Raw genomic sequence first — 57,671 nt, forward strand, 5'->3', positions numbered from 1 at the left:
CGGCATCCTCCCACTACAAAAAACCAGAATTACCGAATTTCACAAACTAAACATGCTTACGCTGGACACAAGCGTAAGCACAAAAAAGACAGACCACAATCGGGTCTGTCTTTTTAGATACCAGTTACTTCGTCAACCGAATTGCATCGATCAACATCTTAGCGCCGTCAAACATGGCACTTCGGTCAAAGGTCATGCCAGGAACGTGCAAGCCAGGTTTGAGGTCGCAACCAAGGCCAAGCATCGTAGATTCTTTAGCGATGCCATCGTAGGCGTAGAAGTGAAAGTCATCGCCACCTTGGGATGGCTTGGCTTCAACGAGGCCGTCTTCACCAAGGACGTTAACGATGGCTTGGCGCATGTTAGCCATGGCAGGTTCACTTGGAATCGAAGCTGGTGAGAGGTCGTTGCCGTCGAGGATCACTTTGATGTCGTCAGTTTCAACGCTCTTCATGATGGCGAAGGCCTGTTCTTGCATTTCGTTCATCAAGTCGTTGTTGCGGGCACGCAAGTCAACGGCGAAGGTAGCACGATCTGGCACGATATTGGAAGATTCACCCGCTTGGAACATCGTGGTGATGCAGGAGTAGGGGGTGTCCGTGTCCAGTTTGATTTGCTTGAATTTTTCATTAATGGTACTAAAGGCATCGATGACGTTGGCACCTAACCATGGGCGCCCAGCGTGGGCCGTTTTACCAGTGATGGTGACCCAGTAGGTCCGGGTAGCGGCGGCCATGATGATTGGGGCAGCGTGCTTACCAACGATATCGTTGGCGGCCGCAACGTGCACGCCGTATAGGTAGTCAAGTTGTGGTAGTTGCCCACTCTTGATGACCCGTTCAGCGCCAGTGACCGTTTCTTCGGCGGGTTGGAAGATGATTTTCAACGTGCTAGGTAGTTGGTCAGGATTTTCCGAGAAGTATTTGGCAATGGCTAAAATCATCGTCATGTGAGAATCGTGACCACATGAGTGGAAGACGCCGGTTTTGCCTTGATAGACCTGCTTTAAGGCGTCGATGTCGGTCCGAAGGCCAATCAGTGGTTTGCGGCCGTCGCCGATGGTGGCGAGGAGGCCGGTAAAGCCATCGAAGCGTTCGTAGCTGATGCCCATTTCGTCCAAACGGCTAGCCAGGTAATTAGTGGTGTTGACTTCTTGGAACGCAATTTCGCCACGGTCATGCAGGTAATTGAAGTCCGTCATCATTTGAAGTTCGTCTAGGGTTACTGGGATTAAAGTTTCGTTAGTAGTTGTCATCATTCAATTTCCTCCTATTGTTGTGGTTACTTGTTGGTTCGGTAAGCGTCCTTGAGTGAAATCCCTTGGGCAGCGGCGTAGTTGACACCCTTTAGAGATGGTGTGTTCAACCGGGCGATTTGACCCTGGTTCACTGGTAGGATGGCTTGGTCGTTCATCAAGATTTGACTAGCTTGCTTAAAGTCGTTGTAACGGGCTTGGGCGTTGTTAGAATCAGTCGTGTTGGCTTTCTTGTAGACGGCATCGTAAGCGCTACTGCTGTAGTTACCAGCGTTGTTGACATTATCAGTGGTTGAAAGTTGGAAGAACTCGTCAAGGTCAGGATATGAGGCGATCCAGTTCGTAAAGCCGAGATCGTAGCCCTTCTTTTGTTGCATAGTAGTGATGGCTTGGACCTTTGGTTGAACGTTGATGTTGATCTTCAAGCCCTTGAGGTATTTTTGAGCTGAGGATTGGATAAATTCAGCGGATTGTTTGAAGGCGTCCACGTCGTAGCAGACCAAGTTCAAGGTCATCTTAGACATGCCGAGTTCCTTCATCCCTTTAGCCCAGTACTTCTTAGCTAAGGTTGGGTTATATTCAACGGATTGTTTAACACTGGCGTCCTTGGCGAAATCCTTCCCGTTTGATGGGTTCTTAGACATTGCTTCTGGAGCGATCCCATAAGGCGCTTTGGCACCATTCTTCAATACGTTCTTGGTTAAGCTCTTGCGGTTGATCGTCAGTGAGATGGCCTTACGGATGTTGGCATTGCGAAGGGCTTTCGTCCGGTAGTTGTAGGCAACGTAATCAGTTTCACCACTTGGGTAACTGATGTAACCCTTGTTGTTCGCAACTTGAGCGGCTTGTTGACCAGCTAACACGATGTTATCAAGTTTCCCTGATTGGTAAAGTGAGAGCGCCGTTTCAGGTGATTTGGCAACCAAGAAGGTAACTTTATCAAGCTTAACGTTCTTCTTATCCCAGTAGTCGGGGTTCTTAGTCAGATCCCAACGAGACGAACTCGTGGTCCACTTCTTAACAACGAACGGCCCGCTGTAAACTGTTTTGTCTGAAGTTGTGCCATAAGCCTTGCCGTACTTGTTGACCACTTTTTGATCTTGTGGCAGGAAGGGAACGGAAGCACAGAGGTATTTGAAATATGGGGTTGCTTGCGCTAATGTCACTTGAACGGTGGTTTTGTTTAAGGCTTTGATGCCAAGTTTCGATGGGGCTAACTTGCCGTTTTCAATGGCTTGGGCATTCTTAATAGGTAAGAACCGGTAAGCATCGGCTGCCTTGGTTTCAGGGGTTACTGCCCGGCGCCATGCGAAGACGAAGTCGTTAGCGGTGAGGGCGTCGCCGTTGCTCCACTTGAGGTTCTTGCGAAGCTTGAAGGTGTAAACCGTTCCGTTTTGAGTGGGTTTAACGATGCTGGTTGCTAAGCCCGGTTCCACCGTGGTACTGTTCTTCATCCGGTAGAGGCCTTCTTGGGTGTTGTTGACGGTTTCCAAAGCACCAACGTCGGTGATCATGGTTGAATCAAATGACGAAATGTCGGCCTGTTCCATAATGGTTGCGGTTTGCTTAGTCGTTGAGTTGGATTTGCCACAACCTGAAAGTAAAACTCCGGTTGCTAAAACTGAAATGGTTAATAAAGCAGTGAATGATTTGCGCATATGTGTTGCCTCCTAGTAGTTGTCGTGTCGATGATCGTTATGGGGTGACGCCTAGTGCAGACTATGATGCGCATGATGGCCGGCCACCAGCGCAAGGGTTATTAAGTTGTTGGGTAAGACTCGGTTCATCAAAATCATCCTTTCAAATCTATAAACATTAAAAAGCCCCCTCAATGTCAGTTGACATCGAGAGGGCGATTATTCATCACGGTTCCACCTCTGATTTGTAACCACCTCGCGATGGCTACCTCAGTAAGTTCGTTAAAACTTGGACCGGTAACGGGGTCAAACGGGTGCACTTACTCACTTAGCGCTTCAGCACACCAGCTCTTAGTTGTGGTTCGGTCTCACGCGTATTCTCTCAGCCAAACGAATACTCTCTTAAATGAAGACCTACTTAGACTAGTCACGGCGTTTTCTAATTGCTATTTAATTTAAACTAATCTTAATTTAAAGTCAAGCTTGATTTAAGATTTTGGTTAAAATAACAAAGTAAGTGGTGGCCGATAAGTGCGCGGTGTTAACGTTAATAGCGGTCTTAATCAATTTTAAGATTTATTTTCCAACTGGATCAAAAGCGCGTAAACTTAACAGTATGATGAGAAGGTGGTGTTGACTGATGACAAAACAACTATTTTTTGATTTTGACGGCACGGTGGCCGATTCTGAACAGGGTACCGTGCGGGCGGTAAAATACTGTGTTGAACAGATGAAATTGAAACCGCTTACTGAAGACGATTATCGCTCGTTCATTGGACCAACCATCTATGATAGTTTGGCTCATTTTTATCCGGAGTTGACGCAGGCTGACATCAATCAAGGCGCAGACCTGTTTCATGACTATTATCGGGAGGTGTCACTGTTTGATTTGACCATCTATCCCCAATTTTTAGAGACGATGACAACCCTTAAGCAGATGGGGTATCAGCTTAACCTGGCTTCCGCTAAGATTCAGGCGCAGTTGGATCGGTTGGTTGCTCACTTTGCGTTAGATCAATACTTTACCGGTGTTTATGGTGCCATCCCGGGTGCCATGAAGAAACCAGCGATTTTAGCGACTGGAATCGCCTCAACCGGCGTTGACCCGAAAAAGGCGTTAATGGTTGGCGACCGGGAGATGGATGTGGAAGGCGGTCACGCCAACCACGTGCCGGTAATTGGGGTGACGTATGGTTTTGGGAGTCGAGAAGAGCTTAGTGCGCACCGAGCGGAAGTGATTGTGGATCGGCCGACAGAAATTGTTGAGGCTGTTCAAAAATTGATTGGTTAGCTATTTTAATCGAGTTCTTAAAAAAGTAACGCAAAACTGAATATTGGTGGTATACTTATTCAAAACAAACCAAAAGAGGTCACGCTTATGTTTAAAAATGCAATTGTTCGGACACCGGGTCAATCCGTTATTGACGGCATTGACGATTACGCTGATTTAGGAACCCCAGATTACACTAAGGCACTTGCGGAACACCAAGCTTACGTGAAAGCGTTGGAAAGCTTAGGTGTTAAGGTGACGGTCTTAGATGCCCTGGAAGCTTACCCAGATTCTTGCTTCGTTGAGGATCCAGCGGTGGTGGTAACTGGTAAATTTGCAGTGATCACCAACCCAGCTAAGCAGTCCCGGAATGGCGAACGTGAGGCCATTAAGTCCGCCATTCAAGCGAACTATTCAGCAGAACAAATCTTTGAGATCACTGCACCAGCAACCCTTGAAGGTGGCGACGTGATGCAGGTTGAAGATACGTTCTACATTGGTCTGTCAGCCCGGACGAACCAAGCCGGCATTGACCAATTTACGGCGATTGCCAAGCAGTTTGACATGGCAGTTGTTGCGGTACCGGTTAAGCAGGTGTTGCATTTGAAGACCGGTGTGACTTACATGGGCAACAACCAAATGTTAGTTTCAGGTGAATACATTGACCACCCAGCATTCGCAGCCTTCAAGCAACTGAAGGTACCAGCGGGTGAAGACTACGCAGTCAACTGCATCCAAAACGGCGACAAAGTGTTAATGCCAGCAGGTTTCCCAGGAGTGAAAGCTTTATTAACGAGCGCCGGCTTGTCAGTGGTTGAGGCTGAAATGTCGGAGTTTGAGAAGATTGACGGCGGGTTGACTTGTTTGTCGTTGAGATTTTAGAGAGCGCAAAAAAAGGCGTTTAGAGAGTGGCGTATAGGGGCGTCCTACCAGTACTGACCGGTTTGGGGTCAGTACTGGTAGGACGCCCCTATATGTAACTCTCTGCCTTTTTTTGCGCATTTCGGCGTGGTAGCCTAAAAGAAGCAACGTTGGCAAGCTGCACAATATAACCGATTATTCGGAAAAGTAAAGCTGACACAGAGCCGAAACAAACGTCATAGCAAAGCACGTCGCCAGCCTCGCATATTACATTAAAGCGGGACCAACACGCTACCGTTACATCACTTCACACATCTAGTATCAAAGACCTGCAATCAGTCAGGCTAAAACAGCTACGATAAATGTACAAATAAATCACAAACCGCCACCAATTTAGCAGAATTTTTACCAAATGAGTGGCTTGGGGCTGATTCAAATTAAACAAATGACTAGACGACAAGAGCGATTCAACCGAATAATCAAGTAAAGGTTCGAAAAAAACTAAAATATACATTATTTAACCAAATTAATGCATAAAATGAATTAGCCACCCACCTGAACCGCCAACTATAATTTCGAATACGTAAAAATCAAGCACCCAATACTGCTTACAATTGAGTACCAATTGCTGGAACCAACCAATCACTTAATTGGCCACTCAAAAAAGTTAACCCGCTTTCATTTGACCATTTTAACTAAAAAGTAGCATTTTCATGTCTGCTATCAAAAAATTAGTGAAAACGCATTGCTTTCTCGGTAAGAGTTAGGTAAACTGTACGAACTGGTTAATATGAATTGTGCACAACTTGACGATACTGTATTAACAATGAATGAGGTTGAGCGCGATGGTAACCGATACCAACTACCCAGCAATACCTAACGAATAAACGAATTGAATACCCGGTCATCATTAGCCGGGATCTTGGGGGGACTAGCGTGATAATACAACGCTAGTAAGTGCTGGTCATCAGCGGTTACTAGGGCGAACTATCGCGTTTTTTCGTGTGAACAGGGGAGGGACTAGGATGCGGCAACGTAAATGGAACGGGTTGATCATCATCATCTTTTTACTAACACTGGTTAGCAGTGGGTGGTTTTCAAGCGTTCACGCGCAAGCTGAAACGACAACTGATCAAGCACCAAGTGAACAGGATAAAACTAGTTTAGGTTACCTCGTTACCCATAATTATGCGCTGGGAGCGGCATCTAACTTTAACCTGTTTGCAACGAATAACTACGTTCAGGCGAATAGCGTTGATAACGCCCGAATCGCGGCCAATCACTTTCAACTGAACAACTGGGAAAAGTCGATTGGCTGGAATCAACAAGTTGATGGGATGGACTCGCACATGCTGGTGGTGAATCAATTAGCGGACGATTCAAATACGCTGTCGACCCGACTAGCAACTGACCAAACTGCCGGCGTTTTTGCGGCTGAAGCCGACGATACAAAGTCGTTAACGAATACGGCCGGTCAAGCGGTTAAACCGGACGCACTCAGTTCGGTAACGGACTTTGCAGATAATGGCATTAGTTCATTTGAAGATGCCACCAAACAGTTATCGGATTTAAGTGACTTTTACAATTCACCTGAACAGTTAAAGGCAACCTTTTCCAGCGATTTCCTGAACATCGCGGATATTCCCGAAAGTGAGATTAGTGGTGGTCAGGGGATTGATACCACGATCACCGATTCAGGCCAACACCAATTACTCGTCGTGAACATCCCAGTCACCGAAGCGAAACAACTCCGGAAAAACTACACGGACATCACCATTAACATTGATTACATTACGAAGGAAAAAACGGAACCGGTCGTCATTTTGAATTTTCCCAAGTTAACCGATACGTTGGAATTTTACAGCAGTAACGATACGGTTAACGTCACGTACGGCCCAGAAGGCGATCAGACCCAGATCAAAGATAAAAACCACTTGTTATTAAACTTTGACCGGTTATCGACCCTCGGATTTAATAACAAGTTCGTTGGGAGTGTCATGGCGCCAAATACCGACGTGACGATTCACAATTTGAACACCAACATCACAGCATTGGCGGCCAAAAACATTGCCGTGGACAGTTCGGTCAACACGGATGGGGCTCAAGGGGTGTTCAACCCGACCGACTTTAGTGATCCGAAAAACGCCGCGGATAATACCGAAGAAACGCAAAAAGTTAACGCCACTGCCCGGTGGAAGGGCGCTAGCGGGGATCAATCCAGTTTGTCATTTGACCAACCCGCGGTACTGGATACTCAGTTTGGGTACTACGACGCAACCGACTACTACGTGAGTTGGCAGGGGTATCAAAATGCCAAACTGTATGTGTCGGGCGATAATCAAAAAACTTGGCGGTTGCTGAAAAATAACCAGCAACCGGCCGTTAGTGGCGAAGGCGTTTTTGATTCAACCACCAACGGAACGGCGTTTTATCCCAGTCGAGGTATCGCTATCAATCAGTCAGTAGCGGATGGGCGCGTGACGTTTAGTACGGCGACCACCCGAACGATTGATTTTGCGTTGGCGACCGATAACCCGGGGAATAGCGGTGTGACAAAACTTTGGTCAAGTAGTATCACGTATAACCTGGCACCGTTTAAGTTATCGGTACCCACTCAGGTTGCTTTTGATCAAATTACGAGCGCGAACACCAATGATTTGACGGTAGTGCCAAAAGTTGCGCCGCAGGTCATGGCGGTTAACGCAAGTCATGTGCCGTATCAGCTGTCGGTTAAGGGGGATGCCAGTGTGGCGGAACCAAAGTCGGCAGATCAAAACGTCTTTTTGGGACCAGATCAATTTACGTATCAAGATGATGAGCTAGTGGCGTTGATGGCTGATGCGAAGCAGTTGCTTAGTGTGACGCCCACCGCTAGTGATGCCGCCGATTCGTATAACACTCGGCTTCGAGCGGCAGCCTTAAACGAAACCACGAGTAATCTAAACGGGTTTCAACTTCAAGTGCCATTAGCCATGCAGCAGATTCATGCCAGCGTTGGGCTAACGTGGCAGTTAACGTTAACAGGTCAAACCATTAATTAACTACTTATATCATTTTAGGAGGATTTTAATTATGAAGCAGTCAGTATGGTTAGGATTAGCAAGTATCGCAGTTTTAGCAGGCTTAGGGGTAACGGGGATTACCGCACATGCCGAGGACATTAGTGCAACGACGTCTCAGACGTCAGCCGGTACCAGTAAAGCCACGTTTAACGTTGAAGACGGCGACTTATCAATTGGTAAGATTGACTCAGATACGGCGTTTGATTTTGGGTCGTACAAGTTGTCTGATTTTGGTAAGAATCAAAAGTTGACCTTAAAGTCAACGACGCTACCCAAAATCAGTGTGACAAACTACAACACTACGGTTAGTGATTGGAGTTTAACGGCCAAGGCAAGTCCGTTTGAATCCACAGATGGTAACGTCACTTTGGATAACGTCGTCTTTAACCTAGGTTTAACGGGTGCAACGACTAAGGAAAGTAACCTCGATGGTGCCGAGGATACTTATACGGATGCCGATGCAGGTAAGGCCGCCAAGACAACCGGCGCTACAAATATTATGGGTGACGGCGCAAAGGTTTTGAGCGGTTCACCAGCATTAGGGGTGTCAACGGCGAGTGTTGATTCATCAGCCACTAACCTAGACATTTCAGGGGTTGGTTTGGCGCAATTAGCAGGTGCTAAAAACTACCAGTCAACGGTAACTTGGACGTTGAACCAAACCCCAACGGCCGTTGCTGCGGAATAAACAATCGGTAACTGAATCGGCGTTAACGCTGGTTTTCGTCATGATAACAGGAGTATAAGATGTTAAAAAAATGGTTTTTGGTCCTTGCGGTGCTTGCTGGAATGGTTGGCTTGTCAGGGCAAACTGCACAAGCTGCTAGCACGACTAGCGGGATGGGTTTTAGCGTTAAGCCCGTTACTCATCAGCACCAGATTGATCGGTCAGCCGGGTATTTTCAATTACTCGTCAAATCCGGTCAAACGAAACGGTTGTCTCTGAAGGTACACAACCAAGCGGATAAAACGCGTAAGATTCAGGTGACGCCGGTGACTGCGTACACGAACGATAACGGCGTGATTGCCTATAAGCCAACTGTTACGACTAAGTTGGTTGCTAAACAGTCACAGTTCGCACGGTTGGTATCGGCAGCGCAAACCGTAACGTTGGCACCAAATGCAACCCGCACGGTAACCTTTACCGTGAAAACGCCAAGTGGCCATTTTAGCGGGCTGATCGACGGTGGCTTTCGGGTTTGAGCATTAGGCGAAACGACCACTACTTCTGTTAAGAAGGGGTTCAGTATTCAAAACCGGTACGAAACGGTTGTTGGTGCCACGTTACAACAACGCAAGCAAGCCGTTTCACCGGTCGTACAAGTTGGGACCATTAAACCGGCCAAGGTCAACGGTCAATTAGTGGCGTTAGCGAACGTTCAAAACATTGAACCAGCACTATTTGGTAAAATGACGATTGATGCGAAGGTGACCAATGACGCTAACCAGACGGTCGCACATCACAAGCAAACCGACCTTGCCATGGCGCCTAACTCGGCGTTCAACTACCACATGGGCTGGCAACCGAAAACGATTAAACCTGGGAAATACCACTTGGCATTAGTGGCCACTTCTGGCACGCAACGTTGGACGGTCAACCGGGACTTCACGATTACCCGGGCACAAGCTTCGACGTTAAATCCAAAGACGGCGATGTCTTACTGGTGGCTCTGGCTCATCATTGCGCTGATCGTGATTGCAGCAATTTGGGCAATCTGGCGACGTCGGCAACGAAAACAGCGGTAATTGGATCCGTGTTTTAAATGAATAAAAGGCGCCGTAGATTTCTAGTTTTGAAATCTACGGCGCCTTTACTTATTTAGTCGTTAACGATAACGACCGCTAATCGGTTGACTTCAACCGCGCATACTCGTAATTAACGAGACCGGATGGTGAAATCGAAAAGCGACTGACGCGGTTATTTAGCAGGTAAGCTTGGCCCGCCTGGAACACACCGGCGGATGGGACTTCCGTTTCCATGAGGTAGCGTTCGGTCCGTTGGATCATTTGCCAACGCTTGGTCGGGTTATTACTATTGGCCTGATTGATCAAACGGTCCGCTTTATTGCTGGTGTAGCCGGTAATGTTGAGTTGGCTACCGGTTTTATAGAAGGTGAGGAAGTTGTAAGGGTCTGTATCGGCTGGGGTCCACGTTGAGAACACCAATTGGTATTTACCCGCTGCTTCCATGGCGACCCGTTTGGCAAGTGACACGGTTTTAATGGTGATCTTTAGGCCTGGTAGATTATGCTCTAACTGGCCCTTTAAGAAGCTGGCGCTGACTTTAGCGGTGTTATTATTCGCTACGAGGAGGGTCAACGAGACGTGTTGGGTGCCGAGTTGTTTTTTCGCGATTGCCCACTGTTGACTGGCCTTGGTTAAGTTATAGGTTTCCAAATTACCGGTATCGGTTCGATAATCGATCCCTCGAGGTGATTTTGCGAGATTTTTGGGAATAAGGCCGTTAAGCGGAATGGCACCATCTTTTAGTTTACTTTGCGTTAACAGGTGTTTGTCGTAAGCTTGCGCAATTGCTCGACGAAGGTGAACGTTAGTTGTGTCTCCCATGCTGGTGTTAAAGAAGATGTAAGCGGAGGTTAACGTTGACATCATTTTCAGATTATTAGAGTTGGTGTAGTGGGAAACGTCATCAGGAGAAAGTGGCGCATAGTCAAGCTTGCCGGCTGTAAATTGGTCGGCCAATTTTTTGGCATTAGCGGTCACCGAAAAATTGACTTGGTCCAATTTGACGTGGTGACTAAGGCGGTAATCAGGGTTCTTGACGTACGACCAATCATGGTCAGTCGCGCCAGACCAGCCGCTGATTTTGAACGGCCCATCTGACAGGACGTGAGTTGCGGAATTGCCGTATTCGGCACCTAATTTTTTGGCAAATTGTTGATTGATCGGTAGCGTTGGGGCATCGGCAAGCAACTGATCCAGATAAGGGGTTGGGGCGTTGAGCTTAACTTGAAGGTGGTTTTGGTTGATGGCCTTCACACCAAGCGCAGTGACTGGTTTAGCACCGGTTCGAACGGCTTCGCCATTTTTAAGAAAATCCATCCGGGAAGCGTTTCGCGAATTAGTTTTCGGATTAGCTAATCGGCGCCATGCATAAACGAAATCGCCAGCGGTGACTCGGTCACCATTGCTCCACTTAAAGTCGCGAAGCGTGAAGACGTAGGTTAAGCCATCCTTACTTTTCGTGGGGTGACCGTCACTGATTGCCGGCGTGATTTTATTTTGGCCATTATAGCGGTATAAGCCGACCAGGGTAGATACGAGCGCTTCGTATGCTTCATGGGAGGTGTAGGTGCTACTATCAAGGGTTTCAATGGGCGTGCTTGTTCCTACGCGGAGGGTGGTTGTGTGAACTGCTTGGGTACTATCAGGAATGTCTCGAATATAAAAGCCGGTGGTAAGCATGACGACAAGGCCAACAGCGAGACTGATTTGAAGTGTGGTTTTAAGTTGCATGAGCGCAAAGTCCTTTCGTACCGAATTGATGAGTGGCAAAGTGACCCATGATTCGGACTAAATATAGGTATGTATATTCTTATTCTAAGCCTTGACTTATGATTCGCAAATGATAAATAATAAAGACAAACTATTTTTTTACGGAGGCCGACATGTTTGACTGGGGTAATTGGGTCATCCAAACAGTCATCGCGGCGTTTTTTATCTCTGGTTTCGTGGTGTTTAGTAACCAGGGACTCGCCGCTCTTGAAAATAAACGAAAACAACTCGGCTTCCTGACCAATTTCAGGGAGCCGGTCGTCGCGACAAGCTTCATCTTTGCGATGACGGGATTTTGCGAGCTGGCACAATACTGGAATCCAAGTAATGAAGCTGCCTATTTGAATTGGGCGCTCTACATTTTATTTATGCCACTATTGCGAAACGTTGTTCGACCGGTGGAATACAGTATTCGTTGTTTAGGAATCCTGGTGTTTTGGATCGTAAATAACAACGTCCGTAACCCGCTTTTCTACCTATCGTTAGTTTTTATTGCCGTGATATTGGGCTTTATTTACAGGTGGCGGCGTGAGATCAACCGCAGTTGGTTGATTCGAATGGAGGTCGTGCTGTGGATCGCCTTGGATTTTTGGCTCCAACAGACGCAAATGACGGTGATTTCGGTAGCGATGAGCGTCGTCATGTTTTTATTGGTCAACATCTTTACTATGTTTTACTGGTCATCTGAACGGATCACGGAATTGGAACGGCACCAGTTGGAGCAACGGGTTAACCGCGATGAACTGACCCGAGTTGGGAGTTTCTTTGCGTTTAAGAGTGACAGCTTGACCAAAATCGGAATCGCAAGAAGCGAGGATGCACCGTTAACATTATTAATGTTTGATATTGATTACTTTAAGGCGGTTAACGACACCTATGGCCATATGGCTGGGAACCATATTTTGGCGAAAACGGCGATGTTAATTGCAACTGAATTAAAGCAGTACCCACAGCTACAACCGAGTTTCTACCGCACTGGTGGTGAAGAGTTCAATATTATCTTCATGGCGGATGCTGCTGATACGTTATTTGCAGCTAAGGCGATTCAAAAACGCATTCGCCAGCACCAATTTCACTTTGAAAACCAAACGATTACGGTGACGTTGTCGATGGGCGTCACGGCACTGACTCGAGATGATATGAGTTTTGAGGACGTGTATGAGCGAGCAGATCAGAATTTGTACCTATCTAAGCAGGGCGGTCGTGACCAAATTACGGTTGAAGGGCAGTCAATTGCTTAGACTGGGAAGTTAGAGGAGCCATATGATGCTTGCCATCATACGGCTCCTTTCAGTTAGAATCGAAATTGAGGAGAGTATGAGATGCGCGGATGGGGTATAGTGAGTGGTTTAGTAATGCTATTGTTAACGGGCTGCGGTGCTAAAACGACCGCCACCCAGCAGTTAAACTGGGGTGAAAAAGCGCCGTTGCAGACGATTGATCCAGCTAAGGTGGCCGATGTGGTCAGCAGTACAACGGTGAATAACTTGGATGAAGGCCTGTTTCGAATTGGCCAAAATGCCAAAGTAAAACCTGGGGTTGCCCAACATTACAAGGTCTCAGCAGATGGTAAAACGTGGACGTTTCAGTTACGGAAAACGGCAAAGTGGAGTAACGGCGATCCCGTGACGGCCCGGGACTTTGTTTACGGCTGGCGGCGAACGGTGACGCCAGCGACTAAGTCTCAGTATGGCTATCTGTTTGACCACGTTGCGAACGCTACGGCAATTACAGCTGGTAAGAAGCGGCCTAGCCAGTTGGGCATCAAAGCAGTCGGTCAGCGGAAGTTAGTGGTGACGTTGACGCGGGCGCAACCGTATTTTAAAACGCTTTTGGGCACCGCTGCGTTCTTCCCGCAGCACCAAGCAACGGTGGCCAAATACGGTCGCAAGTACGCCACTCGCGCCAATCGTGCAGTGTACAACGGCCCCTTTAAACTCGTGAAGTGGACCGGGACCGGCAAACAGTGGACGTTACAGCGCAATCCGAAGTACTGGAATGCCAAAGCAGTTCGGCTACACCGGGTGAACGTTTCGGTCATGTCAGATCAACGCACTTGGCTGAATCAGTATCAGGCTGGTAAGGTGGATGCGGTAACGTTAGATGGCACCCAGTACGCCCAGTACCGCAATTCAAAGGACGTCTATCTTCGACGCGGGGCAGCAACGTTCTTTTTGGAAATGCAACAACGGCATGGCCTATTGAAACAGCGACGAGCGCGGCAAGCATTATCCTTGGCAATTAATCGTCGGGAACTTGTGAAGAACGTGTTAGCGGATGGCTCAGCAGTGCCAGCTGGGTTTATTCCCAGAGGATTAATGCGCTATCGGGGAACCGACTTTGCGGCGGCGTCTCGGGTGCCGCAAGCGACCGCTACTAATTTAACCAAGGCCCGGCAACTTTGGCGCCAAGCGTTGAAAGCTAGTGGTCAGTCACACGTCACGTTGTCATTGTTGGCGGATGATACGCCAGTGGGGAAAGCAACCGCGGAATTTTTGCAAAGTGAATTAGAACGGTTGCCAGGCTTAACGGTCAAACCAGTGACGGTGCCGTTCAACGTGCGGTTAAGTCGATCTCAGGCGGGGCAATTTGATCTACTAGTGAATGGCTGGATCGCCAACGTCCCCGATGCCAGTTCGTTCAGCAATTTGATGACAACGACCAACAGTTACAATCATGGTGGTTGGTCAAACGCCGTGTATGACCAAGCAGTCAAACAGGCTGATGTGCAAGACGCTAACCGACCGGCAGCCCGGTGGCGGGATTTAGTGACGGCTGAAAAACAACTCATGACGGATCAGGGTGTGATTCCACTGTATCAGCGGGTGCAGGCACAGTTAGTGCGACCACGAGTGAAAGGGTTAGTTTACTTCCCGTTGGGGGCGCAGTGGGACTTTAGTGAGAGTGTGATTGCCCAGAAATAGTTTTTAGCGTTATTGCGTTTTAAAAGATAGACGAATCCCCCTACAGGTTTCTAGTTGAAAGAAGCCTGTAGGGGGATTTGCTTGTTTAGCGGATACGCAACTACACCTCCGGCAATAACCGGTGTGTAAAGAACGTTCCTTGCCCAATGTGAATGCCGATACTTTCAGCTAAAATCAGGTCTTGAGTCGTCTGCATGTTTTTCAAAGTGAGGTAGACGTGATGTTGGTCTGCCAATTGACGAAGGGCGTGTAACGCTTGTTTGCTCACCTTAGCCTTTCCATGTTCATCGTGGCAGAGTCGGTAGGTGATACCATCGACCTTTGACAGGAACGGGGGCAGATCAGTTAAGGCGGCCGTTGCGTCATCCACTAAAATGGTGAGTTTGAGGTGCACCTGGTGGTAGCGTGGAATGGCCTGTTGAATCTCGGTTAAGTGGTCCGGGTCAAGTCGAAATAGCACAACAGCTTCGTTGATCCATGCGTGGTCGCTGATTGCTTGGGCCATTTCGGTCGTAATTACTGGGTCGGTGAAACGACTCGTTGGCGTGTAGATCACGACTTGGTCCGTATTGGTGTGTCGCAAAGAAGTCATTAGAAACGACATAAAGACCTGACTGGATAAAATGGATTGTGGCAGGAGCTGCCAACGTTTTGCTTCGTTGTTAAAATGCTGGGTGGAAACCTCGGTCCCTAAGCTCACTTGATGGTCCAAATCAACGATGGGTTGCGCCACGAGCGCCCAGAGAAAATTCGTGATGGGTCGGTCGCTTTGCCATAGGGTGTGACCGTCTTGGGTGATAGTATCGCGGCCACGGTGTTTGGACTGGTAAAGGTTATCGTCGACGCGTTTATAAAGAGTGTCGGCAGTGTCGGTAAGTCGTTTAAAGCCCGTCAGGCCAGCAGACAGTGTGACGGCAATGTCATCATCGCCGACCGTGAAAGGCGTGCGCCGAATGGCCTGCCAGCAGTCCTTTAAGATTGGCAAAATGACATCGGGCGCTTGATCTGGAAAAATGAGGTTAAATTCCTCGCCACCAGTTCGATAAACCTGATAGGTCACGTTGGGATGCGTACTTAGCGACTGCTTTAGCCGGGTCAAAACGGCAGTCAAAATGACATTGCCAGCCAGATGGCCGTAACGGTCGTTAATGGTTTTGAAATGATCAATATCTAGCATGGCTAAGGTTAACGGCGTCTGATTCTGGTGCGCCTGACTGATATAGTGTTGAATATCACGCCGAAAAAGGGCGTAGGTTTTAGCGTTAGTTAGTGCGTCGAAGTTAGCCCGTTGTTCAAGGCGGTCGTGATGACGGTCTTGATGGTACAGGGACAGCCAGTAGAAGTAGTTGAAGAGGTTGATCAGCATAAACGTTGCAACTAGTCCCAGTGTGGTGAGCGTGAGGGTTCGGATGCTGGTGATCCAGTAGGCATTTGAAATCACGAGTGCAACAGCGCTGTTAGCAACGACGTTATAATGACAAATTGTTTGCCAGTGGTAGATGACTGCCATTGTGATGATTGCAACGGTGACACCGACCAACAGTGGCGTTAACGAACTGCCAAGGTGGTTGAAGACCCAAAAAATCAGCAGAGTGCCACATCGAAACAGGTACCCGGAGCGGGTCACGTGGTCATCAAGAAGTGGGAACACGAGGACAAAGAGCTGGATGTTTTCGTAAATCCGATAATTATTGGGATCGACCCACAGTGCGAATTGAAGGACAATGGCAATGAAGAACATCAAAAAGCTGAGCCGTTGCCGCCGTTTCATTGGTGAAACGCCGGTGTGGGTCATTGCAGTGTGCCAGATTTGATTGTAATAGGTAATGTAGCCGACGATAAACAGGATAGAGGTCGAGAGGTCGGCTAACCAGCGGAAGAATCCCATAAGTGATGACGTCCTTTGCGTGCAAAATAACGACGTTCAAGTTGAGCGCCGGTGATGAAGTTACAAGTAATAGATAGTGTCACAAGTATAGCATGAATTAGTTAAAATACAGAACTGGATAAGATAAAATAAGCTCATCGTTAAAATTAAATCAGGGCTGACGGCATTGTTTAAGTCAGGTTAAGCAGGAATTGAAGCGTACAACGGTATGCGCCCAAGCCGGCCCAGTCTTCACAATTGCTATGGAATCAGGTACTATAAACAGAGTATCTACTTTGTAACGGAAAGGTGATTGAAATGGCGCACTGGGAATTATGGATCGTCCACCTGCTGCTATCGGTCGGGATGATTACCGGCTACATTGTTTACGCTGGCTATGGCTGGCAGCTAGTTAGTGGCCGCTATCAAGCAAAATGGACGGCACGGCTATCTCAGACCGCGATTCGGCTAGTTTTGCCGCTGATGAATCTGGTGGTTGTCGTGCTCATGATGATTGCCAAAGTCAGTCATGCAACTAGTCCACGTTTTTTTGATAACGTGGCGTTTGTCATTTTAGTGGCAGCGTTGCTAGATGATCACCTGAAAATTAGCGATTATTTGCTAAGAGTCTTAATGTTATTGGGCTTCTTTGGACAACAGCTCATTATTGGCCACGAAACGGCGCTGAGTATCTGGTTGAATATTGCTGCGCTAGTGGTTGGACTCGGGTTAGTCCGGGTCTTTCAGCCCGTGATGCGCCGCCATTACTCATTGCACTTACTGTTAATTTTGGGCGCTTGGGCGATTTTCTGGTTACCACAGAGTAACGTTCGTGCCGAGGCATTATTGCGGTCGTTGTTAACATTGTTGGCAATGATGACGAGTATTTTCTTTTTCTGGCGAGATTGGGAACGCCGGCACCGCGATCAGCAACGGCTGGAGAAACGTGCAACGATTGATGATTTGACGCAAACGTTTAGTTTTTCTCAATTTAGAGAAGACTTAATGGTGGCGGCGGATACGGTGAGCACCCAATCACAACTCACGATGCTCGCAATGGTGGACATTGATTATTTCAAAGCCGTCAACGATGATTTTGGCCACTTAGCGGGTGACCGAATGCTACAGGAAGTGGCCGCAATTCTGAAAAGTCAGGCGGCCAGTCAGTCGTTTCCGGCAACCGTCTACCGAACCGGTGGTGAAGAATTCAGTCTATTAATGACGGTGACCCACCAAGATGAGGCGACGGCATTAGTTCAAGACTGCTGGCAACGGATTCGAGAACGGCGGTTCCAGTTTCAGCAATCGCAATTGCGCTTATCGATTTCGGCGGGCATGACCCAGTTACGACCGGATGATCGCGCAATTGATGATGCCATTAAACGGTCTGATGACAGCCTATATCTATCCAAACGTCGGGGACGAGATACCGTGACCATCGATGGTCAATCATTAGCGACAGTGGATCACCAGACGTTGATGAACGTTTACGATTACTATTCTCAGCCGGTTGTTGAGTTAGCAACGGGTGAGACCAAGGCCAACGAACTTCAGATTCAACTTTTTGACCAGCAGGTGGGTTTATTGGCAGCAGGTACTGGTATTTCCAACGATTAGCGAGGTGCTCCTTGAAATGGCACAAGCGACGATTGATAAGTTGCCAGGCGATGTCATTTTAAGTTTATCGGATGAGCAATTTTTAGATCCACGGTTGGCGGATGCGCTGATTCAATTTGCGAACGCGCAGTATCCGAAACGGTTGGTGATTCAGGTAAAACAACTTGGAAAGACGGATGCGTTTAAAGCACAGTTGCGACGTTACCGATCCCAACATATCTGGTTATTATCGATGCCGTGGTTGGACGTGCTAACCACACCTCGACGAGCAATGTTGCGCCGGGCTTTACCAGAGGTGAATGTGGTTAAGTTTGATTTGCAGAAACTTCGGGATCAGTATCCGAAACGCAACGATGTGATTCAGTTCATCCATGAGTGGCAGCAATTAACCACAGAGGCCGGCGTACGGCTGATGCTTTCTGGAATCGATAGCGTCAATGATGAGCAGTTTGCTAAACAACTGGCGATTAATTACGTCCAAGGCAATTTCTATGCACAACCGGAATTACCACGATTGTAAGTGATTGGTATAGCATCGATGACGGCTGTGATGGCAACGATTATCGACCGTTGTTGGGCCAAATTGTTATTAGTGACAAATGGACGTGAAAAGCCTAATTAACTAAAGTTTTATTGGCCTGAATGAAGACACATGTTAGAATATAATTATGGTTAATGGTTGGTTTTGGTATCCGGGTTCTTTTGTATCCCGAGCTGAATACCGGTTGTTACTTGAAATGGTCTACCACTAATTGATCGTGTGATAACGAGATTTCTAGTGCTTTGAAAAAAAACGGCATCATTTAGAGAGGAAGTGAGGGCGCAGTGTTCACGTTTTTTAGACAACCAAAGTTTTCGGGTGTTACAGCGGATAATCAACAACCAGTTGGGTATGAGCTATTTATTCGTGAGTATCAGGATCATCGCTGGGTACTACCAACCGATTTCGATGCCATTACGGCAACTGAAATTGAATCCTTGTTAACCACCACCCTCAGTCAGGTTCCTGAAACGATTCAATTGATCTCGTTTAATCTGGAGCAGTCTCAGTTTATTCAGTCCGAATACGCTGAGATGGTTGCACGGGTGCAAGCGACAACTTCAGTTAAAATTTATACGGAGTTAACAGAACGCTCGAATCCGCAAGTAACAAGCGACCAATTATTAGCAGGAGCAAAGCGGTTTTCAGCGTTAGGACTACTGGTATGTATTGATGACGTTGGGACGGGCGTGAACACCTTGAACTTAGCCCTTAAGCTCGATGAGTATGTGAACGAGTACAAGTTTGCCTTTCAAAATTTACGGCCCTTTAACGCAATCGACGACATTGCCGATCAGTTGGATTTTTGGTACCAATTTGCACAGGAACAGCACAAAACGATTGCCATTGAAGGCGTGGAGAGCAAAGCGGAACTGGAGCAGGTGCGCCGCGACTACCCGTGTGAAATTATTCAGGGTTATTATTTAGGGAAGCCCACGCGACTACTGGCTGAACCGCAAATTTCGGTATTCGATGATTATGAGTAATTGCAATTATAATAAAAACGGCATCCAGAATTCTCGTTTCGGAGTTCTGGATGCCGTTTTAAATTAGTCTATAATGAAGCGATTAGTCAGCCAGTTTGGCTAATGCGTCAATTTGATCAAAAAATGCATCGGCATGAACGTTGGTGACAAAGGTCACGTCACGACCAGTGTCACTGATGAAAGTTCGGCCCGCAGCCGGCCCTTCGGCAATCACATCACTCTTAATTGGTTTTGAATCAACGAGTTCAGGGTAGCGACTGACTAAGGTTGTCAAAACGTCCCAGAGGTAGTAGGTCGAGTTGGCTTCAAATGAATGAACTAGCGAGTATCCCTGACCAATGAGATCAATAGCCGGGTAGCGCCGTTGTGTTGCCCAGCGTGCTCGCAATTCTGGGGTCAATGGGACTTGATCAGTACTATCAAGACTGACGACCGTGATATTAAGTGGTGAATCCCAGACGGCTTTAACGGCCTCCGCGTCCCAGTAGGCGTTCCATTCCATCGTACCATCCTGTTCGGGTTCGGCAACGTTGCCCTGATTATTCATCGCGCCGCCCATCCAAAAGAGGCGGTCAATGTTATCGATAATGGTTGGATCAACGGTAAGTGCCCGAGCAAGATCGGTTAAAGGACCGGTCATCACGAGGGTAACGGGTTGCGCTGACGCTTTGATCTTAGTAATCATGTCGAGGTGAGCTGGTTGATCTGCCAACGGTGTTTTAGGCGCACCATGTTCGTTTAAAATTGGAAAGTCATCGAATGAAAAGGCACTTAGACGCCATTCTTTCGGAAATTGGTGAACGGCCCGAGAATTTGATTTTGCAACGGCCGTTGGCTTGCGCCCCTCGTGGCCGAACCGGTCGATAATTTTGCGGGAAGCCGATGAAGCCGGTCCCACGTAACCATCAGCATCGATTACGCCAACTCCCAGTAAGTTCACATCTGGCATTTGAAGTAATAGTAGTAAGGAAACTAAGTCATCGACGTTACCGTCGTGGTCAAAATAAACGTTGCGCATAGTGTGCCTCCTAGCAGTTTTATTTTAGTATGACTAAAAAGCTAGTCATGGTCAAGCGGGTGACAAACTAGCTCATCAATCTACAAGGGGGCATTGTTAAAAATTGACCGATTATCATAAACTAATAAACAACCTAGACTTTAAGAAATCTCAATGATAGCAAGGTTTACGTCATTATTTGCAGTCATTCAATCAATAAAGCGCTTACCGAAAAAACGTTGATTAACAAAAAAAGTAAAAAAAGTCCTTGCTAATCGAATAAGGGATATGTATAATAAGTCGTGAACGTAAGTTGTGTTTAATTAATTAAATAAAATTGCTCAGCACTAAAGTCAACATTTTAGTGACACGACCCGGACAGGAGAGAGACCTGGCCGGGTCGTTGTGCTTTCAGGGCCATTTTTTAAGAAATTGAATGCAAACTTCATAACTAAATTACCTTTTGTAAAGTTGTTCCAACACTTGTAGTTAAATGGTGACCCCCCAATTAACTGTAACAAATTCGGCCGACGATTTTCGTCGATTAAAGAGTGGCTCTTCAGGTTCATTGATCGTGGCAATTGACGATGTCTCCGCCAATTGTCCTCAATACCCAGACCTGAAAAGCGGTAATAACCTCAAATTTGTAATTTAAAAAGCGATTAATAAACTAAAAAAACGACCCATTACGAGTGTTATATGTCGTAATGGATCGTTTTTTTGTTATTTTTTAAAAAAAAAGTTCACTGAAAACTTCACAGAATCTTCATATTTGACCAAGCAATTTAGAAATCATCAAAACTGGCTTAAACGTTGATATAACAATGCTTATAGTCCCGGGAATTGTTGAAATGTTTCAAGTACGATTTTCACAAAGATTTTGGCTTATTTTTTGTAACTTTGCTGTAATGGTAATCGCCGAAAGCCCATGATAGCATACTGTTGTTGTGTTACTTATTGGGGGGTCAATAACTAACTACACGGGGACAACTTTATTTTGTTTCACCTGTTTCATATGGGAAGTACATTACATCTATAATGTACGATTGATTTTGGAGCTGAACGAAAAAGCTGATAGTAAATAACTCTGGTTTTAACAAAAGGAGACCTATCAGTTCATGAAGAAACGTTCATTAAGTTTATTAATCGCAGTCGCAGCAGTTACTTTAATTGCAGTTTTGAGTTTTGTATCACCAGTTCAAACTAAGAGTGCCACTCGTGCTCAAATCACTACCGATGTTGATGCAACGGAAGCCGTTAAGCACGATGTTCAAGCTGCTAAGACCGTATCATTGAAGAGTATGTCATACGCTATCAAGGGTAGCGGTTCAACTGCTTCAACACCAGCTGCAAAACGTTGGACTAGCAAGACGATCACTTACAAGATCAGTGGTAGTTCTTCTTACTACAAAGCTGTTTGGAACGCCGCAGTTAGTCACTGGAACAAAGCCGGTGTCGTTAACTTGGTACCAACTAAGGGTAAGGCTGACATTAACTTGGCTACTAGCAACGCACCTAAGAGTGCCGCAGCCGGTGTCGTTGGTGTAACTTACTCGTCATACTACAGCAACAAGTCATTAAACGGCTTGAAGGTTTTGGCAAGTGCTAAGTCATACGTTTACCGTGACGTTTCAACGAAGTACCACTACTCACAAGTTGAACGTGCCCACGTTGCTGAACATGAATTGGGTCACGCTTTAGGTTTGGAACATGCAACCCCAAAGCACGCTATCATGTACTATGCAACTCGTGATCAAACCATTACCACTTCTGATGTTAAGGGTTTGGCTCAAAGCTACAAATAAGCTGATATTTTTGAAATAAAGCGGATCGTTAGTCTAATCTAGCTCAGGGGTGAGATGGATTAACTAGGATGCGACAAGCAAACGGTTAGAGACAGCCGGGTTGTTTGGAAGAAATAAGCGATAAAACCTAATTTTATTAGGTCTAAAACAATAATTCAAAAATGGGACTCGAATTTCTAAATCTGAAATTTGAGTCCCATTTTTGAATTATCATGATTAAGGATTAATTGATGACAACCAATCGAAAACTTCTTGGGTACTAGCAACAATGACATCAGCGAGTTCTTTAGCGTTAAAGGCGTTCGTTACCCAAGCCGATACGGTGAGGAGAATCTTATCGGCTAAAATGCCATAGTAAATGCCGTAACCATCTTCGCTAGTCGGGGCAAATGAAAAATTATCGATGATGTCATAAGGAATTCCAGTTGTTGAGAAAAAATCTGTTTGAAGCTGTGCTAATAAGTCGCTATTAAAAAATGCAGCTGCGGCCGGAAAAGCGTTCGCACCCCCATTCGCTAACATCATCTCTCGTAGGCCAAGGAGGTGACGTTCAACGCCGAAACCTTGTTGTGCGAGTTTGATTCGCTCTGAGTGTTCGGCTACGGCAGTATCAAAGGCCGCTTTAACGGTGTCATCACGCTGGTCAGTAGTAAAGGCCTCAACGAACGTTTTTTGCCAGCGTTGATTCCACGAGCATTTTCAGTTCGTCCTTGATAGAACCCGCGCATCGAAACGGGTTCGTAGATGCTCCGCCAACCACCGGTGATGCGGTATTCTGCGAGAGCTAATGCGGTGTGGAAAAATGCGTCTGGACTGACGCCAAGCGCTTTTAACTGAGTTTTACCGAAAGTCGAGATTGCGGCTGCCGCAAATTCGAGTTGATCCGCAATGGTTTGGTTATGATGTTCAGCTTCAACGAGGGCTTCTTTTTCGAAATGATTGAGGTGCCAATTGAGTTCAGTCACCTGAGAGATGCCAATTTGGTCATGATCGGGGTGGCTCAAATCATTAACGACTTCGGAAATCAAATTGAGTGCGGGTACCCCATCGATATCACTGTGCTCAAAGGCAATTCCGAGCCCATTCTCGCCGTCTAGAACCAGTTGTAGGGTCTTATCAAAGAATTGGTTGTGAGGCCCTAAAAGCGTCCGTTTGAGGCTTGCTGATTCTTCGCGATTGGCGAGTGTTAACGTGAGAATACTGTTGCTGATTCGATTTAAGTTTGTCCGATTTAAGGGGTCAGCACGAAGTTGGTCATGAATCTCTGCGGCAGTATCGCGATCAAGTCCGGTGTAACTACCAATGAAGAATGGATCACGTTTTTGAAGCGCCAAAATGTTGCGTAGATTTTCCGTTAAAGCCGAAAGTGACGCAATTTGACCATCGGGGTCGATCACTTGAAGCTGGTAAACGGTGTTACGAACGATCACGGTGACCTCTACATCAGTAAGCGTTGGTCGGTAGTGTGCTAATCGGTCTTGATTAGGTTGGGGAAGTCGTTGCGTGCGAAAGAAATTTTGGTAGTAACTCATGTCTAATGGCATCCCAGAACGAGTCGTTTCAACTGGCGCCTCCTCACTAGCGTACCGATAGTACTGTTTGGCAAAATTCTGAAGTAAGCGGGCTGCTAAAACGATCGGTTCAAGTTCTGGCAGGGAGGTGGGGGCAATCGTTAGTGCAAAGTTAGAACTACTCTGAATGGGGGCGCGACTGGTCAGGTAACTTGTTCGCCAAAGTGGCGCAAGCCAGCTCGCGTTAGTTTCTTGCCAACGTTGAACAAGCTTAGCCTGTAGATATGGGGCATCGGTTTGTTCAAAATCTGAGATCAATTGTGCCAACTTGGATTGCTCGGCAGTCCCTAAAAGCGGCGTCAACCATTCAGTGAGACGGGAAAGCGTATCAGTAAGTTCTGGAAGTGGTAGTTTAGGGAGCTTGTTGATGAGTTCAGTTGTATATTTGCCAGTCATATTAGTCCCTCTTTTCTTCAAAGGCGAGTTTAACGATCCAGCCAATCAAGGCAATAAAACCAATAATGAGTAACGACCCAATTAAGTTTTGGCCGTATGACTGGTGAGTGAGGGTTTTATCCCACGGAAAATCTGGTTTTGGAACCAGTTTTGTCGCAAGTTGAATGATTGCAAGCATAATCGTGACCTCCTATTGATCTTGGCGACGTGGACGAGTGATCAGGCCAGCCTTGTAATCAGCCTGCATCTGACGGTACATACCTGAAATTGAAAGAAAGATGAAGAACATGAACGGAATCCCGATAATGACACCAACAGCTTTGATGCCATCGAGGGTGCCGGTCACGATGTTCGCAAACGCAATCATCGTGGTGATGATCGACCAGAGAATCGTGCGATTACGAGGCGCGTTTTCAGGACCGTTGCTGGTCATGATACTAATTGAAATCATGGATGACGTTGTTGCCGTTGCCAAGAAGATGACAACCAGAAGTAAGAATACAATTCCGGTGATACTGAAGCCTGGTAGTTGTTGCAGAACCATGATGAATGACAGGTAGACGTTTTCGGGATTTTCGGCGATAAATTTCAAAATCTTGCCATCGCCGAAAAAGGCATCCCAAAAACCGTTACCAGCAAAGACACTAAACCAGATAATCAAAAAGAATGTTGGGACTAAGATCGACATCGTCACGATTTGGCGGATGGTACGACCCTTGGAAATTCTAGCAATGAAGATGCCTAAAAACGGGGTCCAAGAAACCCACCAAATGGTGATGGTGTTCGGCCATGAATCAAACCAAGTTTGGTCTTGGAAGGGGAAGGTGGTAAAGGCAACTGGAACCACATCCAAGAAGGCATGACGAATATTTTCCGTGACAAGACGCATAATCATTGGGGCGTCGCTGAGTAGGAAAACAAAAATCATGAGACCAATTGCAACGATGGTGTTGATTTCGCCCAAGCGACCCATTCCTTTTTGGATCGGTAGAACGGCAGCGCCGGTATAAATTACAAACATAATGACGAGTAAAATTAATGAATCAGAAAGTTGTTCGAATTTTTGGCCAGTAATGGCAGTAAAGGCGTTTTGCATCTGAAAGATACCAATCGCAATGTGGGCGGCAATCGTGAGGGAGGCCGCACCGGCTGCGGTGATACTGGTAATCATCGCAACGGAGTGCCCCCACTTTTTATCAGAAAAGCCGTTTTCAATGGGGGTCCCTGGCAGAAATTTAGCGCCTTTGTAGTAGGCGAAATAACCAATGACTAGCCCAGCCATCGTATAAATGGCCCAAGCGGGGAGTCCCCAGATGAACATACTATATTTGAAGCCATTTTCGGCTGCTTGTGCTGGTGAGGTCCCAGCTGCGGCAATGCCCTGTGGTGACTGGAGGTAGTGAACAAGGGGTTCGGCTACCCCGAAATTTACGATGCCAATCCCAATGCCGGCAGTAAATAACGTGCCGATCCAGGCAAAAGTACTGAGTTCGGGTTTATCTTCGGGCCGACCTAACTTAACGTGACCGAACTTGCCGAATGCCAAATATAGGCAAATAAAAAGTAAAATGATCGGCATTGGCATCGTAAACCAGCTAAAGGTTTGGTTGTATAGTCCGAGCCAGTGCCAAAGGGTCGATGTCATCCCAATTGGTCTAGCAACGGCCCAAATAGAAAAGATTCCGGTAAAGATAATGGAACCCCAAAAAACGGTGGCGTTTTTCCCTAATAAACGCTTCATAAATAATTCCCCTCTTTTCGATAAATGTCTGAAAAATAAGTGACGTCAATCGCTCTCTTATGCGGATATTATCGCATGAGAGATTGACTTAGTCATGGATTTTTACTCGAAAAACAAGAACTTTTTCAGTTAACTTTCATAGAAAACTGGCACAATGGAAATCATGTTACATTTGATATATATAATTAAAAATATAAGTTGTTAACAAAAATGGTATAGCTTTGAATAGGGATGGTTAGGGTTACCCACCTTCAAGAAAAACGTGGTATTCTGAAGAAGAAACTAGTTTGAAATGGGGAATGATGATGACGATGCTAGTGACTGCGAGTCGATTTTTATTGTTAACGGAGCGAATTGAACAAAAGCCACTGTTGAGAACCCGGTTTAAGAATCAGGCGTATTTTGTGTTGGCAGCGGTCTTTGATTTAATCACACAAGGTGTACTTGGCGTTGAGAACCAGCGATTAGTCGTTCGTGATGCCGCACAATTAACAGGCTTGCCGGATTCACTGGGTGATTTGAAGCGTGACATCCAAAAGACACAACCGGATAATGCACTTGAAACAGCATTATCGTTGATTACAAGCTGGGATGTTGCTAACAGTACTTATGATGCGGTGGGCACTGAGCTATTAGAAGAGAAAAAGGTTGAACGCGTTATTTTTCAAAATAATCTGAAACCACACGTCATCTATGAACCAACGAGTAGTAGCCGACAACAAACGGTGGATTGGCTAACCGATCAATTGACAACGCTGACACCAACTCAGTCAGGGTTGGATCTCATTGTGATTTTGCTACAGTTAGATGCAATGAAGTGGGTTGTTTCTGACGCAGATGATCGAATTGCTAACTTTAAACAACGAGCCGCAACTAACGCACAGTTTCTATCACGGCAGGCGATTGCTGCAACCGCGGCTGAGGTGATTACGCAAAAACGGTTTTGGTTAGATTCGTGGTTGAGCTAAGAGCCGAAATTCGTAATGAAAAATCGGGTAGAGCAGGTTATGAGGTGAACTTGTTCGCCTATTTGTAGTGTTTAAACCGCAGTAATTGCTACAAATAGCACTACTGGTGGGCGTTGAAAGTGAATGCGTGAGTTAAATTAACGTGAATAAATTATGAAATTGATTAGTATTTATCTATTGATTTTTTGTAAAAAAAAGGTGCTTTTTTTAGTAAATCGATTGACTAGAAACGGAACTAACCCTTGATATGACAAGTTTAGTGCGACATCCCATAATATTTGTCTTTTTTATTAATATAAGATTGTGTTTGTTAAAAAACTATGCTAAAATCACTTCATAACTAAGAATAAAAACTTGTAATTGAATGTAAACGCTCAGTTTTAGTTAATTGCTAAGACACGACCCGTTCTTGGGAGCAGTAATGCTTGCCAAATGAAGGGTCGTTTTTTGTTCTTATTTAAGAAATCGCTGCCATTTCCGGGGGAAACAGAGATGGTAGGGATGACGAAATGAAAAAGCCTACTATGAGAGTTGAAGATGCTATCGCGTATTTGAAGGTTTAGTTGAGTGGAGTCACTAACCTTTGAGTATATCGTTTCAGATATGGAGTCTGAAATTGATTGGGGATTGGACGCCCCTGATAGTATCGTCCACCATGGTTGGAGGCCACTGTTGTTGCTAAGATCGATATGGGGATATCGATTGGTCATTCGGTACGTTTGTAGGTTAGCGCAGTTCTGCGCAGCACATATAGAGTCAGCGACGTTAATTCTTGGAGGAATTAATGAATCTGGTGCTATGAGTTGCTTGTGGCACCATCTCATTAAAAAAGCGTCCGCACGATCACTGATTGGTGATTGTGCGGACGCTTTTTTATGCTGTTTTTAGGAAAAAAGACAAAAAGAAAACCTGTCCGGGGGAGGACAGGTTTTACACATAGGAGTAGGCATTTTCGTGATGGGGTTCACGAAAATATTAATTTTACTTTGGAGGAGTAAAATGAAAAAGCTTACTTAATATCTAAAAACTATTGTTTAAATATTAGGTATGCTATTAATATAAAGCTTAATTGTGAAGAAAGTGTGAAGATGGCATAACAAACACGTAACTGTTACAGTAAAAATACTAGTTTATGCCATGAATAGTTATTAGTGTGAATTAATTATAGGCGATTAAATTGCGATAATAGGCGACTATTTACCTTCTAATTGTATGATGCAATTACTGTGATATCGGCGAATATAGTACTTATAAATTAAAAAATATCCCGATAATTGATTAACCTAGTTAATCAATCGCCAAATGTGACAAGTCTGTAATATTTCAAAAACGTTACAGAATAGTGATGAAGTTGATGACAATTAGTTTTGATTACAAGTGCCAATTTAGGCTGTTTTTGAAACAATAGTTGGCAATATTTTGTAATAGTGTTATAGTGTACTAGAGAGATAGTACACATTGAGGAGGCGAGTTCAAATGGAATTTAATGATAAGATCCCGATTTACTATCAGATTAAAACGGTGATTTACGACAACATTATTTCTGGCGCGTTAAAACCTGGCGAGAAGCTACCGGCAGTTCGACAATTAGCAGTTGAATTGACGGTTAACGTGAATACGGTTCAACGGGCACTGAGTGAAATGATTAGCGAAGCAGTCATTTATTCACAACGGGGGAAGGGAAATTTCGTGACAACGGATGTCGAAACAATCAATCAATTAAAACAAGAACTTGTAACACAACATTTAGCAACCTTATACGACCAATTGCACCGATTAAACATTAGCGATGAAGAAATTTTGGCGGATCTTGAACGATTTATGCAAACGAAGGGGGCGGTAAAATGACCACGGCACTTGAAATTAAGCAACTCACATATAAACGGAACCAAAAGCCAATTTTGACGAACGTGTCATTGACCGTTGAGGCGGGGAAAATCGTTGGCCTATTAGGTGAAAACGGGGCCGGAAAAACGACTTTGATGCGGTTGATCTCAGGACTCGCTAAAACAAATCAGGGCGAGATCATCACAAATCAGACAACGACGAACGCAGCGGCTAAGCGGGCAACTGTCAGTTTCAGTGACCAGTTAAACTGGTTTCCTAAACAGTCGAAGTTACAGGAAATCGTGGCCTTTTATCAGCACGCTTATCCGGATTTTGATTATGAAAAATACCAAGAGCTGGCGAACTTTTTACAGTTGGATCCACTGCAGAAAATATCGGCGCTGTCAAAGGGAACGAAGGAAAAATTCGTGATTACGTTGACGTTGGCTCGACAGACGGATATCTACTTATTAGATGAACCGTTTAGCGGCATTGATAGTATGAGTCGTAAGAAAATCATTAATAGTATCATTCAGTGGAAGCCAGAGGCGGCGTTGATGATCATTAGTGACCACTACGTTTCTGAAATTGCACCAATTTTAGACGATATTGTGGTGATCAAAGATCAAACCATTGCGGTGCATCGTTCTGCGGATAGTATCCGTGAAGAATTTGGCATTGGCATTGAAGCCTACTATGAAGGACTTTATGAAGGGGGTGCCGTCAATGACTAGTTTTGGACAGTTAAACCGCGCATTGGTGGGCCGGAAACTTCGGCTGGTGACGCGGGCAATCCTGATTGAGCTGATTGCGCTTGTAGTCACACTATTGGTCGAATTTTTTACTAAGGCGACCAGTTTAACCGCTACCGATGTTGAATCAACAATTGGTGGATTAGGCGTCATTTTTTGGGTCGTTTTGACGATTTTCTTGACGCGGGATAACGAATTTGTACTGATTAGCAGTGCGACGCGATTGATTCCGGTGAGTGACACCAAGCTCTATTCGACTAATTTGTTCACGACAATGTTAGCGTGGGGATACGCGATGGTGTTACAAGCGGTACTCCATGGAATCGGCATTGCACTGGACTGGCAGAGTTTCATCAATGATTTTGGCCGGATCGATGTGTCAGGTACCATGAAGCTACCACCAGTTGGGGTCATTGTATTGGTGGTGATCGTGATGATGATTGCGGCGGTTATCCTGTTCTTCACTTCCGTTTCGTTGATTCATTTAGTGATTACAGCAATCACGGTTAAGTTGCCGGTGACCGGTCAGCGGTTCGTTCGCTTGGGATTGTACATTGTCGTGATTTGGGCCGTTGTCAGAGTGGCTGGTGTGGCGTTTGGTCTTTACGGCAACTTGGTTGATGGTATCAACCTCAGCAGCGGCTATGTACAGGTGATCGGTAGTTTGATTGGGATGCTCCTGTTTGCAGCGATTGAAGCGGCCGTTAGTGTTTGGTTGATGAAGCGGTGGGTTGAAGCCGTGATTTAGAATGATTAGATTAAGCTCGGTTGGCATGGTTGTGCTGACTGGGCTTTTTTGTGTTGCTATGGATGATGGTGTTGGAAAATGCAGGGTGTTGGTCAGCCATTAGGCGGTGTTGTGGCTGGTGGTTGCGCACTGGTTGGTCAAAAGAGGTTTTGGCGACGTGGATTGCGATGACGTTGGTTTCGGCACGATTGAAACGTTAGGTTGTGCTTGATTGGGGACGTTGTGGAAATTGGTTTAGGTGGTGGGAGGTGGGCGACTGTGCCGAAACGCGTGAAACGGGGCAGAAGGTTGCATGGTAGGCGATAACCGCAAAACTGCCAAAAAACGGCAGTTCAGCGGTTACCGCCTACCACACCACCTTCTAGACGCCCCGTTTCACGCTCTAACGTTGCAAATATGCACCGTTTTCTCTCAAATGCCTCATTTTATGGTATATATGATTTAACAGCATGTCGGTTTATTAGTTAGCGCGAGGGTTTTCGATTTTAATGAGTTTGTTGTTATTTTATAATAAGGGTAAGACTAGTGGCCGTTATTGGTCTAGTTGGGTCATGAGCGTGGCGCAGCTATTTCGATAAGCAGCGAATGTATAAGTCGAATAAAGAATGGATTTTATCTGACCGATACTCTGATGACCGTTGAGCGGGCCATCAGTGCAACCTAACGACAGTTGTAGGCTGCATGTTATCGGACTACCCGAAACATGCACCGATTTTTAAAAATAGGTGACGGGGTGAATCAATGAGTCGAAAAATTGAAATGGCAGGAAAACGGTTTGGCCGGTTAGTTGTCCTGTCACAAGCTGGACATAATCCTGGCAACCATGACCTCCTGTGGCGTTGTCAGTGTGATTGTGGGAATCAAACCGTGGTGGACGGCGCACTATTACGTTCAGGCCAAACCAAGAGTTGTGGCTGTTTACGACGGGAAATTTCAAAGCAAAATTACGTGACCAATACGGGATTTGTCAGTCAAATGGGGCGAGCAGAATCCTTAGTCGATGATCAGGGAATTCCGTATTCGTCAGTTAAAAAGTCGCAACGCAATAAATCTGGTATCGTGGGGGTCTCTTATAACAAGGCCGATGGCAAGTGGTTCGCACGGTTGATGTATCAGGGACACTACGTTTTGTTGAAGAGCTTTGACACGATGGCTGAAGCCGTTCAAGCACGTAAACTGGCTGAAAAACGCTACTGGGGCCGTTGAAACGACTGAAGTAAGCGGTGGTAGAGAGGAGGGGGCGTCCGTGACGGCAGAACAGCATCATACGCGAAAGTTAAGCTATACCGGAATTACCGTTAAACAGATTCGTGAAAAGAAGGGCCTAAAGGCGAAGGATGTCTATACGGGAATCGTATCGCGTTCAAGTTATTTTCGCTTTGAGAACGGCGAACACGATACGACGGTGAGTAATTTGTTCGCGTTTCTGGATCGACTACAGGTGGGCGTGGCGGAATTTTCCGTTGAACTGGCAGCACAGTGGCCCCAGCTACTGCCCTGTGTTGAGCGCGGTCACGGTGCGTTAAGGTCACTAAGCCAGACGCAGTTAGATCAATTAGTTGTGCAACTTAAAGAAACTTATGAAAAGACGCCCACGCTTGGCGATTACCATAACGTGCTTAAAGTTGAGCTGTATCAAGAGTACCAGCGTACACACCATATTACCGAAACGGCAGAGAATTTAAAGATTCTGTCGACCTACCTGTTTGACATTGAAGAGTGGTATCAGTACGAGCTATTATTATTTCAAGCAATTTGTAAACTGCTTCCGTGTGAAACGATTGATGCGTTGTTGCCGCGAGTAACGAAGGCGGCCAAACGAACGCCGGCGTCGCTAGCGTCCAAAACGACTGCGGTTGCCGTGATGAACACGGTGATTTTAACAACGTTGGAGAATCATGATTACCGGTATTTTAAAAAATTCGTTCAAATCGCCGAACAAGTCGAAGTCCCTGAAACAGCGTTGCTGGATGGCATCTACTTTGCGATGTATCAAGATTTCATTGCTTATCGTCAAGGCGAGCGGAATCCAGTGTTGATCAATGAGGCTCGGCAGTTGGTTAAATTAGCGGGCAAGGTTGTTGAACCAGAGGAAGGCCAGCGGATGCAACACTATGAGCGGTTGTTGGAAGCGTGGCTGGCATAACGGATTTGATCAGTTGTCAGTAAATTAAAAAATTCCCACTGCATTCGTTTTGAATGTAGTGGGAATTTTTAGGTTTGGTCAGTTCAACCAGTTTTCGGGGGCGTTCAACGCTTGCTGAAAATGCTCAAAGAATTGACTAACATGGTAGCCGTCCGCCACCGCGTGATGAATGGTAAAGGAAACTGGCATCGTTCGGCGGCCGTCTTTGATCTGAAATTGACCCGCTTCAATGGTTGGTAGGTAGTTGGGTAACCCGTTAAAGGTCAGTGGGGTGTAGCTGTTGAAATGCAGCCAAGGCATCAAGTTGATCATGTAGGCATCTGCTGGTTGATCCGGTTTCGCAACGGCCCCGTGTTGATTTTGATACTTAGCGACATCATCGAGATAGGATTGGTAGAAAGTTTCAAAATCAGGATCGTACGCCGTCCACATGCCAGAAATCGTGTGGTCATCTTCGTGGAACAGGGAATAAGATGGCGTCAGGTGATCAAGGTAGCCAAGTTGTTCACCCTGACGGACCACCATGAATTCGGGTTGCTGACTGATCAGTTTAGTGACCAAGTAGAGGTAGGCCGGGAAAAATTTATGGTCGGTTTCTTTCAAAGCCGCATAGGTTGCCGTGACGTCAACGTCCACGGTGACGTTGAAGCCGGTGGGCATCATTTTGGTGAAGTAGTAAAAGTAATCGCGGCGAGGCCACGTGTTTAAGTCAATAGGGGTAAAAGTCATGCTTAATGTCTCAATGGTTTGTTGTAGCCACGGTCGCCAAAGGGCTGAAGGCGGTCAAACCAATCTTTCTTTAGTTTTTTGAGGGTTTGGCGCAGGTTTAAAACAGCGTCGGTTTTTTCTTCCCAGAGGATGTCGAAAGTAAAGGCGTCCTCGCCGTAAGCTTCCCAGTCTGCTTGGAGTGGGGAGTTGACGTAGAAGTGGTTGTTTAAGTTCACTTTATAGAAGGCCCAACGATTCTTGGTGTTGGGAACCGTATCAATGTAGATTTTATGGTTAACGGTATTCGTAATCTGAATCACACCGTAATAAGTTGGCTGAAGCTTGTAATCTTGAATTAGTTGTTTTCGAGTTGGGGTCGTCATGGAAATCTCCTTTAAAAAATACGCCAGTAATCGCGACCATCCGGTGTTCGAGCCATAAAGCCGTAGTCCACGAGGTAGCGCTCAAGTAACCCGTAGTCGAAGTAGATGGGCTTGAGCACCGAATTGATTTCAGTAGTTGAATAGTGCCGGTCAAAGTCGAGTTCTTCGCTGATGCGATACAGCAGCGTGATCAACTTCTTTTCACCTTTGGGTAGTTGAGTCAAGACCGGGGTAGGCTGACTGAAATCAAAGTATTTTTGAACCAGCGTTGCGTAGTCGGTTTCTGAAATTTTGAACCGATCGTCCGGATGCGTGATGCTGGGTGGAATCGGTAACATGCTGGTTGATGATGAGTCCTCAAAGATGGCTTCATACTGCGCTAAGTAGAGTTTGGCGCGCTTGGCCTTCTCTCGGAAGGTAAACTTTTGGTGGCGCACCGTTGAGGGACTGAGATCGAGTTGTTCGGCAATCAGTTTATCCTTGTCACCACTGGCGAAGGCCGTTAAGAGGTCGCGTTGGGTGGCCGTTAGCGTGTTGTATTTGGAAGTCGATTGCAGTAACGCGTTGACCGCACCGTTATGCTGGTGGGTCAGGTGCCGTTGCATTGCTGTCACGTCACTGGCAGGACAGGTAAACCGACAGTGGTTACAGAGGAGCAATTGAGCTTGTTGATGATAGCCCTGAGTCAGTTCTGCTGGTGTAAGATGAGTGAGGTCGATGGTGGTGATGCCTCCTTTTGTTTATTGATTATGTAAACATTTATACGTGAGTTTACGGTATTTGTCAACGAAAAAGCTAAAAAAGTCGTGAATCTGGTTAGGATTCACGACTTTTTTTAGTTTATAGTTGCGCTTCAACCACTAACAATGTCTGAGTAGCTCGGGAAGCTGCCACGTAACGGCGATGGTCACCGTAAATGGGCACTTGATACTCAGGGGCGTTAAAGTGGCTTAGCAGCACATGATCAAATTCGAGGCCCTTCGCAATTTTAAGCGGTAAGCATTGAACGGTGGCCTCGGTCACCGTTCGTGAGGTGTCAGTGACAAGTGTACAGTCGGTGAAGTTTTGGCTTGTCAGATGGTCATAAAGCGCTTGCGCCTCAGCAGTCGTTGGCGTAATGATGGCAACCGAGCCACCCTGAGCTTGATAGCTTGTTAACTGGGCAATTAAAGCATCAGTACTTAGTTCAGGCAACGTTACGGGCGTTGCGCCATCGGGTTGAACTGGTTTGATCAAAGAGGCGTTGTGGGTTTGTCCGAATTGACCAAAATACCGGGTAATAGCGCCAGTCGCCCGGTAACTGGTGAGTAGCCGTAGTCGCGTAACGACCCGCTTAGGTGCTTCGAAAAATGACGCTAATTGGGCGTAGTCGTTGCCAGTGGTGCTGAGTACTTGATTATGATCGCCCACCAAGGTGATGTGAGCGTGGTTAAATAACTGGCGGATGAATAGCAGTTGATCGGCCGTATAGTCCTGCGCTTCATCGACGAACAGCGCCTTGACCGCATCTTGATGGTAGTTGGTTATCTGTAGGAGGAGGTACAGTTGTTGGTAGTCAGTCAGTGGTGCTGCAAGGCCAAGCTCGACTTGTATCTGATGCCAGTCGAGCCAATCGTTAAAGGCCTCGGGCTGTTGATCAGTTGCAACTAGTTTTCGCCAAACAAGGCGTAGACGCTGACGGACCGATTGATCAGTGGGCGTTTGTGCATAGCCGGGCATGCTTAGATTAAAGTCAACTTGATCCAACGCGTGATCAAGCTCAGTTAAGTGGTGATTTTGTTGACTGGTCGAGGTAATCGTAAGGCCGAAGTAGTGCCCTAACTGAGCGAGAAAGTGGTCGAGGGTCGTGGCCATGGGATTGGTTTCGCCGAGGGCGGGGAGAACGTCCTTGATATATTGGGCAAACACCGGACTCGGTGTTAACAGTAAGAAATCAGCGGCGGTCCACTGTTCGCGGTAAATGTAGCGCAGATAAGCGATTCGCTGTAATAAGACGGACGTTTTGCCACTGCCGGCAACGCCGTCCACGATGAGCACGTTGGCAGTTGTATTTCGGATAATGTCGTTTTGCTCGGCTTGAATCGTAGTCGTAATGTCTTGAAGGCCACCAGCGTGATCTGCCGCCAAGATGTTGAGGAGAACCGGGTCGTTGAGGGCACCCTGATTGTCAAAGTAGGCGGTGAGGTGGTCATGATCAACGACTAATTGACGCCGCAAGGAAAGGTCAACGTGAATTTCGCGGCCGTGTGCCAGATAGCTGGTTGCACCCTGCTGGTTCGCGTAATAGGTATCCGCAACGGGGGTTCGCCAATCGTAGATCAGATTATCGCCATCCGAGTCAAGGTAGCCAACTTTGCCGATATAAAATGCCTCAGGTGCTTCATCCGGAAATGCCAGATCAACTCGCGCAAAGTAGGCCTGCGGTTGAAGCAACGTGGCTTTATCACGGTTGGAATGGGCAATGTCGACTTTTGCATTTAAGGTATCGATTTGACGGTTGCCGCTTTCGATGTTGGCAAAGGTGTCCAGCGTATCCGTGTAGGAATTGAGATTCAACCGCGTATCGTGGGCTAAGTCGATTTTAGTCTGTTTGGCAGCTTTCTCGAGGTCTTGAATTACCGTTGTGAGTCTGGTGATTTCGGTGCCTAAGTAGTTGTATGTCTGGGTCAAACGCGTCTGTTCATCCATCGGCAGGTCTCCTTTGTGGGGCGTAATAGCAAAATTGACAGTAGTCCCAGTGTAGCAGGTTGAGGGAAAAGTGGTAGTCTATTTTTGGGTTTGGGGGTATGGTATAATAACTATGGAAGAATGGTTCGGTATCAATATAGTTGAACAATGAATAAAAGCCACCTCGGTATCGGAGTGGCTTTTTGTTTGGTTAGAATTAATAGTTTAATAATTGGTACCTATGGTATACTCGTTTCATCTGAAAGGGTAGGGGATGTTAGTTGTGGAGAAAAAAGTGCACCGTTTGTTAGTTATAGGGGTTATTGTTATCGCAACACTTGTTGGCGTGAACGTTGGGGGACAGGCAGTTAACGCTAAAGCAAACTATTATAAAACGGTACCGACAGCGTTACGCGGGTCATGGTACACAACGTACTGGAAGTCGGACGGCTATCCGAAAGTTGGTTTTACGTTTACTAAATATGTCTGGAAGCAGCAGGGGCAAACACTCTCGATGAAGGGGCCCAAAAACAATCGTTTAGGCATCTACAAAACTAAGGCGGGGTATTATCGAGTGGGTATCGCACATGGGGATATGCCAGAACATCTCAAACCCGTTAAACATAATGGTAAAAAAGCATTGAGAAGTTACTGGTTCGATGTGACGAACCATGATAAATTGCATTATATTTATTATTACCGAAAGTAAGTCAAGAGCGCGGACTAAAAACGGAGTATAAAAGCACTCGCAGATTCCTGATTTTGGAATCTGCGAGTGCTTTTACTTATATGAACTTTTTTTCGACCATTTTGACTACTGCCATCGTTAATCCGCAATCTGCCGCTCGTTAGCCTGCAAATCAGCCATAATTTTGGTGCCTAGTAACTCGTCAGCGGTCACAACGTGGTGGCGTGACCAAACGTAGCCAGCCAGTCCAAGCAACGCCCAGAGCCCCAGAATCAGGTACTCATACGGCCAAACGAGGGATACGGCGGTACCGGGAACTAACGTAATAATGGCAATGGCAAGGGCCGCGATACCGCCCAGCGTTGGCCATAATAAGGTTTTATTTCGGAAACCACCGGTGAGTGTGGGGTAGAGACGTCGGGTTTGAATTAGGCACAGGGCACTAAAGGCCCAAGCTAGGGCGATCAAGAAGCCACCCATATCTAGGAAGTACACCAACGCACCCTTACCGAGCCAGCCGATGCCTAAAACGAGGACCAACACCAGCCAGAGGGCGTTCGTTGGCGTCCCGTATTTAGGATGTAACTTCGCTAACGGTTTCGGTAACATGTGGCCTCGGGCTAATGAAAAGAGGAGCCGAGATGATGCGGAAAAGAGGTTCAAGAAGCTGGTGAGTAAGCCCAGTACGGCAATCGTAAACGCCACGGTGCCGAGAATTGGGTAACCAGCCGCCTTAAAGGCGTCGATGGTGCCCATGCTGAATTTAGCAGTTTGCTGCCACGGCCAGATCCAAGCGGACGACAGCAGAACGCCGATGTAATAGGTGGCCGCAACAACGATCGAAGCAATCACGATCAGCCCGATTTTTCGAGCGGGCATGCGAGCTTCCTCAGCCATGGTAGCGACTGATTCCCAGCCCGTTAAAAATGTCATGGCAGGGAGCACAAAACGGATGATGGCGGGTGCCGGTTGTTGGTGAGTAGCGAACGCCGGCCAGAAGTTATGACTAGAGCCGCGAGTAAAACCGACCACCATTAAAACGAGTCCTAAAATAACCAGTCCCACCATCATCACGCTTTGAATATTTCCCGTAAGTTTGGCGCCCCGGTAGGTAATGCTGAAAATAATCAGCGTGATGAGGATTCCCAGTCCGAGTTCGAAGTAGGATACCCGAACGCCTGCGAAGGTGTATCCGGGGCCATTACCGATGGCGGGAAATAGTTGGGCAATCAGGATGCTAGACGCGGTCACGTAGAAGCCTAGCGCGCTTAAGTAGCCGCCCATTAACGTCCAAGCGGCAAAGAGGGCGCCGCGTTTACCAAATGCCACGTAGCCAAATACGACTTCGCCGCCCGAACGAACAAACAAAGTTGCGAGTTCTGCGAAAGACAGGGATGCCATGATTGCAAGACACATGGCTAACGCTAGCCCAAAAATTTCACCTCCAGCACCGTAGTCCGCAAAGAACTGACTGTTGGTATAGATCCAACCGCTACCGATAGTGCCGCCAGCACCAAGTGAAATCAAACTAACGGTACTGACGTTACGCTTTGGTGTATCTGACATAGAGAATTCCTCCTGTTGGTCAGGTTAGTAGCGCCTTTTTGAATGCGCTTACATTAACGTGCTGCCTTTAATCGAATTGTTTCTAGAAACTGTATCGTACCTGAATTTGATTAAGGCGTCAACGATGACGACCTCGTTAGGGGGATTAAACGATAAAAATGATACCATCCTAAACTAATGTTCTAGTTATGAGAAAGTTTTCCCGTGATTTCCACGGGGATTTCACGATTGCTTGTTAAACTGATACCTAATTTAGAGCATAAGGAGTCGTTATTAGTATGCGGACAAACCAGATTACCAAGGGGATCTTTTTAGCGTTGATTGCCAGCGCCATGTGGGGCATCTCTGGCACCGTGTTACAGTTTATTTCTCAAGACCAGCAGTTACCGGCAGATTGGTTCTTATCAGCCCGAACGCTGGGCGCCGGCGTGATCCTGATTGGGGTGGCGCTCATTAAGGAACGGGGCGCAACTTTTGCACTGTTTCGACAACCGCGCCTGATTGGTTGGCTAGTTGCCTACGCCGTTTTCGGTTTGATGGCGAACTTAATGACGTTTTATCTGTCAGTTCAGACCGGGACCGCGGCAGCTGCCACGATTCTTCAGTATTTGAGCCCGTTATTTATCGTGATCGGTAGTTTGTTGTTTAAACGAGAATGGCCGCTACGTAGCGACTTGATTGCGTTTATCGTGTCGGCATTGGGCGTGTTTTTGGCAATTACTAAGGGCGATGTGTCACAACTCGCGATTCCGATGAACGCACTATTGTGGGGCATTGGTTCTGGTTTGACCGCAGCCCTTTACGTGGTATTACCCCGAGCAATCGTTAAAGCAGGGGTTTCGCCAATTGTGATCCTCGGTTGGGGCACGTTGATTGCCGGCGTGCTGTTTAATAGTTACCGACCAGTTTGGCACGATGCTCCCCAAGTGACGTTAAGTTTGGTAGCCTCAATGGGGACAGTGATCATCGTTGGAACGATTTTACCGTTCTGTTTATTGCTGTACAGTGCCCAATTTGCGCCGTCGGATGTGATTAGTATCTTAGACGCCGCGCAACCGGTGGTGACCTTTGTGTTAAGCGTCCTCTTCTTGGGCCTGCAATTAAGTTGGGTGGAAGCGTTAGGCGCCGTTTTGGTTGTGGTGGCGATTTATTTATTACAACGTGGTCGTCGAGCGCCAGAACAACTGCCAACCGTGGAACAAGTCGGACGTTAACTGTCGGCTAAAAATTAAAATAAAATTTGAATGTTGACAAACTCTTAATAAATCCTTTATAATAGGCAACAACAAAAAACGAGGGAGTGCTGACAATGTCAATTCAAAATCACAGTAATGTAACGCAGCGATTTAGCTTCTTCTTTAACAAGCCTGGCGATCGACCAGTAAGTTAGAGAAGTTGCCTTTTGACATGGTAGACTCTTAACTGATTGGAAAGATGGCTAGGCGGAACGCTTCGGCTGTCTTTCCGGTGAATAAACGCACCGGTGGACTATTCCCCGGTGCGTTTTTATTTTCTGAAAATAATGTATGAGATATGGGGAAGGAAGAAATAATTATGGAAAATACGGCAATTAACCGGTTGGTCGGGCGACTGACCAAGAAAGAAACACTTGACCGCTACTTGGATAAGGATAGTCGGTTGACGAAGACGATGGACGCAAAGGACTTACTGTTACTCGGGGTTGGGACGGTTATCGGAACCGGGATCTTTATCTTACCCGGGACGGTTGCTGCGTTGTACAGTGGCCCTGGCATCGTGATGTCCTTCGTGATGGCAGCGTTGGTTTGTGCAACGGCCGCAATGTGTTACGCGGAGTTCTCATCAGCCTTACCAGTTGCTGGGAGCGCGTATTCATACGGCAACATCGTCTTCGGCGAATTCATTGGCTGGGTCATTGGTTGGGCTTTGATTTTGGAATACATGTTGTCGGTGGCCGCCGTTTCAACGGGTTGGTCGGCTTACCTAGTATCGTTCTTAAAGGGCATGGGGATCACGGTGCCTAAGGCAATTACGGGGAGTTTTGACCCAGCTCACGGTACTTATATCAACATTTTTGCGATCGTGATCGTTTTAGCGATTGCCTTACTGTTAACGCAAGGGGTTAAGACGTCAACACGGATCAACAATATTATCGTTGTTGCTAAAATTGTCATTATTCTATTGTTCGTTGTTGTGGGGATGTTCTACGTTAAGCCAAGCAACTGGTCACCATTTGCCCCATACGGCTCACACGGTATCATGCGTGGCGCTTCATTGGTGTTCTACGCTTACCTTGGATTTGATTGTGTGTCAGCTTCAGCCGCTGAAGTGAAAAATCCTCGCAAGAACATGCCAATTGGGATTATCGGTACGTTGATTATTTGTACCTTGCTTTACATGGCCGTGGCCGCAGTATTGACTGGAATGGTTTCTTACACCAAGTTAAACGTGGCTGCCCCAGTTTCGTATGCTTTACAGTTAGTTAACCAAAACTGGGTTGCCGGTATCATTTCAATCGGGGCCTTAGCCGGGATGTTCACGATGATGCTTTCCATGATTTACAGTTCATCACGGTTGATTTACTCAATTGGCCGGGACGGGTTGTTACCAAAGGGCCTTGGTAAAGTTGAAGCTAAGCACCAAGTACCAAGTCACAGTTTAGCTGCCGTTACCATTGTCATTGCCATCATGGGTGGGTTAGTTTCCCTCGATCGGTTAACGCAATTAGTTAACATCGGGACGTTGATCGCCTTCACCATGATGTCGATTGGGGTCTTACCACTTCGGAAACGCAAAGACATTGAAAACAAAGGCTTCAAAGTTCCACTGTACCCAGTATTGCCAATCATCTCTGCCGGTCTGTGCATCTGGATGTTGATCCAATTGCCGGCTGAAACTTGGATCGTGTCATTGATCTGGTTTGCACTTGGCGTAATCTTGTACGCTAGTTATGGCGTTTGGCACAGTCAACTTCGAAATCGTTAATGATAAAAGCGCAACTGTCGAGTGACGGTTGCGCTTTTTTGTTGTCGTTTGTGTCCAGTGACAGTGTGCGGAGCGAGACGGGTTGAGAGCGGTGTGTAGGGGCACTTCGGTGAAAGCGCCCGGCCCTGGCGGTTTTATCGAAGTGCCCCTACATGCAGCTCTCTGTCTCGCGCAGCACCATTCGGCGTGGTGGCCAGAAAGCACGTAGTTGACAAGTTTCTACAACTTCAGGAACCCTGAAAATAACAGTTTAAGTGGCGCCGAATTTTGTAGCCTGAGAGCGCCGGTTTTCGTGCGGCTTTGGCGGGCGAAGCGATGACAAACAGCCGACACCCAAATCGCACCCAACACTTACGCTGGACACAAGCGACAGCCCAAAAACGGACCTAGCAATCTGCTAAGTCCGTTTTGCTTACTGCATTGGCTGAGCACTTGGCCCACCGGTACCGGCGCCGGTTGTCGTACCAGTTGTATTGTAACCACCAGCTTCAGTAGTGGTCGTTGTGGTATCAGTTGACGTTGAATCGCTCGTGTACAGCGTATAGGTTGGATTATCGCCAGACCAGTCGAAACCGGCGGCGGTATTGAGTTTATTTAACTTTGTGTTGGTGTTGCTGAGGGTTTCTTGGGCGAGTCCGAGTTCACTACGGAGTTGGTTGGAGACTTTTTGAAGTTCCTTGGTCGTTGGTACTTGGTAGGATTCTTCGTTGATGTAGACCCCGACACCTTGAAGCGTATATTTCTTGATGTTCTTAGTAGCGGCTTGATCATCGGTCGCCAGCTTCAACATATCGCTGAAGGAGAGGTTGGTGCGCATGTTATTAGAAACTAACTTCAGTAGTTTTTTATAGAGGCTGACTGATTTCTTGGCATTGACCTTTTTAATGATGGCCTGAATGACTTGTTGTTGCCGCTTTTGACGGCCGTAGTCACCGTTGGGATCTTCGTAACGCATCCGGGCGAAGGCTAGTGCTTGCTTACCGTTCAAATGCGCCTTGCCTTTTTTGAAGGACATGTGGGTGTGCGAGTCCGTCCACGAGAATGGCACGGTGACGTCGATACCACCCAACGCGTTCACGATTTTACGTAAGCCACCCATATTGATCGTAACGTAGTAGTTGATGGGAATGTTTAAGAGCTTTTCAACGGTTTTCATTGCAGTACCCGCGCCGCCAACGGTGTACGCAGCGTTGATTTTTTGGGTGCTGGACGAACTGCTGCTGGTAGCTGATATCTTGGCGAGGGTATCCCGCGGAATGCTGGTCATGGTCGTTTTTTGCGTCTTAGGATTGATGGTGACGACGATCATGGTATCTGAGCGACCAGTATCGGTTCGCCCAAATGCGCCGGTATCTGTCCCCAGCAGTAAAATGCTGATGGGTTTGGTACTAGTTATTGTGGTTTTATGCGTTTGATTAACGGCTGAATAGGTTTTATCCAGACTATTTTTGGTTTGCACGTACATGTACGTTGCGCTAGCGCCACCCACCGCGAGGATGAGGAAGAACACCCATGCGAAAAAGACTTTAACTCGGGAACGGCGGGGGCGTTGGTTAGCGTGTTTCGGATACTGATTTTGCATGGAAGAACTCCTTAGGTCAATTTGATAATGGTTCAGTAGGTTTCAATTGTATTTCAAAATAAGGTAACTGTTACAGTAAACCATCAGCAACTTAAACGAGGCTTAACGAACTTAATGAAAATGAAAAAGATGGCGTGGCGAAAACTTATCGTGTGATTCGCGTGGGTTGGCGCGCTATAATGTGTAAGTACGTAGGCGTTAATTTGAAAGGACTGATAGTAGATGACAGTGTTTCGTGCGTTTAGTGACGAACAGATTTTAGATTTCTTACGGGCCCAGGTCCGCGATGGTCAGGTGTTTACTGATACTAAAACCCTGGAGGCGCAATCGTTTAGCCCACATTTAAGTGATGATAGCAGTGGCTTGGCGTTGGCTTACATCGAAGCGGGGTCAACGGCAGATATTCAGGGGGTTATGAAGGCTGCGCGTAAGTTCCACATTTCGGTTATTCCACAAGATCAGTTTACAAGTACTGTGGCTGGGGCCGATGGTTTTGAAGGTAGTTTTATCCTGTCAACTAAGCGGATGAACCAAATTGTTGAAATTAGCCGGGCAGATTCCGTTGCCGTTGTGCAACCAGGCGTTGTGAACGGGGATTTGGATGAAGCGGCTCGTAAAGAGGGTCTATTCTACGCACCAGATCCAGGTTCCAAGCCATTTTCAGGCATTGGTGGAAATGTTGCCACGAACGCTGGTGGGATGAGTACCGTTAAATACGGTGCCACTAAGGACAACGTGTTGGGCTTGAAGGTTGTTTTAGCTGACGGTCGCGAGATCAAACTCGGTGGTCGGACGTTGAAGCAGGCCTTTGGCTACGACTTAACCCAGTTGTTTGTTGGTTCCGAAGGCACGCTTGGCATTATTACCGAAATTACGGTGAAGTTGATGCCAATTCCAATCGGCGAACCAACGATGGGGGTGGCCTTCTTTGACAACATGACCAAGCTAGCTGAAGCCGTTGCTGAAATTCGGATCTCTGGGGTTTACCCAACGATGCTTGAAGCGCTGGATAGCAACACCATTACGGCGTTGGACCGGTATGAAGGCACGCATTTTAGTGAAAACAGTGATGCCATGCTAATCTTTAAGGTCGATAACCGAATTCCGGAAGTGGTCAATAAGCTTGAAGAACTGATGGACAAGCATGGGGCCGCTAACGTGAAGATCACAACGGATGCCAAGGAACAGGCGGGGTTGGAGAAACTGCGCCGTGACATGTTGCCCGCTGTCTTTGCAGGTCAAAACCACATCATGGAAGACATGGCAATGCCACTCTCTAAGCTGGCACCAATGATGGATTACATTCATGATATTGGCGAACGGTTAAACTTGAAGATCTACGTTGCCGGTCATGCTGGTGACGGGAACGTCCACCCAACGATCGTTTGGCCAAAGGAACAAACCGAAACGCCACAGGCCGTTATTGAGGCGCTACAATTTATGTTCCATAAGACGCTAGACCTAGGTGGCACGATTTCTGGTGAACACGCCGTTGGGATGCTGAAGAATCAGTGGAACAACGAAGAACTTGGTGAGGATGTTGATCAGATTCAACATCAGATCAAGGCGTTGTTTGACCCAATGAACCTCTTAAATCCAAAGCGTAAAATTAACTAATTAACGATAAATGAGCGTTCAGTCCGGAGATTTGGGCTGAACGCTTTTTTAGGTCGTGCTATAATAAAGTTAGAAACGTGAAAGCGGTCACAAGGTTGCTTAAACGGGGTTATTTGGTGACTAAAAGTTATATTGAGGTTCTGCTGTTCAAACCGGACAACGGATGCACCTTAGACCGCTAAGATTGCGCAACGTGCGATACCCGATTACAAGGAGGTTCTCATTTATGGCAATTTCTGCAGTTTATAAGGAAGTTAGTGTATTTGGTGACAGTCAGACACTTCAAGCAAACGTGGTGAAGGGGACACGGATTCAACCGTTCTTGCGGTTGCGGTTTGTTGCCGAGACACCGCATTTTATCGAAGATGCGAAGGGCAACCTTCAGTTTTCGGCAGCTTATGAGCAAAAATTTCATCAAGTCATCCGCCAGTTTTTAACGGGCTACGAAAACTACTTCCAAAATGAAGCGGTAGCCGATCGCGATTACGATGCGTTACAGAAAATTGACGACTTCGTGCGGGCGTTGGAAAAGACGCTTCGGGATGAGTTTGAGATTGAAAATGAAGTTGAATTGGATGAAATCCGGCTATTGGGCCAGTGGCCAGTGTACCGCGAACCGGATGAGGCGCCGTTGAAGGCGAAGTTGGCGGAATTTCATTCGTCGGATGAGTCGGATGATTATGATGTGTTTGATTAAGAGTGTGGAACGGGGCGGTTAGAGACTGGAGCATAGCGCACTTTCACCAGAACTCCCGGGCTTTGGGGGTTTTGGTGGAAGTGCGCTATGTGCAAGTCTCTGCCCCGTGGAGCACGTTTCGGCTCGAGGACAGGAAAGCACTGTTGACTAACACGACTGCATGAAAAGGAAAAGACACCATGAAGAAGTCCTACAATTAGGAATTCTTTCATGGTGTCTTTGGGTGTTTTGAGATTAAATAAGTTGTTTAGCGGAGGTACGTTGCTGTCCTCGAGCCGAAACGTGTTCCACAAAACTGAAAGCTGCACCTAAGCTACTCCCGACACAAAGCCGAAACCCACGACTTTCTGTCGAGAGTAACTTAGGCTCCGCTTTCAACCCGTTTTGTTCCACACTCTACTCTAAATCAACACCCCATCACAATGATCCACTTCATGCTGCACGATCTGTGCCGTGAAGTCGCTAAACTCCTGCGTATGTGGTTTGAAGTTTTGATCCAAGTAGTGCAGTTCGATCTTCTTGTAACGGGTCGTTTCACGTTGACCTTCTAAGGATAGGCAGCCTTCAGTTGCTTGGTAGGGACCGCTCTTCTTAGTGATCTCAGGGTTGATCATCGGAATCGACAACATGCCCATTTGAACCACGATGATTCGCTTGTTGCTACCGATCATGTTAGCAGCCATGCCGACACAACGGGCAGTGTTAGCTTTCAAGGTGTCCATCAAGTCAGTGACCACGGCGCCGTCCATCTTAGTTGCCTTAACACTTTTCTTCGATAAAAATGCTTGGCTGTGGTTAATTTGTTTAATCATGTTGGTTGCTCCTCTTTATAAATGAATGCAACCAGTATACCAGATTACGGCAACCAAGTGCGACTAGTTGTCGTTAATTCAATCATGGCATCGCGCCAAAGTTCCTCCACGATTTGGGCAGCAGGCTTGATAGCGTCCACAACACCCACGATTTGACCGGCCATGAAGCTACCGTTCACAACGTCACCGTCAATGGCCTTCGCCAACGAATGATCAGTGAGGGCGGCAATTTTTTCAGGTTCAGCGTGTTGCTGGGTGAGTTCGAGAACTTTTTCAATCATTGGGGTCTTTAAACTCCGAACCCGGTTAGCGCCACTGCCAGTGACCGTCGTATCAGTATCCTTGGCGGCAACAATCAACTTCTTGTAGTAATCGCTGATTGGCGTTTCTTCAGCAGCTAGGAAAACGGTGCCCATTTGAACCCCAGCAGCGCCCATTGCCAAGGCGGCCGCAATCGTTTGGCCGTTGGCGATCCCGCCACCAGCGATAACTGGAATATTGACGGCATTAACGACTTGTGGCACCAGCGTCATGGTGGTTTCGGTGCCGATGTGGCCACCGGATTCCATTCCTTCGGCAACTACGGCAGTTGCGCCAATTTCGGCCATCTTTTGCGCAATTTTAACGTTTGGAATCACCGGAATGACTTTGATCCCAGCGTTGAGCAAACTGTCCATAAAGGGTGCGGGCGTTCCAGCGCCAGTGAAGACAACTGGGACATGGTTGGTAATTAAAACGGGGAGCAGATCGTTGATGTTGGGTTGTTGTAACATCAAGTTGACCCCGAACGGCTTTTTAGTTAAATAACGGAGTTCGCCGAGTTCTTGGCGAAGTGAATCGGGGGTAAACCCAACCGAAGTCAAAACGCCAAGGCCACCAGCGTTGCTAACGGCGGCAACCAGTTCGTGTTTTGAAATGGCGGCCATGGAGCCTTGGATAATGGGGTATTTAATATTAAGTAACTCTGTCAGAGCCATTGTGAGAGACCTCCAGCTTAATTATTGATAACGCTTTCAGTTTGCACTCTTTTGGCTGGACTTGCAACGAATTAGTAGGAGTCGCGCAAATTTGGGTTATGGTTGGGTGAGAATGAAGAACGGGCGCAAAAAAAGATAAGCTTATGACCGGAATTGGCTGGCTTTGAGGGGAGCGGCACAAGATTGTAATAGGATCAGTTAGTCTTTAATCTAAAGCAAAAAAGTCACCTGATTCGGTCCAATGACTGAATCAGGTGACTTTCAAATTATTGCTTTACCGCGCAGCAACCGCTTGTGATTGCATTTGTTGTAATTCACGTTGCTTCCCGCGTTCAGCTAAGTGAACTTCGTGAGTCAGGAAGGCGTGGGTCTTGGCGTTGTAGTTGTGCTTTTGACCTAATTTAACCAGGTAACCGTTGATGTAATCAACTTCGGTTGGCCGGTAGTTATGCATGTCTTGGTACATTGAAGGGTAGTGGAGTGGGTTGGCCACTTTTGAGACGTAGTTGACGCTGTCCAACTCTTCTTGACGGGTGTTGATCATCTGGATGCCGTCGCGTTCACAAACGTCGTAGGCTTCATCGATCAACTGACGACTCATCTCATCGGCGCCTTCGTAATCGGCAAATTCACCCATGGTCATTTCAAACATGGTGCAAAGAGTGTTCACCACGGAGTTGAAGACGACTTTGGCGAGTAACGTGCCACGGAAGTTAGTCGTCAAGTTTGGATGGAATTGGGCCTTATCCAATTCAGCGACTAAGCGGTGAGTGAAGTCGTCAGGCTTTTCGGTGTAGTTGGCGAGGTTCATGGTCCCGGCGCCACGCTTGCCGATAAAGTCAACGTCAGCAGGCCCGTTCAAAACGGTGGCAACCAATGCAGTCCCAGCGATAACTTTTTCGGGTTTGAAATACTGGAGGAGCTTTTCAACGTGGCCCATCCCGTTCATGCAGGTGAAGGCGTATTGATTTGGTTTGAAGAAGTGTGCGCAGCGCTTTAACATGTCAGCCAATTGCATTTGCTTCAAGAAGAAGATGTAGCAGTCTGGATCGCCCTTGTAGTCTTCTGGGTAATAGACGTTCACCGGAACGAGGTGCTTATCTTCGTGATCACGTGACACGTAGACGCCACCTTGTTCGTGCATCTTTTCAACGTTTGGTTCCCAACCATCAACGAAATCGACTTCATTCCCAGCATCCTGCAACAAAACTCCGTAACGTAACCCCATGGCACCTGCTCCAACAACTGTAAACTTCATAATTAACGACTTCCTTATAGTATGTATTTTGAAAGCAAAAAAGCCCTTTAGGCCATCTGACCTAAAGGGCACGTATGCGTTACCACCTTTATGTTTGCTAGCCATCACTGACTAACACTTACGATCTGCCAACACAGACCCAGATTGATATCGGAGGATGACTCCGCCTGCGGTTACTAGGAAATTTATCCGTTCACTGGAGGGGCTTTGAGGTGATCTAGTAGTCGATTGTCCGCTTTCACCAACCCGGACTCGCTGAAGGGGGACTACCTGTGTCCTCATAAACGCTATTGCTTATCAAGTTGACTCTATCCTAGCACGAAAATGAAAAATGTCAAATGCATTCGCCATTTTATTTTAATTTATTCCTCATTTTAATTTAAGCAGATTCGGAAAGGTGGAGTTGAGTGACCACTGCGTCAACTAATGGCACTGAGTTGGTGAGTTGGTTAACGGGGGACCAAGTTTTCTGATTTGTACTAATAGCGTCCGTTTTAGCGTAAATCGTGCGCTGATTGAAACAACATTGTAATTCCGGTTCATCAGTGGGTAAACAGCAGACGTTAATGCCACGTTGGATAGCGGTTAACAGTAGCGCTTGTAAAGGCGCGGAAAGCCGACTTAACAGGTGATTGTTAGTCGGGGCTGATTTGAACCAGGCGGCATGTTGGGTGGCAAGCGTGATAGCCAGCTGTTTTTGAGTGCTTGCTTGGCTAAGACGGTAAAGTTGCCCACTAATGGTGAGTTGAGGATCAGCGAGGGCTGCCGCTGCGTTATTGAGCGCGGGTAAACAGGCGGTCAGGTGAAGTTGCTGACACATGTTGCGCATGCCAGCCAATAGTCGCTGACCTTCTGCTTGAGCAGCAGTTGTGGTTAGCGGATTTTCGAGGGCCACTTGCTCGTTGAGCTGGTCGCCCTGTTGCACCCATTGGTCAGCTGGCGCTTGTTCATCGGTCCAAAGCAGATACAACATGAAGGTCGTTAAAAAGTTGATTTCGTCAGGACTGACGCCATAGGGAGCGAAGGGGTTGATGTCAAGGTTACGTAATTCAATGTACCGAACGCCATTTTGGTGTAAGTCACTGACTTGGTGACCACCCCGAAAGCGAACGGGGGCGTAAAATTCCTTTTCTTTTGACAACTGACCGTTCGCAACTAAGTCAGTTAAATCGTTGAGGTAGTGCGGCAGGTCTTGATAAGAGACCCGGACATCAGCGTGATTCGTATAGCCAAAGTGACTATTGCGGATGCTGCGAACAGGTTCTTGCGGCCGTTCGTTGGCGGTAAAGTACCCTGATTCACTAGTTGGCGTTGCCCCGAAGAGGTAGGTGATCAGCCAACGATAACGCAGGTAGTTTCGAGTCACTTTGAAATAGAGCTTGGTCTTGAAAGTGGTCAAATCGGCAGTTTCAGTTTGCGCGTCAAACAGGGCAGTGACGAGTTCTGGCGCAAATTCAAAGTTAAAGTGAATGCCAGAAACCATCTGTTTGCGGTGACCATAACGCTGAGCCAAGCCTTCGCGGTAGGCGACATCAGCCGGATCGGCGAGTTTGGCGATGGTGATATCGGTTTCATTGTCTGGTAACTTGGGCGGCATGCTCAGTGGCCAGAGACGTTCATTAGCCGTGAGGTTTTGATAGGTCACGTGGTGGATCAGACTTAGCCAATCAAATAGTTCGCTAACACTGGTGGCGACCGGCGTGATGAGTTCGAGTTGCGACTCCGCAAAGTCGGTTTGGATGAAAGGGTGGTATGAACGGTCACCCAAAGTATGCGGATGATCAGTATGAGCGAGTTCACCGTCTGGCGTGATTCGTTGTGCTTCGCGTTCGATTCCTAAGCGAAAGTGTTGAAGCACTGGTGTGGTCGCCTGTGCGCGTAATGCTGATTGAAAGTCCAAAGCAAAACCTCCTCGGAGAAGCCGTGTTTTTGGCACGGTTTAAGTTAATTCATGATAGCTTGATTTGCGGTCATTTTCAATCGGTTTTTGGCAATTTAATTGTATTCGTATTTTTGTAACGCACTTATGCTTGTGTCCAGCGTAAGTGTGCGGAGCGAGGCGGTCAGAAGGCGGCGTGTAACGGGCTCTAAGGTAAACTACCGGGTTTTGGTAGTTTGGCTTAGAGCCCGTTACACATAGCCTTTTGCCTCGCGCAGCACCATTCGGCGTGGTGGCCAGAAAGCGCGTGGTTGACAAGTTCTTACAATGACAGGAACCCTAGAAATAACAGTTTAAGTGGCGCCGAATTTTGTAGCCAGAGAGCGCCGGTTCACGTGCGGCTTTGGCGAGCGAAGCGACGACAGACAGCCGACACCCAAATTGCACCCAAATTGCACCCAAATTGCACCCAACACTTACTCTGTACACAAGCGACAGTAAACAAAAACACCCCTCGCAACAGCGAAGGGCGTTTCAATAGTTAATCAAATTAATTTACAATTGCATTTAAAATCAGAACGCAAATCAACCCGACCACGGAAAGGACCGTTTCCAGCACCGTCCAGATGGCTAAGGTTTGCTTGACCGTTAAGTCGAAGTACTCTTGGAACATCCAGAACCCGGCATCGTTAACGTGTGATGCAGCAACGGAACCGGCACCGATGGCGAGCACTAACATGGCTGGATCAGCGTGAGTAGCGATCATTAATGGGGTTACCAGACCAGCAGCGGTCATACTTGCGACAGCAGCTGAACCAAGGGCAATCCGCAACACAACGGCGATTAACCAAGCGAGGATCAGTGGTGAGAGGTTAACACCAGCAACTAAGTGTTGGATGGCGTCACCGACACCACCGTCTAGCAACACTTGTTTAAAGGCAGAACCACCACTGATGATCATCAACAGCATGGCGATTGACTTGATTGATTCAGTCAACGCATCACCAATTTGTTTCATACTGCGCTTTTGGTGAATCCCCATTGACCAGATGGCAAACAGCAGGGAAACCAGCATGGCAACGACGGGACTCCCAATCATTGACATATAGGCGTTAAATCCGTGTTTGGCCGCGCTGGCATTCGCGCCAGTCACCACCAGTTGGTAAATCGTAGCAGCACCCATGAAAATCACGGGGAAGAGGGAAGTTAAAATTGAAATCCCGAACTTAGGCGTATCTTCAAGGTTGAACTGCTTGATTTCACCAAAGGCTGGCAGTTCTTTTTTATAGCCAAATGCTTCTGGGGCGTAGCGTTGCGCCAACTTCGTGAACAATGGACCAGCCACGATCACGGTTGGAATAGCCACGATGATCCCGTAAAGCAGAACTTGACCAATGTTAGCACTTAAAGCCGTTGCAACAGCCGTTGGTGCTGGTTGTGGTGGCAAAAAGGCTTGGGTCGTCGACAGTGCGGCAACCATTGGCAAGCCAAGGTATAGGAACGGCACGCCGGCTTCGAGGGCAATCGAGAAAACGATTGGGGTTAACAGCACTAACCCAACTTCGAAGAACATGGACATCCCGATGATAAAGGATGCGACCACAATGGCGAGTTGAAGCCGTTTCTTACCAAAGAAGCCAATCAGGGTTTGGGAGATCCGGTAAGATCCACCAGCTTCTGAAACCAGACGACCGATCATGGCCCCGAACCCGAAGACAATGGCGAGTTCACCCATTGAGTTCCCGATCCCTTTGGTAATGGTATCGGCGATATTATATGGGTTCATCCCTAATCCCAAGGCAACTAAAACGGCCGTGGTGATCAAGGCAACGAACGTGTTTAATTTAACACGAATGATTAGGAATAACAGAATGGCAATCCCTAATGCCAAAACGATAAATTGCAAAATCTCTCCTCATTTCTCTTACGCTTTTAGATACAGTTATGCAGTTGTAAAAAAAGCTAACAAAAGCATTGTAATTAAAAGTAATGAAACATTCAAGTAAAAATGAAAAATATTTTCACTAAAGAAAGCTAAACTGGTAATTTTTTTCATGAAAACGATAACATAATCGAACGATTGATTATGTTTCCATTAATACCCGCTGTTTTATACATTTTAGCGCATACTAAATATAAGCGCTTTCATTTTTCGCATTCGCCGGGTATACTGAACCTACACATTGGAAAGGACTGATTAACCATGACAAGCTTTGCACCGCGTGATCCACAGCAAGATATTTTATTGGCGCCAGAAAATAGCGTATTTGTGATTATTGATTACCAACCAACTCAGATTACGTCAATCGGGTCGATGGACCGGCATTTATTGATTCAAAATATTATTGCGACGACCAAGTTAATGCGCGATTTTAATGTACCGATCGTGCTATCTACCGTGAACGTGGGGACCGGTCGTAATAAGGACACGATTCCGGAATTAAAAGCGGTGTTAGGGGACACGCCATCGTTGGATCGAACAACGATCAATGCGTGGGAGGATCAGGAATTCAACCAAGTCGTTAAACAGTTAGGCCGTAAAAACATCATTATGACGGCACTATGGACGGAAGCCTGCTTAACTTTCCCAGCGCTGGATGCACTGAGTGAGGGCTACAACGTATACCCAGTGGTGGATGCGGTGGGCGGCACCAGTGTGGATGCCCATGAAGCAGCGCTCCGCCGAGTAGAACAGGCCGGTGCAAGGCTAACCTCGTACGCCCAATTAGCGTGTGAATTGCAACGGGATTGGAATCGGCATGAAACCGTTGGGAAGTTTGTGGAGAATATGAAGGCGACGGGGAAGTTTTTGGAGTTGTAGAGCGATAAAAGAAGCGCTTAAAAGGTGAAATATAAGGGCGTCTCAAGTAAAGCTACCGGGCTTTGGTAGCTTTACTTGGGACGCCCTTATATGCAACCTTTTGCTTCTTTTATCGCGTTTCGGCGTGGCAGCCAGAAAGAAATCAAGTGGCCAAGCATAACAAAGTCCAAGAACCCCAAGAAGTAACAGTTACCCCCCAAGCCGAAACAAACGTAATCGCAAAGCACGTCGCCAACATTTCTCGATGACCTAAATCCACTTACTTGGGACGCCCTTATATGCAACCTTTTGCTTCTTTTATCGCGTTTCGGCGTGGTAGCCAGAAAGGAACCAAGTGGCCAAGCATAACAAACTTCAAGAACCCCAAGAAGTAGCAGTCACCCCAAGCCGAAACAAACGTAATCGCAAAGCACGTCGCCAACATTTCTCGATGACCTGATTCCACTTAGCTTGAGGCGCCTTATATGCAACCTTTTGCTTCTTTTATCGCGTTTCGGCGTGGCAGCCAGAAGGAACAAAGCGGCCAAATATAACAAAGTCCAAGAACCCCAAGAAGTAATAGTTACCCCCAAGCCGAAACAAACGTAATCGCAAAACACGTCGCTAATTGTTCTTTGTCTAGGAATGCCAACACAAAAAACGGCACCATCTCAAACAAGAGATAGTACCGTATGGTGTGCATCCATCAAGCTCAATTAAAAATCGCATAAAATAAAATCGGAAAAAACGGCGCCAAAATCAAATTAGCCACCTTGATCTGAGTCAGTTTCAGCATGTTCAACCCAATCATCAAGATGAGCAACGAGCCCACACAGGTCATTTCATCAATTACGGTTTGTGTAAAGACGCCGGCCACCGTGTTGGCCAACAGTGTCAAAATCGCTTCGTAACCAAATACCGGAACGGCCGCAAAGCAAACGCCAATACCCATGGTGGACCCCAGCACGAGAACGAAAATGCCGTCAATCATGGATTTGGTAAACAAAACACTGTTATTACCAGACATCCCGCTTTGAAGTGAACCGACAATTCCCATCGCACCAACGCAAACGAAGAGGGTGGCGGTAACGAAGCCATCGGCAATCCGGGCTTCACTCCCCATATTCAACGTTCGTTCCAGCCATGCACCTAGTCGGGTAAATTGGCGATCGAAGTCAACGAGTTCACCTAAAATGGCACCGAAGACGAGGGAGAGCACAACGTAAACGGTATTGTGGCCCTTTAACGACCCCGAGATACCGACGTATAGAACAGTAACGCCGAGCGCCTGCATCACCAGTAGTTTCATTCGTTCTGGAATGCCGCGCTTAAAAAGCAGGCCAATTAGCCCGCCAATGCCAACGGCAAGACCGTTAGCAACTGCACCGATAATCATCATGATATGTAAGTCCTTTCGATTGTGGATCAAATATGTATGTTTCCCATTTTAATGGGAATTTGGTAGTGGCGCAAGTTTAGTTGGCAGTAAACGACTGAGCAAAATACACCAGAAATCTTTTGCAGTTTGGTATAATTATAAAGTAACGAATTGTTAGTCACTGTCAGTCAATACTGGAGGTAAAGGGAATGGCTCAATATAAGAAGACGAAAGCACAACTCAATCAGTTAATTGCCGATTTAAGTCAGCTACAAGTCAACATTCAGCAGATCCACTGGTACATGCGTGGGTCGCAGTTCTTTAAACTCCATCCGTTAATGGATGATTACAATGACGCACTAGCCAACCAATTAGATGAAATCGCAGAACGTTTAATTGCCATCGGTGGCGCACCGCTCTCGACCACCCATGAATTTATCGAAAATACGGGTCTGCCGGATGAAAAGGTGACCTGGGACCAATACAGCCTGAAACAGTATATGGAACGTTTAGACACGCAATTTAAGTATCTGAGCGACCAGTATCAAAAGGGCATTGAAATCACAGATGAAGAAAAGGACTTCTCAACGCAAGACCTGTTGATCGAATGTCATACGTTGATTGATAAGTATATCTGGATGATTTCTGCATATTTAGGACGGGGTGCTCAAGATTAGAGAGTGTGGAACAAAACGGGTTGAAAGCGGAGCCTAAGTTACTCCCGACAGAAAGGCGTGGTTTTCGGCTTTGTGTTGGGAGTAACTTAGGTGCAGCTTTCAGTTTTGTGGAACACGTTTAGTCTCAAGGACAGTAACGCGCAGCATGCGAAACAACACGTTTATGCTCAAGGACAACAACCCTCAACGCAATATTAAAGTCAAAATAGCCACCGGGCAATCACTTTCGATTACCTGGTGGCTATTTTTAGTTGGCAAAAACTACCGATATAACGCATTAATGCGCTTAGTTGTGCTTGACCCATAAACCAATCGCTGAACGTGTTCCGCAATCGTGGCAATGCGGGGAAAGCCACTAAAGCCACTTTGCTGATGTCCGTGAGTCATGACGACTAGAATGTATTGCTGGCCATTCGGCAGAGTGACGATCCCAGCATCGTTATTGGTGTCGGCGTAAAAGCCCACCTTATCGCGAACTTGAGTGCCAGACTTGGCATTTTGAACCCCAGTCGGGATCCCCGTGCGATAGATTTGTTGATGCATGAGGGTTAAGAGTAGTTTTCGGTCTTTTGTGTTACTAAACGCACCTTGGCCAGTTTGGAGGTCGTATAATGCGCCAGCAAGGCTAGCCGCTGTTGTTTGGGAATTTTGCCCGGCAATAAAGGTCGGGTTGTACCAGCCCTGTTGGGCAATAAATTGATTCAGGGTTGGCAATCCCCAAGAATCTAGATAGTCTTCTGAAAAATCATTATCACTGTTAACGATCATGCGGTGAAAGCCGTCAACGTTGCTGGCGGTCCAAGTGAAATTACCAAGCTTTTCTTCGTGGAAAACGAAGGCGGCCATGAAGAGTTTATATGTACTGGCTGAAATTTCGGGTGTGTGGGCGTTAGCGCTGGCATGAAGACTGCCGGCTTTGTAGAAGTCAGCAGAACTGCTTTTGGCAGCCGGACTGCCGGATTTGGCGCCTAAATTATAAAAGTAAACGCTAGCAGTTTTATCAGCGGTGACTTGGTTTAAATACCGTTGCAGGCGCAACCGAGTTCGCTTTTGTTCCTGCCGAACGTTGCGCGCTCGTGCCGCCGGTGAAATGGATTGACTAGCCTGTTCGGCTGAATGGGCTGAAAGTGAGTGGTGGGTTAAGCCAATTCCAATCAAGAGAATTACGGTCAGTACCGCAATAACCTTAATTCGATTACGAATGCCGTGGGGAAGAGATTGATACTGCTTCAACATAGTGCGCGCCTTCTTCAATGAGTGGAATGATACCATTATAACTTATTCAGAGCGGTTTCGGCTACGGCTTTGGACCGGAATCACGACTCAAAAATACCGAAAAAATCCAATTTTAGTTATAAAATCATCACACCTCTTCGCTAAACTAAAGTTAACGATAGTCGAACGACAACGAATAGGGAGGCGAACACGATGATGAACAAGTGGCAAGTAATTGTTGGTGGCGTCCTTTTGGTGATGATGGGGAGTGTGATTTGGCAGCAACCGTTTCAAGGTAACGGACGAGTGCCAGAACAAGCCCTTGTTCAGCGCTTAGATCGTGATGCCATGATGACGGCGGTCAAGCAGCCGCTAATACAGATTCCTGAAACGGAGACGCCAAAGGCGGTTTCCGTTCAACCTGAGACCAAGAAGCAGACGGCGGTGGTGCAACTATGGCCGGCAGTTTTGGGATTGGTGGGGGTTGGGTTGTTGTTTAGGCGGTTTAAGCGGTAGGGGGAAGAAATGGGCGGACAAGCAAACAAGCGGCAACCTCGGGTGGGAGGTTGCCGCTTGTTTGGGTGGTGACTTTTTTTGATGTTAAAGAGTAGTGCATTGCTGTCCTCGAGCCTAAACGTGTTCCACAAAGCAGAGACTTGCACATAAGCGGCTCTCACCACAATCCTCAAAGCCCGAGGATTCTGGCGAGAGCCGCTTATGCTCCAGTCTCTAAACGCCTTGTTCCACACTCTCTACCGAACTGGGCAAGCACCGCCAATGCAATCTGATTGGTCGATCAAGTCGAGGTCCTTTTGATCCATGGTTGCCATTGAATCGTAAACGGCGTGGACGTCGTTTGTGATTTGGCCACGGCGTGCTTCGTAAACGTCCTTGGTGATTGGTTCCTTAGGCGCTTGCTTGAAGTCGCTGCCGCTGTATGGCAACAGAGAAGTCGACTTGATGCTGAACCGGTATTGCTTCATCAGGTCAGCGATTTGGTCGCCTTCTTCTGGTTGGAAGGTGATCGTGCAACTAACGGCGTTGTCTGACCAGTATTTTTGTAAGAAGGCTTGGGTTGCGAATTGTTCCGCAATTGAAACGTTACCAGCTGAGGCGAATTGATCGCTATCAGCATGGGCAGCGCGAACTGGGAATTCAACGCAAACCGTGTTCTTCGTGTAAACGTCAGGTTCCATCTTGTAGCCACAAAGTTGCAATGCTGGCAACAATGGGTCAGTGTCTTGGAACCGGATCCGTTGGATAAGGTAACCAGCATAGTGGAAGTGCATCCCTTCGGAAACACCAGCTAATTTAGC

The 57,671-nt window shown here is 46.9% G+C and carries 47 protein-coding genes, 2 pseudogenes and 1 other annotated feature (1 of these 50 running past the window's edge); of the genes and pseudogenes, 26 read left to right on the top strand and 23 right to left on the bottom strand.

All coding sequences use genetic code 11. The features are described 5' to 3' along the window. Nucleotides 1-124: 124 nt before the first annotated feature. Nucleotides 125-1,258, bottom strand: coding sequence for an amidohydrolase (locus ACYVR3_RS08320; RefSeq protein WP_461243871.1), 1,134 nt, complete (start codon nucleotides 1,256-1,258; stop codon nucleotides 125-127). 23 nt (nucleotides 1,259-1,281) lie between these two features. Continuing rightward, nucleotides 1,282-2,913 (bottom strand): peptide ABC transporter substrate-binding protein, encoded by a 1,632-nt coding sequence (locus ACYVR3_RS08325; RefSeq protein WP_461243872.1) that lies wholly within the window; start codon nucleotides 2,911-2,913, stop codon nucleotides 1,282-1,284. A 187-nt stretch (nucleotides 2,914-3,100) separates the two neighbouring features. Further along, nucleotides 3,101-3,332, bottom strand: a binding site (T-box leader). A 200-nt stretch (nucleotides 3,333-3,532) separates the two neighbouring features. Between ACYVR3_RS08325 and ACYVR3_RS08330 the strand changes: the two genes are divergently transcribed. The 6 genes and pseudogenes from ACYVR3_RS08330 to ACYVR3_RS08355 all read left to right on the top strand — a co-directional run. After that, nucleotides 3,533-4,183, top strand: coding sequence for an HAD hydrolase-like protein (locus ACYVR3_RS08330; protein WP_461243873.1), 651 nt, complete (start codon nucleotides 3,533-3,535; stop codon nucleotides 4,181-4,183). A gap of 87 nt (nucleotides 4,184-4,270) precedes the next feature. Then, nucleotides 4,271-5,044, top strand: coding sequence for a dimethylarginine dimethylaminohydrolase family protein (locus ACYVR3_RS08335; RefSeq protein WP_461243874.1), 774 nt, complete (start codon nucleotides 4,271-4,273; stop codon nucleotides 5,042-5,044). Between the two features lie 1,004 nt (nucleotides 5,045-6,048). Then, nucleotides 6,049-8,064: a collagen-binding domain-containing protein gene (locus tag ACYVR3_RS08340; RefSeq protein ID WP_461243875.1), complete on the top strand. Its 2,016-nt coding sequence runs from the start codon at nucleotides 6,049-6,051 to the stop codon at nucleotides 8,062-8,064. A 31-nt stretch (nucleotides 8,065-8,095) separates the two neighbouring features. Beyond that, nucleotides 8,096-8,773, top strand: a complete 678-nt coding sequence (locus ACYVR3_RS08345) for a WxL domain-containing protein (protein ID WP_461243876.1) — start codon at nucleotides 8,096-8,098, stop codon at nucleotides 8,771-8,773. 59 nt (nucleotides 8,774-8,832) lie between these two features. Beyond that, nucleotides 8,833-9,288 (top strand): DUF916 domain-containing protein, encoded by a 456-nt coding sequence (locus ACYVR3_RS08350; protein ID WP_461243877.1) that lies wholly within the window; start codon nucleotides 8,833-8,835, stop codon nucleotides 9,286-9,288. A gap of 42 nt (nucleotides 9,289-9,330) precedes the next feature. Beyond that, nucleotides 9,331-9,831 (top strand): annotated as a pseudogene (locus ACYVR3_RS08355) (DUF3324 domain-containing protein); the annotation flags it as partial. 96 nt (nucleotides 9,832-9,927) lie between these two features. Here the strand turns inward: ACYVR3_RS08355 and ACYVR3_RS08360 are convergent. Further along, nucleotides 9,928-11,562, bottom strand: a complete 1,635-nt coding sequence (locus ACYVR3_RS08360; protein WP_461243878.1) for a peptide ABC transporter substrate-binding protein — start codon at nucleotides 11,560-11,562, stop codon at nucleotides 9,928-9,930. 152 nt (nucleotides 11,563-11,714) lie between these two features. Between ACYVR3_RS08360 and ACYVR3_RS08365 the strand changes: the two genes are divergently transcribed. Further along, the gene (locus ACYVR3_RS08365; RefSeq protein ID WP_461243879.1) at nucleotides 11,715-12,842 is read left to right on the top strand and encodes a GGDEF domain-containing protein; all 1,128 of its coding nucleotides are present in this window, start codon (nucleotides 11,715-11,717) and stop codon (nucleotides 12,840-12,842) included. 99 nt (nucleotides 12,843-12,941) lie between these two features. Then, a complete protein-coding gene (locus tag ACYVR3_RS08370; protein ID WP_461243880.1) occupies nucleotides 12,942-14,525 on the top strand; it encodes a peptide ABC transporter substrate-binding protein in 1,584 nt (527 codons plus the stop codon). Nucleotides 14,526-14,625: 100 nt separating this feature from the next. Here the strand turns inward: ACYVR3_RS08370 and ACYVR3_RS08375 are convergent, their stop codons facing one another. Then, nucleotides 14,626-16,413 carry a bifunctional diguanylate cyclase/phosphodiesterase gene (locus tag ACYVR3_RS08375; protein ID WP_461243881.1) on the bottom strand — a complete coding sequence of 596 codons (1,788 nt, stop codon included), beginning with the start codon at nucleotides 16,411-16,413 and terminating at the stop codon, nucleotides 14,626-14,628. 297 nt (nucleotides 16,414-16,710) lie between these two features. On the opposite strand from ACYVR3_RS08375, the gene ACYVR3_RS08380 reads away from it, so the two are divergent. From ACYVR3_RS08380 to ACYVR3_RS08390, 3 genes are all read left to right on the top strand, one after another. After that, a complete protein-coding gene (locus ACYVR3_RS08380) occupies nucleotides 16,711-18,009 on the top strand; it encodes a GGDEF domain-containing protein (protein ID WP_461243882.1) in 1,299 nt (432 codons plus the stop codon). Between the two features lie 4 nt (nucleotides 18,010-18,013). After that, nucleotides 18,014-18,529, top strand: coding sequence for an EAL domain-containing protein (locus ACYVR3_RS08385; RefSeq protein WP_461243883.1), 516 nt, complete (start codon nucleotides 18,014-18,016; stop codon nucleotides 18,527-18,529). A 305-nt stretch (nucleotides 18,530-18,834) separates the two neighbouring features. Then, the gene (locus ACYVR3_RS08390) at nucleotides 18,835-19,536 is read left to right on the top strand and encodes an EAL domain-containing protein (protein WP_054733218.1); all 702 of its coding nucleotides are present in this window, start codon (nucleotides 18,835-18,837) and stop codon (nucleotides 19,534-19,536) included. Between the two features lie 82 nt (nucleotides 19,537-19,618). Here the strand turns inward: ACYVR3_RS08390 and ACYVR3_RS08395 are convergent, their stop codons facing one another. After that, a complete protein-coding gene (locus tag ACYVR3_RS08395) occupies nucleotides 19,619-20,554 on the bottom strand; it encodes a nucleoside hydrolase (RefSeq protein ID WP_461243884.1) in 936 nt (311 codons plus the stop codon). A gap of 1,097 nt (nucleotides 20,555-21,651) precedes the next feature. Between ACYVR3_RS08395 and ACYVR3_RS08400 the strand changes: the two genes are divergently transcribed. Then, nucleotides 21,652-22,338, top strand: coding sequence for a matrixin family metalloprotease (locus tag ACYVR3_RS08400; RefSeq protein WP_461243885.1), 687 nt, complete (start codon nucleotides 21,652-21,654; stop codon nucleotides 22,336-22,338). A gap of 216 nt (nucleotides 22,339-22,554) precedes the next feature. Here the strand turns inward: ACYVR3_RS08400 and ACYVR3_RS08405 are convergent. The 4 genes and pseudogenes from ACYVR3_RS08405 to ACYVR3_RS08420 all read right to left on the bottom strand — a co-directional run. Beyond that, nucleotides 22,555-22,950 (bottom strand): annotated as a pseudogene (locus ACYVR3_RS08405) (choline/carnitine O-acyltransferase); the annotation flags it as partial. After that, complete coding sequence (locus tag ACYVR3_RS08410; RefSeq protein WP_461243886.1) at nucleotides 22,938-24,305, bottom strand: choline/carnitine O-acyltransferase; 1,368 nt, start codon at nucleotides 24,303-24,305, stop codon at nucleotides 22,938-22,940. The pseudogene ACYVR3_RS08405 and the gene ACYVR3_RS08410, both read right to left, overlap by 13 nt. Before the next feature lies 1 nt (nucleotide 24,306). Beyond that, on the bottom strand, nucleotides 24,307-24,483 hold the full coding sequence (locus tag ACYVR3_RS08415) for a hypothetical protein (RefSeq protein WP_156301642.1): 177 nt from the start codon (nucleotides 24,481-24,483) through the stop codon (nucleotides 24,307-24,309). 12 nt (nucleotides 24,484-24,495) lie between these two features. Then, nucleotides 24,496-26,046, bottom strand: a complete 1,551-nt coding sequence (locus ACYVR3_RS08420) for a BCCT family transporter (protein WP_057151981.1) — start codon at nucleotides 26,044-26,046, stop codon at nucleotides 24,496-24,498. A 287-nt stretch (nucleotides 26,047-26,333) separates the two neighbouring features. On the opposite strand from ACYVR3_RS08420, the gene ACYVR3_RS08425 reads away from it, so the two are divergent. The 6 genes from ACYVR3_RS08425 (at nucleotide 26,334) to ACYVR3_RS08450 (ending at nucleotide 32,487) form a co-directional block, all read left to right on the top strand. After that, nucleotides 26,334-27,014, top strand: a complete 681-nt coding sequence (locus ACYVR3_RS08425) for a hypothetical protein (RefSeq protein ID WP_461243887.1) — start codon at nucleotides 26,334-26,336, stop codon at nucleotides 27,012-27,014. A gap of 1,476 nt (nucleotides 27,015-28,490) precedes the next feature. Continuing rightward, entirely contained in the window at nucleotides 28,491-28,862 is a 372-nt protein-coding gene (locus ACYVR3_RS08430; protein ID WP_461243888.1) for a GntR family transcriptional regulator, read from the top strand. Continuing rightward, nucleotides 28,859-29,575, top strand: a complete 717-nt coding sequence (locus ACYVR3_RS08435; RefSeq protein ID WP_461243889.1) for an ATP-binding cassette domain-containing protein — start codon at nucleotides 28,859-28,861, stop codon at nucleotides 29,573-29,575. The genes ACYVR3_RS08430 and ACYVR3_RS08435 overlap by 4 nt, the downstream gene beginning before the upstream one ends. After that, the gene (locus ACYVR3_RS08440; RefSeq protein WP_461243890.1) at nucleotides 29,568-30,341 is read left to right on the top strand and encodes a hypothetical protein; all 774 of its coding nucleotides are present in this window, start codon (nucleotides 29,568-29,570) and stop codon (nucleotides 30,339-30,341) included. Before ACYVR3_RS08435 ends, ACYVR3_RS08440 begins: the two co-directional genes overlap by 8 nt. 741 nt (nucleotides 30,342-31,082) lie before the next feature. Next, a complete protein-coding gene (locus ACYVR3_RS08445) occupies nucleotides 31,083-31,547 on the top strand; it encodes an AP2 domain-containing protein (protein WP_461243891.1) in 465 nt (154 codons plus the stop codon). A gap of 40 nt (nucleotides 31,548-31,587) precedes the next feature. Further along, nucleotides 31,588-32,487, top strand: a complete 900-nt coding sequence (locus ACYVR3_RS08450) for an Rgg family transcriptional regulator (protein ID WP_461243892.1) — start codon at nucleotides 31,588-31,590, stop codon at nucleotides 32,485-32,487. A 78-nt stretch (nucleotides 32,488-32,565) separates the two neighbouring features. Here the strand turns inward: ACYVR3_RS08450 and ACYVR3_RS08455 are convergent, their stop codons facing one another. The 4 genes from ACYVR3_RS08455 to ACYVR3_RS08470 all read right to left on the bottom strand — a co-directional run bounded on the left by ACYVR3_RS08455 (nucleotide 32,566) and on the right by ACYVR3_RS08470 (nucleotide 36,266). After that, nucleotides 32,566-33,216: a CatA-like O-acetyltransferase gene (locus ACYVR3_RS08455; protein ID WP_461243893.1), complete on the bottom strand. Its 651-nt coding sequence runs from the start codon at nucleotides 33,214-33,216 to the stop codon at nucleotides 32,566-32,568. 2 nt (nucleotides 33,217-33,218) lie between these two features. Beyond that, nucleotides 33,219-33,578 (bottom strand): GIY-YIG nuclease family protein, encoded by a 360-nt coding sequence (locus tag ACYVR3_RS08460; RefSeq protein WP_461243894.1) that lies wholly within the window; start codon nucleotides 33,576-33,578, stop codon nucleotides 33,219-33,221. A gap of 11 nt (nucleotides 33,579-33,589) precedes the next feature. Continuing rightward, on the bottom strand, nucleotides 33,590-34,183 hold the full coding sequence (locus tag ACYVR3_RS08465) for a DUF2087 domain-containing protein (RefSeq protein WP_461243895.1): 594 nt from the start codon (nucleotides 34,181-34,183) through the stop codon (nucleotides 33,590-33,592). Nucleotides 34,184-34,418: 235 nt separating this feature from the next. Beyond that, nucleotides 34,419-36,266, bottom strand: coding sequence for an AAA family ATPase (locus ACYVR3_RS08470; RefSeq protein ID WP_461243896.1), 1,848 nt, complete (start codon nucleotides 36,264-36,266; stop codon nucleotides 34,419-34,421). Nucleotides 36,267-36,528: 262 nt separating this feature from the next. Here ACYVR3_RS08470 and ACYVR3_RS08475 point away from each other — a divergent pair, with 262 nt between their 5' ends. Next, a complete protein-coding gene (locus ACYVR3_RS08475; protein WP_300562989.1) occupies nucleotides 36,529-36,954 on the top strand; it encodes a hypothetical protein in 426 nt (141 codons plus the stop codon). Nucleotides 36,955-37,071: 117 nt separating this feature from the next. Here the strand turns inward: ACYVR3_RS08475 and ACYVR3_RS08480 are convergent, their stop codons facing one another. Next, on the bottom strand, nucleotides 37,072-38,499 hold the full coding sequence (locus ACYVR3_RS08480) for an APC family permease (protein ID WP_461243897.1): 1,428 nt from the start codon (nucleotides 38,497-38,499) through the stop codon (nucleotides 37,072-37,074). A 278-nt stretch (nucleotides 38,500-38,777) separates the two neighbouring features. On the opposite strand from ACYVR3_RS08480, the gene ACYVR3_RS08485 reads away from it, so the two are divergent. Continuing rightward, nucleotides 38,778-39,713, top strand: a complete 936-nt coding sequence (locus ACYVR3_RS08485; protein WP_461243898.1) for a DMT family transporter — start codon at nucleotides 38,778-38,780, stop codon at nucleotides 39,711-39,713. Nucleotides 39,714-40,053: 340 nt separating this feature from the next. After that, nucleotides 40,054-41,463, top strand: a complete 1,410-nt coding sequence (locus ACYVR3_RS08490; RefSeq protein WP_054733257.1) for an APC family permease — start codon at nucleotides 40,054-40,056, stop codon at nucleotides 41,461-41,463. Between the two features lie 412 nt (nucleotides 41,464-41,875). Here the strand turns inward: ACYVR3_RS08490 and ACYVR3_RS08495 are convergent, their stop codons facing one another. Beyond that, complete coding sequence (locus tag ACYVR3_RS08495; protein ID WP_461243899.1) at nucleotides 41,876-43,045, bottom strand: LCP family protein; 1,170 nt, start codon at nucleotides 43,043-43,045, stop codon at nucleotides 41,876-41,878. A gap of 222 nt (nucleotides 43,046-43,267) precedes the next feature. Here ACYVR3_RS08495 and ACYVR3_RS08500 point away from each other — a divergent pair, with 222 nt between their 5' ends. Together ACYVR3_RS08500 and ACYVR3_RS08505 are read left to right on the top strand one after the other, a co-directional pair. After that, nucleotides 43,268-44,662, top strand: a complete 1,395-nt coding sequence (locus ACYVR3_RS08500) for an FAD-binding oxidoreductase (RefSeq protein ID WP_461243900.1) — start codon at nucleotides 43,268-43,270, stop codon at nucleotides 44,660-44,662. Between the two features lie 226 nt (nucleotides 44,663-44,888). Beyond that, nucleotides 44,889-45,359, top strand: a complete 471-nt coding sequence (locus ACYVR3_RS08505) for a hypothetical protein (RefSeq protein WP_054737419.1) — start codon at nucleotides 44,889-44,891, stop codon at nucleotides 45,357-45,359. Nucleotides 45,360-45,760: 401 nt separating this feature from the next. Here ACYVR3_RS08505 and ACYVR3_RS08510 read toward each other — a convergent pair whose 3' ends face one another. From ACYVR3_RS08510 to ACYVR3_RS08530, 5 genes are all read right to left on the bottom strand, one after another. Further along, nucleotides 45,761-46,171: a peptide deformylase gene (locus ACYVR3_RS08510; protein WP_054737420.1), complete on the bottom strand. Its 411-nt coding sequence runs from the start codon at nucleotides 46,169-46,171 to the stop codon at nucleotides 45,761-45,763. 44 nt (nucleotides 46,172-46,215) lie between these two features. Further along, the gene (locus ACYVR3_RS08515) at nucleotides 46,216-47,148 is read right to left on the bottom strand and encodes an NAD(P)H-dependent flavin oxidoreductase (protein WP_461243901.1); all 933 of its coding nucleotides are present in this window, start codon (nucleotides 47,146-47,148) and stop codon (nucleotides 46,216-46,218) included. Nucleotides 47,149-47,422: 274 nt separating this feature from the next. Continuing rightward, nucleotides 47,423-48,406 (bottom strand): ketopantoate reductase family protein, encoded by a 984-nt coding sequence (locus ACYVR3_RS08520; RefSeq protein WP_461243902.1) that lies wholly within the window; start codon nucleotides 48,404-48,406, stop codon nucleotides 47,423-47,425. Between the two features lie 379 nt (nucleotides 48,407-48,785). Continuing rightward, nucleotides 48,786-50,306 (bottom strand): bifunctional glutamate--cysteine ligase GshA/glutathione synthetase GshB, encoded by a 1,521-nt coding sequence (gene gshAB / locus ACYVR3_RS08525; protein WP_461243903.1) that lies wholly within the window; start codon nucleotides 50,304-50,306, stop codon nucleotides 48,786-48,788. A gap of 529 nt (nucleotides 50,307-50,835) precedes the next feature. Further along, nucleotides 50,836-52,194 carry a gluconate:H+ symporter gene (locus ACYVR3_RS08530; RefSeq protein ID WP_461243918.1) on the bottom strand — a complete coding sequence of 453 codons (1,359 nt, stop codon included), beginning with the start codon at nucleotides 52,192-52,194 and terminating at the stop codon, nucleotides 50,836-50,838. A 294-nt stretch (nucleotides 52,195-52,488) separates the two neighbouring features. On the opposite strand from ACYVR3_RS08530, the gene ACYVR3_RS08535 reads away from it, so the two are divergent. Next, a complete protein-coding gene (locus ACYVR3_RS08535; RefSeq protein ID WP_461243904.1) occupies nucleotides 52,489-53,106 on the top strand; it encodes a hydrolase in 618 nt (205 codons plus the stop codon). 691 nt (nucleotides 53,107-53,797) lie between these two features. Here ACYVR3_RS08535 and ACYVR3_RS08540 read toward each other — a convergent pair. Beyond that, nucleotides 53,798-54,484: a DUF554 domain-containing protein gene (locus tag ACYVR3_RS08540; protein ID WP_461243905.1), complete on the bottom strand. Its 687-nt coding sequence runs from the start codon at nucleotides 54,482-54,484 to the stop codon at nucleotides 53,798-53,800. Nucleotides 54,485-54,672: 188 nt separating this feature from the next. Between ACYVR3_RS08540 and ACYVR3_RS08545 the strand changes: the two genes are divergently transcribed. Beyond that, nucleotides 54,673-55,140, top strand: a complete 468-nt coding sequence (locus ACYVR3_RS08545; protein ID WP_054737181.1) for a Dps family protein — start codon at nucleotides 54,673-54,675, stop codon at nucleotides 55,138-55,140. A gap of 261 nt (nucleotides 55,141-55,401) precedes the next feature. Here ACYVR3_RS08545 and ACYVR3_RS08550 read toward each other — a convergent pair whose 3' ends face one another. Next, nucleotides 55,402-56,376, bottom strand: a complete 975-nt coding sequence (locus ACYVR3_RS08550; protein ID WP_461243906.1) for a serine hydrolase — start codon at nucleotides 56,374-56,376, stop codon at nucleotides 55,402-55,404. Between the two features lie 192 nt (nucleotides 56,377-56,568). Here ACYVR3_RS08550 and ACYVR3_RS08555 point away from each other — a divergent pair, with 192 nt between their 5' ends. Beyond that, nucleotides 56,569-56,871 carry a hypothetical protein gene (locus ACYVR3_RS08555; protein ID WP_461243907.1) on the top strand — a complete coding sequence of 101 codons (303 nt, stop codon included), beginning with the start codon at nucleotides 56,569-56,571 and terminating at the stop codon, nucleotides 56,869-56,871. Between the two features lie 236 nt (nucleotides 56,872-57,107). Here the strand turns inward: ACYVR3_RS08555 and nrdJ are convergent, their stop codons facing one another. After that, a protein-coding gene (gene nrdJ / locus ACYVR3_RS08560) for a ribonucleoside-triphosphate reductase, adenosylcobalamin-dependent (RefSeq protein WP_461243908.1) crosses the window boundary here: on the bottom strand, nucleotides 57,108-57,671 show its final stretch. 1,683 nt of this gene lie beyond the right edge of the window; only the last 564 of its 2,247 coding nucleotides appear in the window; its start codon lies off the right edge, out of view — the gene reads right to left on this strand; its stop codon occupies nucleotides 57,108-57,110.

The organism is Secundilactobacillus muriivasis (assembly GCF_054785195.1).

Excerpts from the sequence above, each read along its gene's own strand:
- ACYVR3_RS08320 (WP_461243871.1), bottom strand. The coding sequence starts at position 1,258 with ATGATGACAACTACTAACGAAACTTTAATCCCAGTAACCCTAGACGAA.
- ACYVR3_RS08325 (WP_461243872.1), bottom strand. The coding sequence starts at position 2,913 with ATGCGCAAATCATTCACTGCTTTATTAACCATTTCAGTTTTAGCAACC.
- ACYVR3_RS08330 (WP_461243873.1), top strand. The coding sequence starts at position 3,533 with ATGACAAAACAACTATTTTTTGATTTTGACGGCACGGTGGCCGATTCT.
- ACYVR3_RS08335 (WP_461243874.1), top strand. The coding sequence starts at position 4,271 with ATGTTTAAAAATGCAATTGTTCGGACACCGGGTCAATCCGTTATTGAC.
- ACYVR3_RS08340 (WP_461243875.1), top strand. The coding sequence starts at position 6,049 with ATGCGGCAACGTAAATGGAACGGGTTGATCATCATCATCTTTTTACTA.
- ACYVR3_RS08345 (WP_461243876.1), top strand. The coding sequence starts at position 8,096 with ATGAAGCAGTCAGTATGGTTAGGATTAGCAAGTATCGCAGTTTTAGCA.
- ACYVR3_RS08350 (WP_461243877.1), top strand. The coding sequence starts at position 8,833 with ATGTTAAAAAAATGGTTTTTGGTCCTTGCGGTGCTTGCTGGAATGGTT.
- ACYVR3_RS08360 (WP_461243878.1), bottom strand. The coding sequence starts at position 11,562 with ATGCAACTTAAAACCACACTTCAAATCAGTCTCGCTGTTGGCCTTGTC.
- ACYVR3_RS08365 (WP_461243879.1), top strand. The coding sequence starts at position 11,715 with ATGTTTGACTGGGGTAATTGGGTCATCCAAACAGTCATCGCGGCGTTT.
- ACYVR3_RS08375 (WP_461243881.1), bottom strand. The coding sequence starts at position 16,413 with ATGGGATTCTTCCGCTGGTTAGCCGACCTCTCGACCTCTATCCTGTTT.
- ACYVR3_RS08380 (WP_461243882.1), top strand. The coding sequence starts at position 16,711 with ATGGCGCACTGGGAATTATGGATCGTCCACCTGCTGCTATCGGTCGGG.
- ACYVR3_RS08395 (WP_461243884.1), bottom strand. The coding sequence starts at position 20,554 with ATGCGCAACGTTTATTTTGACCACGACGGTAACGTCGATGACTTAGTT.
- ACYVR3_RS08400 (WP_461243885.1), top strand. The coding sequence starts at position 21,652 with ATGAAGAAACGTTCATTAAGTTTATTAATCGCAGTCGCAGCAGTTACT.
- ACYVR3_RS08410 (WP_461243886.1), bottom strand. The coding sequence starts at position 24,305 with ATGACTGGCAAATATACAACTGAACTCATCAACAAGCTCCCTAAACTA.
- ACYVR3_RS08415 (WP_156301642.1), bottom strand. The coding sequence starts at position 24,483 with ATGCTTGCAATCATTCAACTTGCGACAAAACTGGTTCCAAAACCAGAT.
- ACYVR3_RS08420 (WP_057151981.1), bottom strand. The coding sequence starts at position 26,046 with ATGAAGCGTTTATTAGGGAAAAACGCCACCGTTTTTTGGGGTTCCATT.
- ACYVR3_RS08430 (WP_461243888.1), top strand. The coding sequence starts at position 28,491 with ATGGAATTTAATGATAAGATCCCGATTTACTATCAGATTAAAACGGTG.
- ACYVR3_RS08435 (WP_461243889.1), top strand. The coding sequence starts at position 28,859 with ATGACCACGGCACTTGAAATTAAGCAACTCACATATAAACGGAACCAA.
- ACYVR3_RS08440 (WP_461243890.1), top strand. The coding sequence starts at position 29,568 with ATGACTAGTTTTGGACAGTTAAACCGCGCATTGGTGGGCCGGAAACTT.
- ACYVR3_RS08445 (WP_461243891.1), top strand. The coding sequence starts at position 31,083 with ATGAGTCGAAAAATTGAAATGGCAGGAAAACGGTTTGGCCGGTTAGTT.
- ACYVR3_RS08455 (WP_461243893.1), bottom strand. The coding sequence starts at position 33,216 with ATGACTTTTACCCCTATTGACTTAAACACGTGGCCTCGCCGCGATTAC.
- ACYVR3_RS08460 (WP_461243894.1), bottom strand. The coding sequence starts at position 33,578 with ATGACGACCCCAACTCGAAAACAACTAATTCAAGATTACAAGCTTCAG.
- ACYVR3_RS08465 (WP_461243895.1), bottom strand. The coding sequence starts at position 34,183 with ATGCAACGGCACCTGACCCACCAGCATAACGGTGCGGTCAACGCGTTA.
- ACYVR3_RS08470 (WP_461243896.1), bottom strand. The coding sequence starts at position 36,266 with ATGGATGAACAGACGCGTTTGACCCAGACATACAACTACTTAGGCACC.
- ACYVR3_RS08480 (WP_461243897.1), bottom strand. The coding sequence starts at position 38,499 with ATGTCAGATACACCAAAGCGTAACGTCAGTACCGTTAGTTTGATTTCA.
- ACYVR3_RS08485 (WP_461243898.1), top strand. The coding sequence starts at position 38,778 with ATGCGGACAAACCAGATTACCAAGGGGATCTTTTTAGCGTTGATTGCC.
- ACYVR3_RS08490 (WP_054733257.1), top strand. The coding sequence starts at position 40,054 with ATGGAAAATACGGCAATTAACCGGTTGGTCGGGCGACTGACCAAGAAA.
- ACYVR3_RS08495 (WP_461243899.1), bottom strand. The coding sequence starts at position 43,045 with ATGCAAAATCAGTATCCGAAACACGCTAACCAACGCCCCCGCCGTTCC.
- ACYVR3_RS08500 (WP_461243900.1), top strand. The coding sequence starts at position 43,268 with ATGACAGTGTTTCGTGCGTTTAGTGACGAACAGATTTTAGATTTCTTA.
- ACYVR3_RS08505 (WP_054737419.1), top strand. The coding sequence starts at position 44,889 with ATGGCAATTTCTGCAGTTTATAAGGAAGTTAGTGTATTTGGTGACAGT.
- ACYVR3_RS08510 (WP_054737420.1), bottom strand. The coding sequence starts at position 46,171 with ATGATTAAACAAATTAACCACAGCCAAGCATTTTTATCGAAGAAAAGT.
- ACYVR3_RS08515 (WP_461243901.1), bottom strand. The coding sequence starts at position 47,148 with ATGGCTCTGACAGAGTTACTTAATATTAAATACCCCATTATCCAAGGC.
- ACYVR3_RS08520 (WP_461243902.1), bottom strand. The coding sequence starts at position 48,406 with ATGAAGTTTACAGTTGTTGGAGCAGGTGCCATGGGGTTACGTTACGGA.
- ACYVR3_RS08535 (WP_461243904.1), top strand. The coding sequence starts at position 52,489 with ATGACAAGCTTTGCACCGCGTGATCCACAGCAAGATATTTTATTGGCG.
- ACYVR3_RS08540 (WP_461243905.1), bottom strand. The coding sequence starts at position 54,484 with ATGATGATTATCGGTGCAGTTGCTAACGGTCTTGCCGTTGGCATTGGC.
- ACYVR3_RS08545 (WP_054737181.1), top strand. The coding sequence starts at position 54,673 with ATGGCTCAATATAAGAAGACGAAAGCACAACTCAATCAGTTAATTGCC.
- ACYVR3_RS08550 (WP_461243906.1), bottom strand. The coding sequence starts at position 56,376 with ATGTTGAAGCAGTATCAATCTCTTCCCCACGGCATTCGTAATCGAATT.
- ACYVR3_RS08555 (WP_461243907.1), top strand. The coding sequence starts at position 56,569 with ATGATGAACAAGTGGCAAGTAATTGTTGGTGGCGTCCTTTTGGTGATG.